Source organism: Pseudoalteromonas gelatinilytica (genome assembly GCF_001641615.1).
In the GTDB taxonomy this organism is placed as follows: domain Bacteria; phylum Pseudomonadota; class Gammaproteobacteria; order Enterobacterales; family Alteromonadaceae; genus Pseudoalteromonas; species Pseudoalteromonas gelatinilytica.
The window spans coordinates 333,406-391,076 of record NZ_LRRU01000019.1 but is presented as its reverse complement, the minus strand read 5'-3'; the positions used below and the strand labels follow the sequence as shown (position 1 = coordinate 391,076).

At 39.5% G+C, this 57,671-nt stretch carries 48 protein-coding genes, 1 pseudogene and 1 other annotated feature (2 of these 50 only partly in view); of the genes and pseudogenes, 18 read left to right on the top strand and 31 right to left on the bottom strand.

Features of this window, described 5'->3' with window-relative positions; translation table 11 throughout:
* The 4 genes from NH153_RS12065 to NH153_RS12050 all read right to left on the bottom strand — a co-directional run.
* A protein-coding gene (locus NH153_RS12065; protein WP_063704150.1) for a calcium/sodium antiporter crosses the window boundary here: on the bottom strand, positions 1-149 show its start. Its footprint begins 823 nt before the window's first position; 149 of the gene's 972 nt are visible here — the first part of the coding sequence; the start codon lies at positions 147-149; its stop codon lies beyond the left edge, outside the window.
* 336 nt (positions 150-485) lie between these two features.
* A complete protein-coding gene (locus tag NH153_RS12060; RefSeq protein ID WP_156503633.1) occupies positions 486-860 on the bottom strand; it encodes a hypothetical protein in 375 nt (124 codons plus the stop codon).
* 217 nt (positions 861-1,077) lie between these two features.
* Positions 1,078-2,046, bottom strand: coding sequence for a hypothetical protein (locus NH153_RS12055; protein WP_063704146.1), 969 nt, complete (start codon positions 2,044-2,046; stop codon positions 1,078-1,080).
* A 63-nt stretch (positions 2,047-2,109) separates the two neighbouring features.
* On the bottom strand, positions 2,110-2,979 hold the full coding sequence (locus tag NH153_RS12050) for an EamA family transporter (protein WP_462176229.1): 870 nt from the start codon (positions 2,977-2,979) through the stop codon (positions 2,110-2,112).
* Between the two features lie 131 nt (positions 2,980-3,110).
* Here NH153_RS12050 and NH153_RS12045 point away from each other — a divergent pair, with 131 nt between their 5' ends.
* Both NH153_RS12045 and NH153_RS12040 read left to right on the top strand, forming a co-directional pair.
* The gene (locus tag NH153_RS12045; RefSeq protein ID WP_063704142.1) at positions 3,111-4,010 is read left to right on the top strand and encodes a LysR family transcriptional regulator; all 900 of its coding nucleotides are present in this window, start codon (positions 3,111-3,113) and stop codon (positions 4,008-4,010) included.
* Positions 4,011-4,155: 145 nt separating this feature from the next.
* A complete protein-coding gene (locus NH153_RS12040) occupies positions 4,156-4,914 on the top strand; it encodes an AAA family ATPase (protein WP_063704139.1) in 759 nt (252 codons plus the stop codon).
* Between the two features lie 243 nt (positions 4,915-5,157).
* On the opposite strand, the gene arsJ is transcribed toward NH153_RS12040, so the two are convergent.
* From arsJ to NH153_RS12015, 5 genes are all read right to left on the bottom strand, one after another.
* On the bottom strand, positions 5,158-6,366 hold the full coding sequence (gene arsJ / locus NH153_RS12035) for an organoarsenical effux MFS transporter ArsJ (protein ID WP_063704136.1): 1,209 nt from the start codon (positions 6,364-6,366) through the stop codon (positions 5,158-5,160).
* A gap of 5 nt (positions 6,367-6,371) precedes the next feature.
* Positions 6,372-7,382 (bottom strand): ArsJ-associated glyceraldehyde-3-phosphate dehydrogenase, encoded by a 1,011-nt coding sequence (locus tag NH153_RS12030; protein WP_063704134.1) that lies wholly within the window; start codon positions 7,380-7,382, stop codon positions 6,372-6,374.
* Positions 7,383-7,458: 76 nt separating this feature from the next.
* Entirely contained in the window at positions 7,459-8,223 is a 765-nt protein-coding gene (locus NH153_RS12025) for a metalloregulator ArsR/SmtB family transcription factor (RefSeq protein WP_063704131.1), read from the bottom strand.
* Between the two features lie 142 nt (positions 8,224-8,365).
* Positions 8,366-9,511 carry a serine hydrolase domain-containing protein gene (locus NH153_RS12020; RefSeq protein WP_063704129.1) on the bottom strand — a complete coding sequence of 382 codons (1,146 nt, stop codon included), beginning with the start codon at positions 9,509-9,511 and terminating at the stop codon, positions 8,366-8,368.
* Between the two features lie 128 nt (positions 9,512-9,639).
* Positions 9,640-10,449 (bottom strand): sulfite exporter TauE/SafE family protein, encoded by an 810-nt coding sequence (locus tag NH153_RS12015; RefSeq protein ID WP_063704126.1) that lies wholly within the window; start codon positions 10,447-10,449, stop codon positions 9,640-9,642.
* A 380-nt stretch (positions 10,450-10,829) separates the two neighbouring features.
* Between NH153_RS12015 and NH153_RS12010 the strand changes: the two genes are divergently transcribed.
* The 3 genes from NH153_RS12010 (at position 10,830) to NH153_RS12000 (ending at position 13,803) form a co-directional block, all read left to right on the top strand.
* Positions 10,830-11,807, top strand: a complete 978-nt coding sequence (locus NH153_RS12010) for a DUF1852 domain-containing protein (protein ID WP_063704124.1) — start codon at positions 10,830-10,832, stop codon at positions 11,805-11,807.
* 11 nt (positions 11,808-11,818) lie between these two features.
* Positions 11,819-12,856, top strand: a complete 1,038-nt coding sequence (locus tag NH153_RS12005; RefSeq protein ID WP_063704122.1) for a methionine synthase — start codon at positions 11,819-11,821, stop codon at positions 12,854-12,856.
* Between the two features lie 611 nt (positions 12,857-13,467).
* Positions 13,468-13,803 carry a hypothetical protein gene (locus tag NH153_RS12000; RefSeq protein WP_063704120.1) on the top strand — a complete coding sequence of 112 codons (336 nt, stop codon included), beginning with the start codon at positions 13,468-13,470 and terminating at the stop codon, positions 13,801-13,803.
* Between the two features lie 34 nt (positions 13,804-13,837).
* Here NH153_RS12000 and NH153_RS11995 read toward each other — a convergent pair whose 3' ends face one another.
* Together NH153_RS11995 and NH153_RS11990 are read right to left on the bottom strand one after the other, a co-directional pair.
* A complete protein-coding gene (locus NH153_RS11995) occupies positions 13,838-14,314 on the bottom strand; it encodes a hypothetical protein (RefSeq protein ID WP_063704118.1) in 477 nt (158 codons plus the stop codon).
* Between the two features lie 39 nt (positions 14,315-14,353).
* Complete coding sequence (locus tag NH153_RS11990; protein WP_240494368.1) at positions 14,354-15,175, bottom strand: hypothetical protein; 822 nt, start codon at positions 15,173-15,175, stop codon at positions 14,354-14,356.
* A 208-nt stretch (positions 15,176-15,383) separates the two neighbouring features.
* On the opposite strand from NH153_RS11990, the gene NH153_RS11985 reads away from it, so the two are divergent.
* A complete protein-coding gene (locus NH153_RS11985; RefSeq protein ID WP_156503632.1) occupies positions 15,384-17,261 on the top strand; it encodes a GGDEF domain-containing protein in 1,878 nt (625 codons plus the stop codon).
* 354 nt (positions 17,262-17,615) lie between these two features.
* Here NH153_RS11985 and NH153_RS11980 read toward each other — a convergent pair whose 3' ends face one another.
* The 6 genes from NH153_RS11980 to NH153_RS11955 form a co-directional block, all read right to left on the bottom strand.
* Positions 17,616-19,259, bottom strand: coding sequence for a TniQ family protein (locus NH153_RS11980; protein WP_063704113.1), 1,644 nt, complete (start codon positions 19,257-19,259; stop codon positions 17,616-17,618).
* The gene (locus NH153_RS11975) at positions 19,249-20,169 is read right to left on the bottom strand and encodes a TniB family NTP-binding protein (protein ID WP_063704110.1); all 921 of its coding nucleotides are present in this window, start codon (positions 20,167-20,169) and stop codon (positions 19,249-19,251) included. The genes NH153_RS11980 and NH153_RS11975 overlap by 11 nt, the downstream gene beginning before the upstream one ends.
* The gene (locus NH153_RS11970) at positions 20,166-22,160 is read right to left on the bottom strand and encodes a TnsB C-terminal domain-containing protein (RefSeq protein WP_063704106.1); all 1,995 of its coding nucleotides are present in this window, start codon (positions 22,158-22,160) and stop codon (positions 20,166-20,168) included. The genes NH153_RS11975 and NH153_RS11970 overlap by 4 nt, the downstream gene beginning before the upstream one ends.
* Complete coding sequence (locus NH153_RS11965) at positions 22,157-22,843, bottom strand: TnsA endonuclease N-terminal domain-containing protein (RefSeq protein WP_063704104.1); 687 nt, start codon at positions 22,841-22,843, stop codon at positions 22,157-22,159. The genes NH153_RS11970 and NH153_RS11965 overlap by 4 nt, the downstream gene beginning before the upstream one ends.
* A 504-nt stretch (positions 22,844-23,347) precedes the next feature.
* The gene (locus NH153_RS21850; protein WP_167350244.1) at positions 23,348-23,677 is read right to left on the bottom strand and encodes an antitoxin Xre/MbcA/ParS toxin-binding domain-containing protein; all 330 of its coding nucleotides are present in this window, start codon (positions 23,675-23,677) and stop codon (positions 23,348-23,350) included.
* Between the two features lie 462 nt (positions 23,678-24,139).
* Positions 24,140-24,610 carry a GNAT family N-acetyltransferase gene (locus NH153_RS11955; protein WP_063704100.1) on the bottom strand — a complete coding sequence of 157 codons (471 nt, stop codon included), beginning with the start codon at positions 24,608-24,610 and terminating at the stop codon, positions 24,140-24,142.
* Between the two features lie 282 nt (positions 24,611-24,892).
* Between NH153_RS11955 and NH153_RS11950 the strand changes: the two genes are divergently transcribed.
* The 4 genes from NH153_RS11950 (at position 24,893) to NH153_RS11940 (ending at position 28,801) form a co-directional block, all read left to right on the top strand.
* A complete protein-coding gene (locus tag NH153_RS11950; protein WP_082874048.1) occupies positions 24,893-25,360 on the top strand; it encodes a DinB/UmuC family translesion DNA polymerase in 468 nt (155 codons plus the stop codon).
* Positions 25,350-25,490 (top strand): DUF4113 domain-containing protein, encoded by a 141-nt coding sequence (locus NH153_RS22070; protein ID WP_082874047.1) that lies wholly within the window; start codon positions 25,350-25,352, stop codon positions 25,488-25,490. The genes NH153_RS11950 and NH153_RS22070 overlap by 11 nt, the downstream gene beginning before the upstream one ends.
* Before the next feature lie 442 nt (positions 25,491-25,932).
* Positions 25,933-26,895 carry a sensor domain-containing diguanylate cyclase gene (locus NH153_RS11945; protein ID WP_063704096.1) on the top strand — a complete coding sequence of 321 codons (963 nt, stop codon included), beginning with the start codon at positions 25,933-25,935 and terminating at the stop codon, positions 26,893-26,895.
* Between the two features lie 187 nt (positions 26,896-27,082).
* On the top strand, positions 27,083-28,801 hold the full coding sequence (locus NH153_RS11940) for a sensor domain-containing protein (protein ID WP_063704094.1): 1,719 nt from the start codon (positions 27,083-27,085) through the stop codon (positions 28,799-28,801).
* Positions 28,802-28,872: 71 nt separating this feature from the next.
* Here the strand turns inward: NH153_RS11940 and NH153_RS11935 are convergent, their stop codons facing one another.
* Entirely contained in the window at positions 28,873-29,916 is a 1,044-nt protein-coding gene (locus tag NH153_RS11935) for a sensor domain-containing diguanylate cyclase (RefSeq protein WP_082874046.1), read from the bottom strand.
* 217 nt (positions 29,917-30,133) lie between these two features.
* Between NH153_RS11935 and NH153_RS21735 the strand changes: the two genes are divergently transcribed.
* Entirely contained in the window at positions 30,134-30,310 is a 177-nt protein-coding gene (locus NH153_RS21735) for a hypothetical protein (protein ID WP_156503630.1), read from the top strand.
* A 92-nt stretch (positions 30,311-30,402) separates the two neighbouring features.
* Positions 30,403-31,577 (top strand): annotated as a pseudogene (locus NH153_RS11930) (IS3 family transposase).
* Positions 30,636-30,752: a sequence feature (AL1L pseudoknot), on the top strand. Its footprint overlaps the pseudogene before it by 117 nt.
* Before the next feature lie 194 nt (positions 31,578-31,771).
* On the opposite strand, the gene NH153_RS11925 reads toward NH153_RS11930, so the two are convergent.
* From NH153_RS11925 to NH153_RS11915, 3 genes are all read right to left on the bottom strand, one after another.
* Positions 31,772-37,642: an anti-phage protein ProA gene (locus NH153_RS11925; protein WP_063704092.1), complete on the bottom strand. Its 5,871-nt coding sequence runs from the start codon at positions 37,640-37,642 to the stop codon at positions 31,772-31,774.
* A 455-nt stretch (positions 37,643-38,097) separates the two neighbouring features.
* Positions 38,098-38,466 (bottom strand): hypothetical protein, encoded by a 369-nt coding sequence (locus NH153_RS11920; RefSeq protein ID WP_063704090.1) that lies wholly within the window; start codon positions 38,464-38,466, stop codon positions 38,098-38,100.
* A 137-nt stretch (positions 38,467-38,603) separates the two neighbouring features.
* The gene (locus tag NH153_RS11915) at positions 38,604-39,098 is read right to left on the bottom strand and encodes a hypothetical protein (RefSeq protein ID WP_063704088.1); all 495 of its coding nucleotides are present in this window, start codon (positions 39,096-39,098) and stop codon (positions 38,604-38,606) included.
* 555 nt (positions 39,099-39,653) lie between these two features.
* Between NH153_RS11915 and NH153_RS11910 the strand changes: the two genes are divergently transcribed.
* The gene (locus NH153_RS11910; RefSeq protein WP_063704085.1) at positions 39,654-40,454 is read left to right on the top strand and encodes a hypothetical protein; all 801 of its coding nucleotides are present in this window, start codon (positions 39,654-39,656) and stop codon (positions 40,452-40,454) included.
* Positions 40,455-40,720: 266 nt separating this feature from the next.
* On the opposite strand, the gene NH153_RS11905 is transcribed toward NH153_RS11910, so the two are convergent.
* From NH153_RS11905 to NH153_RS11870, 8 genes are read right to left on the bottom strand one after another with little or no spacing between them, the layout of a single operon-like run.
* Positions 40,721-41,053: a DUF6488 family protein gene (locus NH153_RS11905; RefSeq protein WP_063704082.1), complete on the bottom strand. Its 333-nt coding sequence runs from the start codon at positions 41,051-41,053 to the stop codon at positions 40,721-40,723.
* Between the two features lie 41 nt (positions 41,054-41,094).
* On the bottom strand, positions 41,095-41,619 hold the full coding sequence (locus NH153_RS11900) for a hypothetical protein (RefSeq protein WP_063704080.1): 525 nt from the start codon (positions 41,617-41,619) through the stop codon (positions 41,095-41,097).
* A gap of 43 nt (positions 41,620-41,662) precedes the next feature.
* Complete coding sequence (locus tag NH153_RS11895) at positions 41,663-42,358, bottom strand: HupE/UreJ family protein (RefSeq protein WP_062566916.1); 696 nt, start codon at positions 42,356-42,358, stop codon at positions 41,663-41,665.
* Positions 42,348-45,491 carry an efflux RND transporter permease subunit gene (locus tag NH153_RS11890; RefSeq protein WP_063704078.1) on the bottom strand — a complete coding sequence of 1,048 codons (3,144 nt, stop codon included), beginning with the start codon at positions 45,489-45,491 and terminating at the stop codon, positions 42,348-42,350. Before NH153_RS11890 ends, NH153_RS11895 begins: the two co-directional genes overlap by 11 nt.
* A gap of 10 nt (positions 45,492-45,501) precedes the next feature.
* Positions 45,502-46,734: an efflux RND transporter periplasmic adaptor subunit gene (locus NH153_RS11885; RefSeq protein WP_063704496.1), complete on the bottom strand. Its 1,233-nt coding sequence runs from the start codon at positions 46,732-46,734 to the stop codon at positions 45,502-45,504.
* Between the two features lie 16 nt (positions 46,735-46,750).
* Positions 46,751-48,076, bottom strand: coding sequence for a TolC family protein (locus NH153_RS11880; RefSeq protein ID WP_063704075.1), 1,326 nt, complete (start codon positions 48,074-48,076; stop codon positions 46,751-46,753).
* Positions 48,077-48,089: 13 nt separating this feature from the next.
* Complete coding sequence (locus NH153_RS11875; protein WP_063704073.1) at positions 48,090-49,079, bottom strand: M56 family metallopeptidase; 990 nt, start codon at positions 49,077-49,079, stop codon at positions 48,090-48,092.
* Positions 49,080-49,081: 2 nt separating this feature from the next.
* Positions 49,082-49,465 carry a BlaI/MecI/CopY family transcriptional regulator gene (locus NH153_RS11870; RefSeq protein ID WP_028834938.1) on the bottom strand — a complete coding sequence of 128 codons (384 nt, stop codon included), beginning with the start codon at positions 49,463-49,465 and terminating at the stop codon, positions 49,082-49,084.
* An 85-nt stretch (positions 49,466-49,550) separates the two neighbouring features.
* Between NH153_RS11870 and NH153_RS11865 the strand changes: the two genes are divergently transcribed.
* Together NH153_RS11865 and NH153_RS11860 are read left to right on the top strand one after the other, a co-directional pair.
* Positions 49,551-49,904, top strand: coding sequence for a DUF3147 family protein (locus tag NH153_RS11865; protein ID WP_063704071.1), 354 nt, complete (start codon positions 49,551-49,553; stop codon positions 49,902-49,904).
* A gap of 432 nt (positions 49,905-50,336) precedes the next feature.
* Positions 50,337-50,813: a hypothetical protein gene (locus NH153_RS11860; RefSeq protein ID WP_063704069.1), complete on the top strand. Its 477-nt coding sequence runs from the start codon at positions 50,337-50,339 to the stop codon at positions 50,811-50,813.
* Here NH153_RS11860 and NH153_RS11855 read toward each other — a convergent pair.
* A complete protein-coding gene (locus NH153_RS11855; protein ID WP_063704066.1) occupies positions 50,810-52,015 on the bottom strand; it encodes an anhydro-N-acetylmuramic acid kinase in 1,206 nt (401 codons plus the stop codon). The genes NH153_RS11860 and NH153_RS11855 overlap by 4 nt on opposite strands.
* A gap of 259 nt (positions 52,016-52,274) precedes the next feature.
* Between NH153_RS11855 and NH153_RS11850 the strand changes: the two genes are divergently transcribed.
* From NH153_RS11850 to NH153_RS11840, 3 genes are all read left to right on the top strand, one after another.
* Complete coding sequence (locus tag NH153_RS11850; protein WP_063704064.1) at positions 52,275-55,010, top strand: TonB-dependent receptor domain-containing protein; 2,736 nt, start codon at positions 52,275-52,277, stop codon at positions 55,008-55,010.
* 225 nt (positions 55,011-55,235) lie between these two features.
* Positions 55,236-56,531 (top strand): DUF1254 domain-containing protein, encoded by a 1,296-nt coding sequence (locus tag NH153_RS11845; RefSeq protein WP_063704062.1) that lies wholly within the window; start codon positions 55,236-55,238, stop codon positions 56,529-56,531.
* A gap of 87 nt (positions 56,532-56,618) precedes the next feature.
* Positions 56,619-56,852, top strand: coding sequence for a helix-hairpin-helix domain-containing protein (locus NH153_RS11840; protein WP_063704060.1), 234 nt, complete (start codon positions 56,619-56,621; stop codon positions 56,850-56,852).
* Here the strand turns inward: NH153_RS11840 and NH153_RS11835 are convergent.
* Positions 56,849-57,671, bottom strand: the 3' portion of a protein-coding gene (locus NH153_RS11835) for an SMP-30/gluconolactonase/LRE family protein (RefSeq protein WP_063704058.1). 20 nt of this gene lie beyond the right edge of the window; the window shows 823 of its 843 coding nt (coding positions 21-843); the start codon falls outside the window, past its right edge — the gene reads right to left on this strand; it ends in the stop codon at positions 56,849-56,851. The genes NH153_RS11840 and NH153_RS11835 overlap by 4 nt on opposite strands.

Genomic DNA, 57,671 nt, shown 5'->3' with positions numbered 1-57,671 from the left:
GACGTACCAAAGCCAACCACTATCATTCCAATGAGCAAACTTGGCATACCTGCATATTTTGCGCTTACAGCGGCGCCATCAACAAAACGATCTGCACTCCAAATCAGCAATGCAAAGCCAACGATAATGGCAAGAATAAACAAGATCATCGTGCTCTCCCGCAAAAGGGTGGCAAAGCGAAATGTGGTAAATAAAGCGATTTAAGAAAACAGAAATAACCATAACAATGGTTTTGAAATGTAACAAGCACGAGACGATTCCTTAGGGCGAAGAACAATAAGGCATACATCGTGGTCGCCCATTGAACCCGATACATGCCTTAAGTCTTGTCAATCCGGCTTGCGGACATGAACGCCACGAACATTGGTTCGGAGACTGTTGACGTTCATCTTAATCTAAGAGACTACTCCCCTAAGGTTAGGTACAGACTATATAGCTAAAAGTCATACAATTAAAGCTCTATTTGTTCCTTTTTTATTTATTTTTTAGAAGCTCAAATGCTCTACAACAATCCCCGTTACTTCACAATGTTCGCAGCTCAACTGCCAGCCAGCAGCCCATGTGGTTGCGCTAATATCTCCTTTGCAAAGTGGGCAAACTTCGCCAGCAAACGTACTGGGGGTAATATCTTTAGCTTGCTTAGAAAACGGTCTTAACAACCAGAGAATATTATCATCAATACTCAGTGTCAGATCATGACGGAGCGTCTCGCAATAAGCATCAAACACAGCTTGTTTGTACTGCTTTTCGTGCTCAGCAGATTGACTGGCATAAACACTCAACGCTTTTTCGATGTCTTTTATACCAATTCGCTTAATTAAGTGGTCTATTTTGAGGCAATAAAACCTCGTTGATAGCAAGGCAAAAATCTCGTTATTTAGTTGTTCTAAATCAGAAATTTTTAACGCAGATAGCGACAGGTTTAATCCCTCAAAATGATTAAGTATTATTGCGGATTGGTATTATCCGTTTGGGCCATGCTTGTGCGTCTATATTCGCTTTGCAATCTAACAACTCTTCAAGAGTGTAACTTGCATAGTTTGGTTCAAACATCATTGCCATCCTTGCTTTGGGTTATTAATTCTTTGGGTATAGCGTACCATTTTGCTTTATTTGCAAAAGCCATTGTTCAAATAAATTGTTCGCGATATTCAGCTCTTCATCTGAGAGTGTCGGGTATTGTCTTTGCTCAAACCACGCATAACGATTATACACATCGTTATTTTGCGTGATTTCCATAATGAGTCGATTTATAGCGTAGGCTTTTGCTGCACTATGCTCACCAACTTGTTCGCTGTAATACATGCTCGCTAAACTCATCAGCGCTTGTTCACTGCCCTGCTTTGCTGCTTGCTCTAAAAATACGGTTTTACGCTCTTTAAAACTATCGCGATTTTTGATGAACTCGGCACGTGACAACTTCTCAGGAAATTGCGACTTCATGTAAAATTCGGGAGTTAGCCCAGCAAACGTTTGCTGCGCAAAGGCTGACCCCTTTTCTGCTGCCATTACCAAATAACGGTAAAAAGACCGCCGCGTTGCTAAATCTACCCCTTGGCAATACTCATATTTTTCTAAAGCACGGTTTTGCGTATCGCCAGCATCGCTAAATTCATAGCTTTCGGTTAATGTTGCTTCAAGCGCCTCAGCATCTAAAGGAGCATTAAAACAGTACTTAAGATTTTGTGCGATAAGATAGCTAGCCTCAGCATCACCTTGTTCAGCGCGTTGCTTTAGCTCTGTTAAGTGGTCAATTAACACACCATCAAAACGCCATTTCGGTGCATTTTTGATAATAAGTTCACGGCTGTCATTAACTTCACTCCCTTGCTCAGTTGATTCATCAGCTAACAAACTCGCAGCAGGCTTTGTGGCTGGTATGCTTGCTTGTGCCTCAACGTGCTGCGTAGCTTTTGTATCATTTGATAATTCTGAATTGGTTACAAAGATTGCAGCTTCTCGTGAAAAAAATATATAAATAACGAACAACAGTACCACAATTAAAAATGGCTTTATTCCTTGCCTAACAAAAGCATACCCAGACATAACAACCTACTTATCATTTTTGTTGCTAAGTAAGTTACAAGAAAACAATAATAAAAGCGAAACTCAACTGCGGTTTCGCTTCGTTTGCATTAAGCAAGCAATAACAATAAAACTAATCCCTAACAATTGTTGCCCATTTACAGGGCTATCTAGAATGGTTAACTGAAGAAGGTATGAGAATACCACTGACGTATAAATGAGCGGTGCCAGTTCAGAGCCGGTGGCAACTAGTTTATATGCTAAGCTTCTAAAGTATTGCGTAGCACTACTAAATACCGCTAATAGCACTAATAAACCTAACATTAACCACGCATTCTCAACCACCCAGCTGCCTGCTGCGAATTCAACATTTAGCCCACCAACGAACAGCGGCAGAATGAAAAATAGCGTACTGAATAGTGCCGCAATTAAAAAGCAAAAACCATTGGCAACCAGAACTGGGGTTTTCTCTTTACTAATTTGAAATAAACACAATTGCGAACAAGCATTAAAAAAGCCAGCCGCCAGACCAATTAATAGCTCCCAACGTAACGTAATCCCTTGGTCGGTCATACTTTGAATGATCAGCCCTATCATCATTAACAACAAAGTCGGTACGACAAACAAGTCGATTTCTCGCTTATACACCACACTTTCAAGCAATGGGATAAACAAAGGCCCGGTGCTAAACAACACAACTGCCTCAATTAACGTAAGTTTGTAAAGCGCTAAAATAAAAAATCCTTGGCACAAGGTGATAAAAACAGCCCGTAGCATCACATTTTTTAATGCAGAAAAACTAACATAATGCCAAAACCGTGCTCGTGCTGTTGCTAACATTAAACAACCAGGTAAGAGCAACCTTAAAAATAACAGTAAAATTATTGGCAGCATGGGGGTTAACAACTGGGTAACCAGTCCATTCAGTGCTAGAGTGAGGGTAGATAGCAGCATTAAGGCACTAGAGCGGTGACTAATATTCATTTACATTGTTTATAAAGCGAGTAGATGACGCTCACGATACGCTCTGCTGAAATTATAAAAAAGCGAATAAAACCGCATTAATATGTAAGAAAAACTAACATATGAAACACAATATCCCGCTCAAATCCTTATACAGTTTCATTGCCGTTGCAGAGACTGGCAGCATGGTTAAAGCCGCAGATTCAATTCACGTTAGTCACTCGGCTATCAGCCAAGCTATCAAGTCTCTTGAGCAACAGCTTGAGGTAAAACTGTTCGATAGGGTTGGCAGACAAGTGTATTTAAATGATGCTGGAAAACTATATTATCAACGCGTTTCGCCCGCCGTTCAGGCCATTATTTCGGCAAGCGAAGAAGTTAAAAATAAAGACAAAGATCATCATTCTATTTCACTCAACATGGTGAACTCTTTGGCATTACATTGGTGGATACCCCGGGTTGATAAGCTACAAAATTGCTATGCTGAGTTAGATATTCGCTTATCAAACTTTGTTGGTGATGTTGACCTCGAAAGACGCAACATCGACATGGCTATTTTTCAGGGCGATCCGCAAAACTGGCAAAAGTACCACTGTGAGAAATTAGCAGATGATGAACTTGTTTTAGTTTGCAGCCCGTCATTATTAAAGTCAGAAACTACAAACAACATCAATGAACTATTAAACCGCTTTCCCGCCATCCAGGTACTCAATGCCCGCAGAAACAATAACTGGCAGATTTGGGCAGAGCATAACCATATTGCCTGCCCTAAAGCACAAAAAAACCGCTCTTTTGAAACCACAGCTCAAGCATTGCAAGCTGTAACAAGAGAGCTTGGCCTACTGGTTACCCATAAGCAATTTGTTTTAGAAAAGCTCGAATATGGCGAATTAGTACAGCTAGGTAGTGCAGTTATCCATCCGCAGCAGTCATTTTTCTATGCCTGCAAAGCTGACAAATTAAAACATACCAGCATTCAACAATTGATCGCATGGCTAAAAAATGAATTTGTAGCGAGTTAGTAAAGTTTACTAATATTGCTTTTAAAGTTTGGTTTTCTTAGAGTTTTGATTGTATTTACCTAACTCCTATAAGTTAGGTTTTAAAATAAGCAGAGCATTTCTGTCAGTTTTTTACTAATTTTGGTCTTTAATAGGAATATTTTGTATGGAAGCATTACCGTATCTACAAAAGGTGACACTCAAACGAGAGCACGTTTTCTCTTTTGATACATATCCATTCTCTATTCCTGCGGTTAATCAGCTCTTTGAAATAGACTTTTCAAAGCATGTCACAATATTTGTGGGTGAAAATGGTTCTGGGAAATCGACTCTTTTAGAAGCAATTGCTATCGGCTTGGGTTTTAACGCCGAAGGTGGCTCTAAAAACTTTAACTTTCAAACTCAGCACTCGCATTCAGAGCTTCATAAGTACTTGCTACTCTCAAAATCGTTTAAGAGATACAAAGATGGATTCTTTTTACGTGCCGAAAGCTTCTATAACGTTGCATCAAATATTGATGACTTAGATTTGGGATTTTCTGGGGAGCCTAAACTGATAGATGCCTATGGTGGTACATCCCTTCATCACCAATCACATGGCGAATCTTTTTTAGCGCTTATGGTAAACCGCTTCATTGGCAATGGGCTTTACATTTTAGATGAGCCTGAGGCCGCACTTTCTCCTTCAAGGCAGTTGGCTGTTTTAAGTCGCATGTTTCAACTAATTGAACAGAACTCTCAGTTCATTATTGCCACACACTCACCGATTTTAATGGCATACCCGGGTGCGAGGATCTTCCAAGTGGGAGCACAAGGTATTGAACAAATAAATTATGAGGATACTGAGCATTACCAAATTACAAAGGCGTTTCTAAACAACCCACAGCCAATGCTCGAAGAGCTTTTCAAGCCTGAAGGTGACTGATACCAATCAGCAATAATACTTAATCATTTTGAGGGATTAAACCTGTCGCTACCTGCGTTAAAAATTTCTTAGTTAGAACAACTAAATAACGAAATTTTTGCCTTGCTATCAACGAGGTTTTATTGCCTCAAAATAGACTACTTAATTAAGCGAATTGGTATGATTTTATTATTTCTGATGCTATGCATGAATAAAGGTAAGCAAGAAAGCATGCTTACCTTTGTAGGGCGTGTTTAGATTTAACTAAATTTGTTTTGGTAATTTAGTCGAAATAACGGCGGTAATAACAATAAATAACAGTGATATAGCCAAACAGGCTGCTAAGCCATAAAGCTGAAACACTAAGCCTGACAACACAGTACCAATTAAGCGTCCCATGGCATTAGCCATATAGTAAAACCCGACATCGAGTGATACGCCATCGGCATCCGCCATGCTAACAATTAAGTAGCTGTGCAAAGATGAGTTAATCGCGAAGACCACGCCGAACAACATCAGTCCGCCTATCAGCATTGGTTTTACTGCCCAGTCAAAACCAATGGCAAGAGCAATGGCTAAGGTGACTACCGCAAGCAAGGATGCCCACTTAACTGTTTCTGCGCTTGGTGATGTTTGCTTATTAAGCTTAATGATTTTAGGTGCAAAAGATTGCACTATTCCATAACCAATGATCCACGCAGCTATAAAAGCCCCCACGGTCCAATGATCCCAGCCAAAGGCTTGTGATAAAAACACCGGAAGTGCAACTACAAACCAAACATCACGCGCACCAAACAAGAACAATCTTGCTGCTGACAAAATGTTGATTGAACTGCTTTTTGAAAATATCTCGTTAAACTTAGGTTTGTTTTTGGCTTTGCCTAAATCATTTTTAAGTGCATAAAGACTAAAACACCACACCACCAGCAAAGTAGCAGCCATGGTTAGCATTGCGCCTTTAAACGACATTAATGTGAGAAGTAAACCACCTAAAAAGAAGCCCACACCTTTTAAGGCGTTTTTAGAGCCCGTAAGTATCGCCACCCATTTAAACAAGGTGCCTTCTTGGCCACTGGCAACCAGCATTTTAATTGAGCTTTTAGCACTCATTTTATTGAGATCTTTGGCAATGCCCGACAGCGCTTGCGCCAGCATCACATAGGCAACACTTAGCCATTCAGGGGGGACTGCCAACATGAACAAGGCTGCAACCTGTATGGCAAGGCCAATATTCATGGTTTTGTTTAAACCAAGCCTTGCGCCTAAATAGCCGCCCACTAAGTTAGTGACAACACCAAAAATCTCATAAAACAAAAACAGCATGGCAATACTCAAAGGCGAGTAGCCAAGCGCATGAAAATGCAGTACCACCAACATTCTCAATGCGCCATCTGTAAGCGTAAATGCCCAGTAATTCCCAGTAACGATTAAGTACTGCTTTATATCAGCGGGAAGATTAGCCAAACGCGTCATTGCTTTTAACCTTGTAGTGATCGCGCAACTTTACGGGCAAGTTCGGCGGTGCGGTTTGCATAACCCCATTCGTTATCGTACCAAACATACAGCTTAACTTGTGTCTCGTTGACAACCATGGTTGATAGCGCATCAACAATGCTTGAGCGTGGATCAGTTTTGTAATCGATAGAAACAAGTGGCTTTTCTTCATAGCCCAAAATACCTTTTAGCTGGCCCTCTGCGGCTTCTTGCATCCACTGGTTAATTTGCTCAGCAGTAGTGGGCTTTTCAACTTCAAACACACAGTCTGTGATTGATGCATTGGCTAACGGCACACGAACCGCGTGGCCATTTAATTTACCTTTAAGTTCAGGGAAAATATGTGTAATCGCTGTTGCAGAGCCGGTTGTAGTTGGAATTAAGCTCATGCCACATGCGCGAGCACGTCGTAAGTCTTTATGCGGCGCATCTAAGATAGTTTGCGTATTAGTAATATCGTGAATAGTGGTCATTGAACCATGTTTGATACCAATTTTTTCTTGCAATACTTTAACCACAGGCGCTAAACAGTTGGTAGTGCACGATGCGGCAGTCACAATATCGTGTTGGTTTACGTCGTATAAATCGTCGTTTACACCCATCACTATATTCAGCACACCGTCTTCTTTTACAGGGGCAGTGACAACGACTTTCTTCACACCTTGGTCAAGATATGCCTGAAGTAGTGACTTTTCTTTCATCACACCAGAGGCTTCAATAACGATATCGCAACCAGACCAATCAGTGTCTGCAATCGCTTTATTTTGTGTAACGTTAATCATCTGACCATCGATGATCACCGCATTGTCGTTACTTTCAACCTCATGAGGCCAAATACCGTGCACCGAATCATACTTTAGTAAGTGAGCCAATGTAGCTGCGTCACCCGCTGGGTCATTAATTTGCACAAACTCAACGTCGTCCCATGTAAACGCTGCTCTTAGCGATAAACGACCCATACGGCCAAAACCATTAATGCCTACTTTAATTGCCATTGTTAAGCTCCTACTTTTTAAAATTGTCTAACTTGTTTTACCGGGTTTGCCGACAGTTAACAGCAAACCGTTTTGTTTAATTGCAACAGCGCGTCACACGAGTTGGGCGATCATCGCCCATCGCATTTAGCCTTGCTAACTCGTTTTCTATAAAATTAGGTTCGTTTACCACGGTCGAGGTAATTGTTTGTTTCATCCACATTGGTAAGGTCGGGTTTAAAGAGTAAAACACCCACTGCTGGTGCTTTCTATCCGACAAAATGCCCTGTTTTTTAAGTTGCGCTAAATGCCTTGAAACCTTTGGCTGGCTCTGCTCATTAAGTGCCGTCATTAGTTCGCATACGCAAACCTCTTGCTCAACGGCGATTAGTAATAAGCTTTTTAAACGAATATCATCTGCAAGCGCTTTATAAAATGTGGTTGGCGAAATCGATGCTGGTTTTTCTTTGTTATGGGATTGCACAAACTGTTTGATTCGCTCATTGAGCTCTTGCAAGGTTTTTTCAAAGGCGTGGGGTTCAGGACGCGTTTTAGGATCGATAAAATCCCATGCAAGGCAATGGCTGCCATCGACGCGATTGGCGCATTCTTTGGCAGCGTCATCACATAAAGTTATGACGTAATCCAAATGGAGGTTAGTTACATCGTTTAAGTGCTTTGAGTGTAAGTCATCGGTTTTTAAACCAAAATGCTCAATCGCCGCAAGCGTACGAGGGTCTACCGCATTAGGTTCAGTACCCGCACTAAACACCTCAAACTCACCTTTACCGTGATGTTTAAGCAACGCCTCAGCCATAATTGAACGGGCTGAATTTTCTGTACATAAAAAGAGAACTTTCACGACTCACTCCATAACAATTTGGTTATATAATATTTTTATTATATGAAGTGCGCAAGTCATTTCTCTTCTATAATGACTTAGCTTGAATTGAACTAAAGAAAGGATCTGGCGCATATGTGCGCCAGTTTAGATTTTGGCGTGTTTAGAGTGCTGATTTTGCTTGTAAAATTAAATAGCCACTCATTACTTTTTCAAGCTGGGCGTAGTCTTTTTGCTGAGTAACAGCCCCTGCTACCACCACCTGCGTTGTTGGTTCATACATCACCAAAGTGCCCCAAAAGCCACCATGTTGATAAACCAAGGTGCCGTTATAGTCTTTGGCAAATACACCTAAACGATAAGGGCTATCTGCAGGTAAGCCTGTATCCGAGAGCATGAGTGTAAGTGTTTCTGGGTGTTTAAAGACCTTACCTGAAAATAAAGCCTGATAAAATTTAGCCATACCGATTGGGCTGGCAACAAGCCCACCGCCACCATATAAATCGACTGTTGGGCTCCAATTAAACGTGTCGGTGCCATGCAAGTATTGATGTACGCGTCGAGACTCATCCACAGCAACCGTATCACCCCGTTCCCAGATCACATTTTCAATCTGGTTTTTATCGAAACTCAAGTATTGGCGAACCGCTTCAGGTAGCGGTAAATCTGTCACTCTTTCAATAATGTGGCCGAGTAACACATACCCGGTATCTGAATATGAAAAACGCTCACCAGGTTTACCAACTGGGTCGCCCCACTCTACACACCCTTTAATTTGCTCGCGCATCGTAATATCTTGCTGCGGATTTGCCATTATGCCAGCTAAATATTGATCGCTTTGGGCGTGATCGTATAGCCCTGCCGTATGACTCAGCACTTGCTTTATCGTTATTTTATCAAGGGCATAGCCATCGCTCTCAAGAAGCGCAAAAAAATCGTCAGAAATTAACTTATCAAGCGTTGTATCAAGGCTTAGTTTTCCTTCCTCGTGCAAACGTAGCACCGTTGCCGCAGTGAAAGTTTTGGTCACACTGGCAATTCTAAATAAACTATTTGGGTTAATAACTTGCGGCGCATTTTCTTTACTTTGCTTTGCCGTTGAAAAAGCATGTCCATCATCAACAATCACATGAAGTGCAAAACCTGAAAGGGGTGTTTGTTGATTTGCACTGAGAATTTGGCCCATTAAAGCATGGTGAGTCTCGAGAGATTTTGTTGGCTCAGCAGTCACTGGCAAAGCCATTAGTGATAGAGCAACAAATAAAGAGCTTAGTGTTTTTTTACTTGTTTGAGAGCACCGACGATCCATAGCATGTTCCTTAAAAAAGAGTCCTTAAATAGCGCCTACAGCTTTCGAAAAAGGCAGTTAAGCAGCCTAAAAACTGCTTAACTGACATTAACAAACGACTTTCGTGTTGTCGAATTAATAAGTTAATACTATTTAGCGAGCATATTCACAGCCATAATTACCAAAAGCCCCGCAAAGATTTTTTTGATGGTAGACACAGGCAAATGATGCGTTGCTTTTGCACCTAATGGCGCGGTAAACCACGAAGTACACACAATGCCAAACAAGGCTGGCAAATAAACAAAACCAGCAAAGCCCTCTTTTAATGTAAAGTACTGACTGCCCGAGCTGATGTAACCCACTGAGCCAAATAGCGCAATGACAATACCGCAGGCCGAAGCACAGCCAATGGCTTTTTTCATATCAACCGAGAAAAACGTCAGTAACGGCACAAGGACCGCACCACCGCCAATACCTATCATGGCTGATAGACCACCCGTGATGGTTGTATAAAGTGTCAAAAGGCCTTTATTAGGTAGCGAGCGTAATGTTTGGCTGTCATTTTTACTGCTGAAAATCATTTTTAATGCAATAAGCACCACACTCAGAGCGAATACAATTCGCACCACATTTGCAGGCAATAGCGAAGCCAAAAAGCCACTGATAAGAGCGCCTAGTGCAACCCCTGTCATAACCCACGGAGCCAATTGCCAAGGCACATTACCATTTTTATGGTGAGCGATAGCTGATGACGTAGATGTAAAAAGAATTGAGGCAAGCGATGTAGCAATCGCCACCAGCACCACTTGCTCTTCGGGTAACACCTGAAAATGCAGCAAGATCATGCTTAAAATAGGCACAATTACTAGGCCTCCACCAATTCCTAATAGCCCAGCTAAAAAGCCCACTCCACTACCAAGTATGGCGCAAGCAATAATAAGCACGATTAATTCATTCATTGTATTTGTCTGTATTGTTGATTTAGGGAGACGAGTATAACAACAATAAAGTACGGGGTTGCTTTCAAAAGTCCTGTTAAGTAGTGAATATTACTCACGTTTTATATGAAATTACTGCAACTCTAACAAACCATTTTAGAAATCCAGACGTCTAAATCAACTTTAAAGCATTTTTTCACTATCCCTTCCTAAATGTTTTACTAAAACAGCAAATATTCATGAATCTGCCTCATGTTTTACCTGAAATAAAAACGTTTTTCTTCATGGTGATGACCACGTATAAATTTATTACCGCTGCAGAGCAACCTAAGGTTAATGACCTAGCGATTTAAGGAAGGTGAGCAGCAATCATTTATTTCAGGACTTTTGGATACATTGCCATGAAAAACGATTTCAGATTTACAATTAAAAGCATTTGCCTCGACGAGAATTATCATCCGTCAAATAGCACACGACTTACCACAAACTTTGCGAACCTAGCTCGCGGTGAAAGTCGCCAACAGAATTTACGTAACGCATTAAAAATGATTGATAGTCGCTTTAATGCGCTAGCAAACTGGGATAACCCCCAAGGCAACCGCTACTCAGTAGAGCTTGAGATCATTTCTGTTGATTTAGAAATTGCACAAAGCGCAGAGGCATTCCCGTCAATAGAAGTACTAAAAACGAATATCATTGATCACCAAACTAATGAACGTATCGAAGGTATTGTTGGTAATAACTTTTCATCTTACGTGCGCGATTATGATTTTAGCGTACTGCTGCTTGATTATAATAAAGCGAAAAGCGAATTCAGCATTCCCGAAAACTTTGGTGACTTACACGGCAAACTCTTTAAATACTTTATTGATTCAGACACTTACAAACAGCACTTTAAAAAGCCACCGGTTATTTGTTTAAGCGTGTCTGATAACAAAACGTACCATCGCACAGAAAACCAACACCCTATTTTAGGTGCTGAGTACCAACCAAATGAGTCATCATTAACCGAGCAATACTTTAAAAAAATGGGCTTGCAGGTTCGCTATTTTATGCCACCAAACACAGTCGCTCCGCTGGCGTTTTATTTCTTTGGTGACCTGCTGAACGATTACACCAACTTAGAGTTGATCAGCACGATTAGCACCATGGAAACATTCCAGAAAATCTATCGTCCAGAAATTTATAACGCCAATGCTGTGGCGGGTAGTTGCTATCAACCAAATTTAAGAAACGCCGATCACTCTATCACGCAAATTGTCTACGACCGTGAAGAGCGCAGCCAACTTGCGATTGCCCAAGGTAAATTTACTGAGCAGCACTTTATTAAGCCTTATCAATCAGTACTTGAGAAATGGTCTGCCAACTACGCGATTTAAAGAGAGTAAAAATGAAAAAGTTATTACCCACATCGACAGCTGGCAGCTTACCAAAACCTGCTTGGCTTGCTGAGCCTGAAACCTTATGGTCGCCTTGGAAATTGCAAGGAGCAGAGCTTATCGACGGCAAACAAGACGCGCTGCGTGTTGCCTTACAAGAGCAACAACAAGCTGGCGTTGATATCGTGAGCGACGGCGAGCAAACTCGCCAACACTTTGTAACGACCTTTATCGAACACTTAAATGGCGTTGATTTTGAAAACCGTAAAACAGTGACCATTCGCAATCGCTACGAAGCCAGTGTACCAAGTGTAATTGGCCCGGTATCACGCAGCAAACCGGTGTTTGTTGAAGATGCTAAGTTTTTACGTTCGCAGACCAAGCAACCTATAAAATGGGCGTTGCCAGGCCCTATGACCATGATTGACACCTTGTATGACGCCCACTATCAAAGCCGTGAACAACTTGCGTGGGAATTTGCCAAAATCCTCAATCAAGAAGCGAAAGAGCTCGAAGCTGTGGGTGTTGATATTATTCAATTTGATGAGCCTGCGTTTAATGTGTTCTTCGATGATGTTAATGACTGGGGCATAAAGTGCCTAGAAAGAGCAATCGAAGGCTTAAAGTGCGAAACCGCCGTGCACATTTGCTACGGCTATGGCATTAAAGCCAACACTGATTGGAAACAAACACTGGGCAATGAATGGCGTCAATACGAAGAAGTATTCCCGAAACTTCAAAAGTCGAATATCGATATTATTTCACTTGAGTGCCACAACTCTCGCGTGCCTATTGAACTATTAGCACTCATACACGGCAAAAAAGTGATGGTTGGTGCCATTGATGTAGCAAGCAATGAAATCGAAACCCCTGATGAAGTGGCACACACATTACGCGAAGCCCTGAAATATGTTGATGCCGACAAGCTTTACCCATGTACAAATTGCGGTATGGCTCCCCTCCCTCGCCACATAGCAAGCGCCAAGCTTAGTGCATTGAGTAAAGGCGCAGAGATTGTGAGGGGGGAGGTTTTAGGGACTAGGGGCTAGGGGCTAGGATTTAGGATTTAGGTTCTAGGATTTAGGTTCTAGGATTTAGGGGCTAGGATTTAGGCTCTGGGCTCTAGGCTCTAGGCTCTAGGCTTTAGGCTTTAGGAGTAGTTAGCGAGTTATTAGGGGAAAGGGGAAAGTTGCGAGGATCGAGGTGCGAGGTTCGAGTCCTTGTCGCCATAAATCGCGACTTACATTGTAGGTCGGGCTTTAGCCCGTCAGTTTTTAAATTTAGTCTGAACCTGATTGTGTAGCAGTGATTTCACATCGCGTTTTACCTCGCCCATCGTATCTCGTATCTCGCCTCTCGTATTTCGCCTCTCGTATTTCGCCTCTCGTATTTCGTTTCTCGTTTCTCGTTTCTCGTTTCTCGTAAAAATTTATCAATGACGCGGCATAAAGCCGCTGCTACAACGTAGGCGTGAAACTTGTTTCGCGCATTCTATCCTCTAACGACTATTAACTAACTACTTCCCCTCCCCCTAATGCTTTTAAACCAACCCGTTCAGAAAGAGTTAATCCAAAAGCTGCAAAATTGAATTGGCTAGATTAATTATTTTTTGCTAGATTTCAGTTGTACCCAATGGATGGGCAAAAATTGAGGGATTAATATGAACGAATTTGATATTTTCATCAGAAATATTGTCTTGGATTGTATTCGTGAGCAAGGCACCTGTAGCGACATTTGCGAAGAAGACGAGCAATTAACTTTCTATGTCGACATTGAAAACCACGACAATGTGATATCGCATAAACAGTTTAAAGTAACCTACCCAATTAGTTATTCGATTCAGTCAGCACTTAAACATGAAATTGATTTACTGAGATATTTAGACTCTGGTGAAATAAGAACGCCTTTTACAACGGATATTGTCGAAGTTCTTAAATCTGAGTTACAAGCCTTTATGTTCAGCAACAAACCCCGTGGCGAATACCATATTTGCTAATTCTTGATTTATAGCCTGATGCAAAACAATCAGGCTATAACTTAACTAACTCACCATTATAAATACGGTAGCGTAAAGTGATTTTCTTGCTAGGGCAGCAACGAGGATCACTTTCATCATATGTACGTAATTGTATGGCAAGCTCTTCGCCAATCTTTTTCGTACTATCTACTACGCCGTTAAAAGAAATAGACGACAACTCGCTATAACCATCACCCCGAACCTTAATTAGAGTCAACTTCTCTAACCAAACATTGCCTGTTTGATAAATCCAAAATATAGAGACTCTGCCATCACTATGCTCATAAAAACGCTTTAATTGGCCAATTTCATTATCAGAGACTAACTCTAGGACGTGGTCTTTATATTGGCTCTGAATAAACGCATCAACTTGCTGCTGTATTTGCTGTTCGGCAGCATTTCCTGTCAGAGATATAAAAAGTGTTATTAATCCAAAACTTTTCAACACAAAACTATGGGTCTTTGATTTGTTATTTTCAGACAACCCCATTGTTTACTCCATTGATAAATGTTTGTTGAAAAACTTGGTTTAATTAGTTTGATAATAAAAACTTGTCTTGGAGAGCGGTTTGATTATGTCGTACTCTAGGCTAAAAGCATTTCTATCACCGCTTTTAGGTATAGTGTATTTCTCTAAAAGGACTACTCCCCAATGATTATCGCTAAGGCCACCAAAGATCACATTGACGCTGTCATACTCATCTTTTGTAATAGCTGCAACCTTATACTCAACCATTAAATCTCTGAGTTCTTGTGTATCAGCTGATAGCTCCATCAAGTTTGGCTCTGCATCAGGGCTTAAAATTTTATAATCGGCAGAGGGTACAAACCCAGCATATTTTGATGGTGTATAGCTTATTAATTGGGTGGGAGAATAAAAAGTATTGTTAACACGGTACACGTGCGGCGCAGATTGCTGTACAAGTTTTAAAGTTTGGCTATTTTTAAATGCCAAAATCTCTGCCTCCGATACATCTAAAAATGACCGAATTAACTTAAGTCTTTGTTCAGTACACTTTTCTTTTTTACAAATAACTAAATTTGGAAGTTTTGTTCCAACTTGCTCTTTAACATTTAAAAACTGGCTACCAAGCACACCTAAGTTAAAGTTAGTGAACGCTTGCTTATCTTTGTCATTTGTAAATTTAGTTGCATGAATATCAAAGATGCTAAACGGATAAAAAGAGGGTAAGTAGGCAAGCTCTAAATCGGTTTGCGGCATCATTTCATCCATGTGCTTTAATACCGCGCGATACTCTTTATCTATTTCATCATTAAAATAGTCTGGTCTTTCAGCCAGTGCTGTAACAGAAAATAAAAAAGCACTGCAAAGTAATATTTTGTTTAACATGAAAAATACATCCTTTTAATTAAAACTATTTAAAGTAACCATACCATTTTAGGTACGCAATTCCATTACTTTGTGTTGAGCTAATTTCAAACCCCAAAAGCAACCAAGCATAGCTTAAAGCATTAAATTATTTATATTTTTTCAACGTAAAATCTTATAAACAATAATTTCATTATGCTAAGCTAGCTGCAATTATAAGAAAATATCATTGATTGGTATCAGAGTAGCTGTATGGAGTAATGCTCAAATGATAAGGATATTGTGCTTGTTGCTATTTTTTGCAACCAATGTGGCTGCAAAGGATGTTCAGAGTGAAATCAGCCGTGCTCTTCACGGTTATACAACATATTCTGAATCTGTCGAAATTTTAGCTAGATTAGAAAAGCAAATGCCTTATGAAAATGCGCTAGATGATGCGCAAGTGATGGCGTTTAAATGTTGGTTTTCCAATCCTTCAACTCCTAACGGGATTAGTGAATATAAACAGTTTCTAGAAACAGCCAAACCAGTCATTCATCAAGCAAATAATTTAAACTTAATACAGGAACTTGCTGTCTGTGAAGCAAGTCAAGAGTATACGCAAGGTAACTACCAGAAAGCTCTCGAACACTTAAAACCAATAATTAACATACCGTCATTAGACGAAATAACCTCTTCAAAAAAACTCTCAATTATTGCTCTGGCCCACATAGTACTTAACCGTATTCAGTTAGCTAAAGGCAACTATCAAGAGGCATTCGACTCTGCTAAAACTGCTTATCAGTTATTTGAAAAAGCAGGTAATGACTACGAAAAAGCCCTCGCATTAAAAGAAATTGCCGATATTCATATAGCTTTGTACAACTATGAACTTGCAATTGAACAACTGAAGCGAGCCAAATTAGCGTTAACGAAATTCAATGAGCAAGAGCAGTACAAAGTAGCGGATCAACTCGCGTATGCCTATGAAGAAAAAGGCGACTTAATAAAGGCTATTGAGCTATACGAGTCGATTAAAAAAGATGTTCGCCGTTTCGAAAGCGACAACGGATATGCTTACATATTAATTAAACTTACAGAACTCAATATAAAACTTAATAGTTTATCTCAGGCTGAGTCATATCTAACGGAGTTGAACACGCTCTCGGTTACTGACAGCTGGATTTTGACTCTTTACAACTTCACTAAATCAGAATGGTACTTGGCTACAGCTCAGTTGCAAGCTGCCCTTTCATCTCATGAGAAGATAACCGCCGGGCAACAACAATCTTGGCCCGAGAGCTTAAAGGAGCGTTATTTAAATTTAACCTCTCAGCTTGCAGCTGCAACAGGAGATACTTCCTTACAAATAGCATCTCAACAACAATTAATCGCTTTAATTAAAGATAAACAACAAGCTATCGCAAATAACACTCTTATTTCTGCCAGATTAAACTTTAATTATGAACAGCAGATCCTTGAGATTTCTCGTTTAGAGCTTGAGTCAAAGCTACAACAAAAACTTTTAGCTGTAGCCGAAGATAAGTCTTTTTGGCAAGGCTTAACTGTGATGATAACTTGCGTGTGTTTACTCTTATTCGCCGTTTATACATTCAAACAAGTTCGCCAGAAAAAGTACTTTGAAATACTCGCTTTAAAAGATGAACTAACAGGCATAGCGAATCGAAGAGCTATATTAAATTTAAAACGAAGCGTCATGCTGCAAAACAAACTAAATCAACAAGTCAGCTCATTAATTTCTATCGATATCGATCATTTTAAAGCGGTCAATGATCAATATGGTCACGATATTGGTGATGAATTAATCATTTCCATAACCAATACGATTGTGCAAACAGTCCGTTGTTCTGATCGGGTAGGTCGTGTCGGCGGCGAAGAGTTTTTAATTGTGCTTGAGAATCAATCTTTAGAGCATGCAAAAGATATTGCCGAGCGTATTAGGCTTTCTGTTGCCGAAAAGGAACACACATCATTCTCTATAAGCGCAACGATAAGTTTAGGTGTTATAGAAATTGCACCAAATGAAACATCTGAACAGGCAGCCAAAAGAGTCGACTTACACCTTTATGAAGCAAAAAGAGGAGGGCGAAATGCTGTTTATTCTTAGTTTTAAGAAGGAGTTCAACAACAATCAAAAAAGACAGACTAATATCCGACCAAACGAATCAAACATTCAACTTGTTCTTTCTGATCCAAGGCTGGAATTAAGCTACAGAAATGGCGGGAAAATCTAAGAGCACTTTCTGATTTGTATAGCTTCAAGTTTCTGATTAAACGCTAGAATTTGTTATTTTTCACGATTAATCGCTGGAATAAATTTGCCATTAATATTTTGAGCAAAATCCAAACGAAAAAAAGGCCGAGGGCATTAAATGCTCTCGGCCTATTATTAGTGTGATTTCAACTTTTTGTCAAATCAAGACAGCTAAGCGAAACTAAACAAGTCGACTAAAAACTCTAGCTAATGACGTCGTTTGTTTCTAAAAATGATGACGTCTTTTGATAAATCTATGTTTGATTTACTAAAGTGTGTAAATCGTGATTGTAATTTTTGCATACAACAATCATTAAGATGTGCTTTGTCATACAGAACAAAATCTGTCCTATTTGAATCCATATAAATTTGAAAAATGGGTTGTACGTTACAGCAGCCTGTTACTCGCTTTTCACAGGTCCTCGCTTTTTCAAAATTAGCTTTTCTATTTAAAATAAGATAGTTAGAAACAAATTCACGCATACTATCTGCATCTATTTGTTCACTATTTTTCGCTGAAAGCTTTAGATACTCATTTTCAATCAATGTACCTAAAACATCAGCATTTATTTTCAACATACGAACAGCGTCATACTTATTCACTTCATCTATTGCATTCCATTTTTCTTTCAATAATTGTTTTAACCCTTTCTCACTTACATATAAATGATTAACACGCTCAATGCTTGTATTAACTTTATATATACCGTCAATATGACTATTTAATACACAACTAACAAGCTCATCTCTCGATAAATCAAACAAATCATAGATGCCATTTGGCACATCACTTACTTTCAAGAATTTATCATCACATTCAGAAACTAGCTCAAATGATTTCGATAAAGCTCCTGCAACTTTTCTCATGTCATAAAATGACTTATCTTGTTGCTTACAAAGATAGATTGCATCAAACATGTTTTGCTGAGCAACATGAGAAAGTGACTTCATATTGATACCTAAAAATTCTGAAAGGGCTGCCCCGTCTATCTGGAAAGAAAAACTTTGTGAATCGAATGTACTATCAAAGCGATGAGTAGAAACATATAAAGACTTGTCTATCTGAGCACCATGATATTTTAATAAAAGAGTCTTTGCTTCTACCTCTTCAGTCGATTTTAAAAAGTTATACTCATGCTGAATTGAGTAGATTGAGTTAGCTATCTCATCTAATCGATGATGCATGACTAATTCACCGCACTTTTCAAACTGCGCTCTGTGATTTAATAATAAGTGCTTCCACGTTTCACTTAGGGATGGGCATGACAAAACCTTGAACACATCATCTAATAAAAACCTGATTTGCTGAACACTAAATTTTTGGAATTTAACTTTTGCTTGAATGAAGTCAAAGGGTCTGAATAAAAGTCTTGAGAACCTTAGCAGTTTTTCAGCAAACTCTGAGCTTTCAGTCTCACTCAAAGACAGCATATATCGCTCAAAACTCAATAAATTACATGACTCTTGTAAATCATAAAGAGGCAGATTTTTTACATTGATTAGCGCACATTCATGTACCCGACAACTTGTCACTTCAATATGCTGCCATTGATAAAGTTGAATCCCAGTTTCTTGATAGCAGTGAGGACAAATCTTAATATGATCAGAGTCATTTATTGTGCCGCTTTTTTCAAGCACTTGAGTACTGTCTAATAATTTATATTGCTCAATATCATGTTTAATCTGCTTATTTTCAAGTAACTTTTCAAAGTGAGAGTGTGCATAAAGTTCGAATCGCGTCGGGGTCTGAATAGCATTAGATAGCATCAGCTTTTTAACTGTTGCAAATCCATAAAAGCGAGCTATAACAGCGCATGCAGAGAATGGCGATATAAAATGATTAGAGCTCATAATTAACTCCAAGTTCTGCTTTTAGCAAAGAGAGCTTTTTAGAGAAGGGGTTTGCTTGATTTTTCTTTGACGCACTAATTGAACTAAACACAGCAGCAAAATCTTTCACGAGAACTTCATCTCTATTTTTGTCGCATGCATAAAAAATAGCCTTGCGTATGAGCATACTTAACTGCCGCAAGTCGCCCCGTATTGCTACGAAAATAGGTAAGCTGATTTCAGGGTTTGTGAAGTCAATTTGAGAAAATTTCAAATGTTCATTCAGAGTTATTAGATATTTCACAAAGTGAACATAATTTTTTCTTGTCGAGACTGAAAGCAGTTTCTTCTCAATAATGAGTGAACATCGTGATGCAAATTGCTCATTAATTTCAAGTATATTCATGACTTTTGAAGTGCCAGCGAACACAAGAAACAACCCTAATTCATCAACTAATTCTTTTAGATAATCTGCAATTTGGCGTGCTGATTTCACACCCACTTTTTCAACAACTTGCTGAAACTCATCAAACACAAGAACACGATAACGCTTGTTCTTAACTTGCTGCGCGATACGTCGACGAAGCTCAACTTCAGAGCCTTGTGCGGCACCGGGTTCGTTCATACCTTTCAATATGGCGCGATACAAATCTAACGGGCTCATATTTGATGGCGAGCGAATATAACATGCTTTTATTGACTTGCTTTCACTGACGTCTGTGCTGTACTTTTCATTGAATCGCTTTATAAAAGCTTTAACCAGCGTTGTTTTACCACAGCCAGAGTCACCCACGATTACACTACAACTACCCACACCTAGACTCAGTGTCTGCTCTGATTCTTCAAGCAAATCAGCAAGCTCTTGACGATTATTCACGCAATCAAATGTTTTACTGTATAACAATTCAGCTTTGCTTTTTAAACAACTCATAGCTCACCGCCCGGCTCAAAATCATCAAAAGTTGCACCAGTGTCGATATCTTCTTCGGCAGCAACTTGCGCATTTAGTGAGTTTAAAATTTGCTCGCGCGCGTCAACTGAATCAACATCAATTGCTTTATTGTTATTATATTTTGTCCGAGAAGGCTGTTTACGACCGCTTTCAAGCTCACGCTTTTCAGCTTGCTTTTGCTTGGCTTTTTTGAAGTTGGGCAAGCCTCGCTTGCTGCCGCTTTTGTACTCATAATGCTTACGCTCAACGACATCACATTCACTGAATTGCGCGTTACGAGCAACATCAAGCTCAGCTTGTTGAACACCTGCATCATCGTGATGATTCATCTCGCGAATAGGCACAATGAATGTGTCGTTTTGATACTTCACAACAACACTGCTTGTATCAATATCACTGTAAAAACATTCAACACTTTTAACACCAGCCAAATTTAAGGCTTTCAGCTCATCACTTACATACTGCTCATTTTTAAGCTTAATTGAGCCATTTCCATATAATGTACACTTCGCACGATAGCAGCCGCGAAATTCAGATAAGTCAGTATCAGGCGCAGGCACGGTTTGCAGCAGTGGATTTTTACTGATTGCATTCATCCACACGTCTACAGGCGCACGATTTTTAAGGCCACTATGGGCTGATTGCATGTAGACATTTGTGATGTAATCTTCAAACGCAGCGACAAATTCTTCAAGCGTCATTGATGCATGAAGTTCAGCATCTTCTGTCGCTTCTAGATGACTATTATTTATACGCGTTTTTGAGCCTAGATAGCCCGGCAGTTTACTTAAAAACTCACGTCTTAGCGTGCGGAAGAAGCTTTCAATAAACGGCTTACTCTGTCCTTCGCCCGTGCGCGTGGTGATTGAATTCGCACCAAGTTGCAAAGCAAGCGACTTAAATATATTGCCTTTCGTTGCTGTCGTCGCATCATTCACAAGCTTCACTGGCACACCAAAACACGGCCAAAGTGGATTATCTTTTGGGGTCACAACACTTTTTAAACATTCGACGGCTAAATCAGCAGATTCGGATGCGTTTTTACCGACACGAATTGAATAACCGAGCGGACATCGTGTGCAAGTATCAATCGCAATCATCATTACAATTGTACCCAAAAACTTATTCGCATCGTTATTTAAACCTTGATTGATATAAACCGCATCCATTTCAACACGTTCCAATGGATCTTCAGGCACAAACTCACGGCCAAGTTTATAACGCAGTTTTTTAGCTTCAGCTTTGCTTAAGGTCTTTTGTGTCGTTAATAATGCAAGCGTTTCGCGAAAACGACGATATATAGTGTCGACACACGGTATGACTGGATAACACGCTGGCTTTGATTTACTAAGCTCGCGTATCTTGGCTCTCAACATATCTGCTATTGCATGTACAGACTTTGCAGTTGCATCGCTTCTAACAAGATAATAATCACAAAAATACTCGTAAATTAAATCTTCTGTTGCAGCTGTCAGTCGCTTTGAGCCTTTCTTTTCATGATGGCCATGGCCAATTGATGAACGTATATCACAACCTGAATCTCGGTAAGCTTTTATCTTCGCTTGGCACGTGCTACGCGAGTATTTTCTTGAGTTGTAACTCTGCCAGTTGAAAGCTGCGATGGTTTCATCAACATTATGCTTTGCAGTAAAATTTTTACTGTGTTTCTCAAAATGCATGTCAAAAAACGCTTGCCACATACTCATCTGATTTAATTGATTTTCAGTGAGTAATTGTTGCATTGGTATGTCAGAAGCGCGCTCATACAAAAGCGCTTCACTATTTATTAGCTTTTTATGAAGCTCAGATTGTGTCATGCACTCAATTCTTGCATTACTCATTTTCTGACTGTCATCATCAAACAATGAGTAAAAAATCATATTATCCAAGTGCTCTCGCACTATCGAACGCACTATGTAAGAGCTGCTATCCATTTGAAACTTCATGCCTATTTTAACTACACCACTCATTGCACAAACCCATGAAGATTGTTAATTAAGACAGTTTCATCACAGATATCGCATGAAACATCCATTTTCAAATAATCTTTCAAAATAAAATGACAAATCAGATTTCTATTTAAGTTCAGAGCATCACAAATTGCGTGTGCTTTCTGTAAGGTTAACTCAGGAGGTAAGACATCAAGCAGTGTGTTTACATGCTCATCATTCACAACTTTCATTGATAGAGCATTGCGTAATATCATCTTCATGTTTGAGAGCGCTCGTCTCGGTGGCAAGTCATTTTCCGTCAAAACTACAAACTCAAAGCCTAGCTTTTCGAACGCTTTTTCAATCAAAAAATGAGTGCGTTTTGTCTTTGCATCAATCGCTTTTGAGTGCTTCACTTCGACCACACGAACACTACCACCACAATAAATTAACGAAAAATCAGGTGTATACATTCGCTTCTTTTTGTCATCTGTATAACTGATTGAAAACGGCTGGGTTCGAACAGATTTTATCGTTTGCTCAAATTCAAACATCAATGCAAAATGTGACTCGTTGAACGATTCGAAAAAGTGTGGCTGTGTATCTTTTAGCGTAGGACACAAGCCACTTATGTTGAAACGACTAAAACGTTCAAGACGACGTCGCATACTTTCTTTGTTATATACACTATCAATATTGCTGTGATTTGAATGTTCATTCATAACGCTAACTCTCACTCTAAAATTCAATCTCTTTTTTTAAAGTAGCGGCTAAAATCACAAAATCAAGCAAATAAACATTTATTTTTACAACCTTTAAGAGAAAAAAATAATTAACACCATAAAAAGATAAATTTAAAATATAACCCATTGTAAAATAAGATATCTTTTTATGTTATAAATATAAAAATCCCACACCCGAAATTTCAAATAGCTCATCGCTATAAGCGGTGTTATTTTTATGAAATGAAAATCTAAGTAGAAGATGGCAAGTTAAGCTGTGAAAGTTAGTGCTCAATATGATGAGTAAAGATGTGAGCAGAAACTCAATACATCGAATAAAGCGCGATTGCATTAAATAATCAGAAAAGAAAATGAAAGATAGTGTCGCGATAGGACGTACTTTACACCCTATTCAACCGAAGGTTAGATGTTCCCGCCATCAACTATGACTAAACTCAAATGAAGTGAAAATATTTGATAAAGCTAAGCTAAGCTAAACAGTCATCATGCCGTGAACCCAAACTGGAGCTGCTTAATAACACTTTTTATTAGCTCACGCCCACGAATTGAGTTCAACATTGTTCGAGGTTCTCGACCATCAAGTTTAATGTGAGCATTGTTTAGCCACGCATTCCAGATATCTATGCTTCCGAAGTAATCAATCCCGATCATACTTAGCTTTGCAACTTCAAGCGCATTTTCGCTAGTATGTGAGCTTAATAATTTAGCTTTACTTCGAGATAACATCATTGATGTTGTACCTATTGCTTGTGCTATTGTTGTCATATTCCAACCCATTGCATTAGCAAACGCATACACCCCGGATGCTTTCATTCCATTTTTTACAAGCCTTATTTCTGACAACGGGTCGGAATGAGATGTAAGTTCTCCACATGAAATTAGGTCAATAAGGTCTGGATTACTTGATAACTTTAACTGACTTCCTCTCATTTGACACCCGCTTAGAAATTCAAACATTGATTTAAGTTTAGCAGAGAAATTTTTTTGAATTAGCATTAACGAAATGGAATGTATCGAGTCACATAAAAACACATGTTAGATTAGTTGCTATATCGATTTCAGCGTAACTAAGAAATTGCTTATGATACTTACTTAATGTAAGGGCTAATTTACCTTCTACGGCTTCGCGAATTAAAGTATCACCTTATTTAACCCCCAACTGTTCACAATGCTTGTCTGACAGTGGAACGTCGACGTTTTAACCTCCTGTTACAGGCCATTAGCTTAGGACTCGTAATAAATTAATTTAACACAAAGTAAAACAGAAGCTTTATTTCAGCCTATCACAGTCTCTTTTCCGGCATAATAGATCGTAAATTGACTTGTATTAAACTTATGATTTCCGAGCACTTTATATTTTTGGTAAAGCCCTGTTCTCTCAACGTTTTCAGATGCCATACGAATCACAAATTTATTAAGCCTATTCTGATGTGATATATGAATCGAGTCCTCAATTAGCTGTGTCGCTATAGACTGTCGGCGATAAGCAGAGTCGACATATGTATTGAATAATTCGCATACTCTGTTATGAAAGTAAAAATACCTAAACGCCACAATTTCGCCCTCTACGATAGCTAGCAAAATGTTATGGGTATCATCAAGGCTTTCATAGCCTGTAGGAAAAAAATCCCTAAAAAACATTAATTGATTCTCAAGAAATACTTCATATTCATTCCTTACTTCCATGGTCATTTTAGACACTATAGCTTTTGAAAGTTGCAATGATTTTATGTGCTTTAACTGCATTATAATCAGCTCCTTGGTAATTTAATTTTCTAGACTAGCATAAGAAAGCTATCTAAGTGATTCATACATCAGAAAAGATTATTGGCCCGAGCTCACGTCCAAAGTTCTCTGCTCCTGCTACATCAGGTAGTCTATAGCGCCTCATATGCGGTCCTTTGTCATGCGGTCTTGGAGGAGTAATAGAATTTAAACTATTTGCTGAAGCTACTAGTCTAGTTAAGATTGGGAAGTCCAGACATTAGTTGGATCAAAAAGACGTTCACAGTTGTTCTTGCCCGTACTGTGGAAGAGTTACGAGGAAAACCTGCGGTAGAATTGAAAGATATTAACGACTCTCGCGATAGAATTTGCGTATCTCAAAGTATGGGAATACCGGTGATTGAGCTTACGGAGCTTTCTGAAGCTGTTACAGCACATGCAACAAAAGCAGCGTTTAAGCTTCGTCGATTTAAATCTTATACATCAGCAATAACAGTATTCATCCACACAGATTCATTTAGACAGGCAGAGCCGCAGTATCATAAGTCACAATCAATAAAACTACCCTACTCCACAGCGGATACATCTACACTGGTGTCTTATGCAAGCTTTGCATTAAAAGCTATTTTTAAGAAGGGGTTCAAATACAAAAAAGCCGGTGTTATTTTTGAAGAACTTTCATTACACGATGATATGCAACAACTTGAGCTTTTATCGGAGAATTTACCACTGAATATTAGCTCAAAAACGTTAGTCATTGATGATAAATAGAAAATTTGGACGAAGTACATTGAAACTTGCAAGTGAAGGATTCTCTCACCCTTGGAGACCTAAAGACGATTTAGCACCGTTAAATTACACGACTAAACTTTCAGATATCCTTACTCCGAAAGCAAAGTAAATTAAAAGTAATTTTCAATTATTATAGCTCCCGAGTACAAGAGACAACCAAGGCCGGCTAGAATAATAGCAGTATTGAAAATAGACATGCCGATCTTGAATTTACGAGGTACTGTTTCTTCTTCCATGTTCAGACCCATTATGCAGTAATTGCTAAACTGTAGTTATTACTAAAGTCCAAATTAAAGTATTTTGGTAGTTTAAATTGGAACACCAGCCCTAATTAAGGTACAACCTCTTGACATAATATAGCACAAATTTTGTGATGAAAAGAGTGAACCTTTCTTACTGAGCCAACGTAAGTTCAGAAATTACATAGGTATAATATCGTAATCAATAAGTCATGAAGAGCAACAAGTGCACCTATTAATTACACATTGTGTTACCATATTTTTAGAACTTATGTACTATACTTCATTGTGATTAGTAGCTCTGGAGTTCGAATGGCTGGATATCCTTACACATCACTTCACGATTTGGCACTTAAAGATATTGAGTGGGAACGTTGGCAAAGGCTCGTTAATTCAATTGCAGCGTTGTTCAACTCGCCAGTGGCATTTATAAATCAAGCTTCCAACAAAGGCATTGAAGTTCTAGTTGCTTCAGAATTACCTACGACCCATTATTCCCCAGGCGGCTCTGCAAGTATTGAAACTAATGTTTATTGCCATAAAGTAGTTAGAAGTAACTCGCCGCTCTACGTCAAGGATGCCTCAAAAACTAATGAATGGGATAATAACCCAGAAGTAACAGAAGATAATTACGTATCGTACTTGGGTTATCCTATCCATTGGCCTGATGGTAAGTGCTTCGGTACTTTATGTGTTATGGATACATCGCCGACTAATTACAAGCAACCTTTTCTTGAAATGCTTGAAGTATTAAGAGATGTGATCAGCAGTGATTTGGCACACCTTTATAAAGAGAGTGAATTAAAAATAGAAAGTCGATTAGATCCCTTAACTGAAATACATAATAGACGAGGCTTTGAAGAAGCCTTTATCCAATTTCAAAAATTAGGTAACCGTCTTAACAGAGCAGCCCAATTACTTTTTATAGATTTAAATAACTTTAAGAAAATAAACGATACTCTAGGCCATAAAGCTGGTGACGAAGTTCTTAAACGTTTTGCCAATGCCCTAAGATCATGCATCAGAAAAACAGATTTGCTTTGTCGCTGGGGTGGTGATGAATTTGTTATTCTCTTAAACAATGAAGATAAAGTTGCACAAAAAGAATTCATCGAACGAATTAAAGAAAAACAAGAGAATGATTTTAAGAACTATGGTTACAAAGAAATTTGTTTTTCTGTGGGTGCTGTAGAAGTAGTTCCAAATATAAACTGCGACTTAACTCAGCTATTACACAAAGCCGATAACATCATGTACTCTTGCAAAAAAGATTAACCGCTTGCAGTAAACAAGCTCTTACTACCAACCTTCCGCTTAAGCTCTATAGCAATACTATAAGAACAAGGTTTATTTTTCCCTAAGCTATATCTAAAGAAACTCACTACCAAATGGAAACTTGACTGAAAAAGAACTCTTTTCTAGGCTTATTTTAGTATGACGGTAAGGTGCATTAAGAGCAGTAATGAAAAAAAACAACTTTGAAACTAACTCAACCTTCAGTCCTACAACAAACTTGCCTGACGTTCGCTTCTTAGAGCTCATTGAATCACTCTCAAAAATAGCTGTTCAAGGCTACAATCGACATCGTGAAGTAATTTATTGGAATAAAGCAAGTACCTTTCTATATGGGTACACTCAAACAGAAGCTTTAGGAAAAAAACTAGAAGATTTGATCATCCCTCCTTCAATGAAAAAGGATGTCATTGCAGCACATAAAAATTGGCTTGAACACAACATTCCCATTCCATCATCCGAATTAACTTTACAAGATATTAAGGGTCAGCCGGTGCCTGTTTTTTCATCTCATGTTTTATTAAAAACTAGAGGTGATGAATTTGAAATGTTTTGTTTAGATATTGATATTTCTGAGCAAGTATCTGTTCGTAAAGCTTTGGAAAAAATGGTGTTTTATGATCCAATAACTAACTGTTTGAATCGTCATTCCATCGAGTTAGTTATTAATGAGCTTATAAAAAGCAGTATAAAGGACTTTTCTCTACTATTTATCGATATAGATCGATTCAAAGATGTGAATGATGTTTTCGGCTATGAAGCGGGTGATGAGTTACTCCTTAAAGTTTCTGAGCGCCTCTCTACCCCATTAGAAAAAACTGACTACATAGCTCGCTTTAGCGCTGATAAATTCATAGTTATTTTGAGTTCGGAACCTTCATCAAATCATGAAAGATTAACTCAGCTTTTGATTGATTCATTTAATTCACCTTTAAAACTGCATGACCAACTAATTTTTACTTCGGTTAGTGTCGGGATCTGTCGTTTTCCAAATGATGGAAAGTCAGTAAGAACTTTATTGCAGTGCGCTGAAACTGCTATGTACGATGCCAAGGAAAGTGGACGTAGTCAGTTTAGAATTTATAACAAAGCGATGAGCGATAGCTCGCATTTTCAGATTGAGATATCACAGCGCCTCAGAGACTCACTAATACATGAAGAGTTTCACCTTGTATATCAACCCATCTACTGCGCTCAGTCTGAAAAAATAGTTGCTTGTGAGGCTCTATTGCGTTGGGATTCTAATGCTAATAAAAACAATACCACTCCTGATACTTTTATACCCATTGCGGAAAAAGTCGGTCTCATGATCCCAATTGGTAACTTAATATTTCATATGGCCCTCAAAGAACTAAAAAAATGGCGCTCTAATGGTATAAATGATGTTCGCATGCTGATTAATATTTCAGGAAAGCAATTGCTCCAAAAGGAGTTCTTTTCACAACTTTCTGAATTACTTGAAATATATGAACTTATCCCATCAGATATTGGACTAGAGCTAACAGAGCATGCCTTAATTGAAGCTGATGATGAACTTCTAAAAAACTTATCATTACTTCAAGTACAAGGCGTAGACATTGCTATTGATGATTTTGGGACTGGCTATTCATCTTTAAGTTACTTAAATAAACTCCCAGTTAACACGTTAAAGATCGATAAGTCATTCGTAGACTATGCACCATACAGAAATAATGATAGTGCCGTATTTGAAGCTATTGTGGGTGTTGCGCATAAACTAGATCTTTTAGTTATTGCTGAGGGAGTAGAAACAACGCAGCATGTTGAATACTGCAAGTCTAAAAATGTCGACATGCTTCAAGGTTATAGCTATTCTAAGCCATTATCTTCACAAGATCTGGAAAGTTTTTTGTTACCGTTTAAATCTTAAATAACTTGCTACACTACCCATTTGAACATTAGTTTGGAACGTGATTTTAATGAGTAGGTAACGTATTTTACCTAGTATTCAACACGGTTTTTCCCTTCTTTTTTCGCTTTATATAGTAGTTTATCAGCTTGCTTTATCACATCTTTAATGGACAATTTTTTATGTAACTCAACCACACCGGCACTAAATGTAAAATTCAACGCTTTGTTACCATGGCCAATCAACATAGTTTTAACTCCACTTTGCAGCCTTACTAGAGCATTCTTAGCCTCTATGACATTGACCCCCTGAAACACAATAACGAACTCTTCACCTCCAAAGCGAAAAATTAAATCTTCACGCCTAAGAAAAGTCTGAGCTATCTTTGAAAACCCCTTTAATACCTCATCACCTGCTTGGTGACCGTACGTGTCATTTATTGATTTAAAATTATCGAAATCAATAAAACCAATAGCCAAAGGCAAGCTTTTTCGTACATGGAGGCTTATAGTTCTTTCAATGGCATCAAAAAAATACCGACGATTATAAACACCAGTTAAGTCATCATAAAACACTAAGTTAACAAGCTTATCTTCTAGCTTAGCTTGTTTTTGGGCCATAAATCGATATGTACAACAATCAGCAATCAACTCAGCAAAATAAACTTCATCCTTATTCCACTCTCTGAAATTGGCTTTTTGTTCAAAACAAACAACCCCGATAGGACTCCCTTCACTAAAGATAATTGTATCAAGCATCGACTTGATATTTTCTGTTTTTAAATAAGTATAAGTGAAGTCGATTGTTCTATGATCAGTATGCGCATTATCAGCTATAATTGGAGCGCCGAATTCTATTGCTTCAAAATAGCGCGGGTAATCACTCTTAGTTAGATATGGTGGGTCTTTAGGGATATCATTAACTCCCCAATCAGTATTTGCAACACACTCTAAAATGCTTTTTTCTGGGTCCGAATTAAGCAACCAAACAGAAATACGACTGACATCCAAAGTTTCAAGTGAATCCTGCAAAACTTGCCACATAAATACTTGCACCGGGGCACTGTAATCAACCTTCATTGATGCATGGCGCCGGATTAAATTGGAGCTAACTAGAATTTTATCGTAATTATCCAAAAACAACCCTTATAACTAACTATAGAAATCTTCAAAGAAATGTAACTTACACATATAAGGTTAAAATAACGTAATCGGTTAACACGTAAATAATATACACAATTCCATGAAAGCTCCAATTTGAATTAGAACAAAACACTTAGAGTGGTAACTTGATTTCAATTCAATGCAGAGAAAACAAAGAAGTACCCGACGCCAACCAAATCACAAACTTAACATGGCTATCACATCGATAAAATCAATCAACTCAAAACAAAACTTAAAAAAAGCACTCAAGCGTGTAGATGAGCTTTGGGACGTTGCTGAACCTAACACTCCTAAAGGAGAAGAGCTTGTTATGCTTACTCAATTAATCGAAGATTACAAGTTAGCAAACATTGTTTCTCAAAGGTGAATCGCCCCGAGTTTGCCAGAGACTCAATAACTTGAGAAACTGGAACTATGAAAAAATCAAATCGATATACATTATAATTTCGTGAACGTGCAATTAGGCTTGTTACCACACAACAGCATGAATACCCTTCTCTTTGGGCTGCGCTAGTATCGATTTCAGATAAACTGGGATGTACCCCAGAAACACTTAGAGCATGGGTCAAGAAATCTCAAGCTCAACCGTCTAAACCCTCTTCTAATACGCAATCAACTGAAGAAAGACTTGCCGCCTTAGAGCGCGAGAATAAAGAGCTCAAGCGAACAAATGATATCCTGAGGCAAGCTGCCGCTTTTTTCGTCCAAGCGGAGCTCGACCGCAAACAGAAGTAATAGTGGATTTTATTGATGCTTGCAGAGAGCATTACGGTGTCGAGTCAATTTGCAAGGAATTGCCGATTGCACCATCAACGTATTATTCTCATAAACAGATACAAAGAGAGCCTGAGCGACTGTCTAACCACAAAAAGCGTGATGCTGAGCTGATGATACTCATTCGCGAAGTGTGGGAGGATAATATGTCAGTTTATGGTGCAAGAAAAGTATGGAAGCAGCTACAGCTTGACGACCATCAAGTCGCCCGCTTTACAGTCGAGCGATTGATGCGAGTTATGGGAATTCAAGGTGTTCGACGGGGTAAAGCACATAAGACAACGATACCTGACGAGCAACAAGATAAGCCACTGGATTTAGTTAATCGTCAATTTACTGCTGAGCAGCCAAATCAACTTTGGGTCGCTGACATCACCTATGTTGCCACATGGAGTGGGTTTGTTTATGTCGCTTTCGTGATAGATGTTTTTTCACGATACATTGTAGGTTGGCGTATATCAACGACAATGCACACAGAACTTATTCTTGATGCGTTAGAGCAAGCTATTTGGCATCGTGGCAACCCCGGGGGGTTAATTCACCACAGTGACTGAGGCAGCCAATATTTGTCTATACGATACACTGAGCGACTTGCTGAGGCAGGAATTCAAGCGTCTGTAGGGAGTGTGGGTGACTCTTATGACAATGCATTGGCTGAAACAATAAATGGATTATTTAAAACAGAGATTATTCGCAGAAATGGCCCGTGGAAGAATGTTGATGCTGTTGAATACGCAACGTTAGAGTGGGTTAATTGGTTTAATAATCAACGCCTATTATCTTCAATTGGGTATATTTCACCAGCTCAATATGAAACAGACTACTATGATAATTTAAACGAGTCAGGTAAGGTGGCCTGACTTAAACAAACTAGTCTCCGATGAACTCGGGGCGATTCATGAGTAACATCCGTATTCTTTTTTATATAAGCGGTATTGTAAAATAAGCTTTATTTAAGCCCATATTCCACTTGCTTGATCCTTAACAAACTTTTCATTTATCTTACTGGGTGGTCAAGTTAACTAACCACAATACCACTGAAAAACAGTAAAACTTATTCGACAAGCGAAAGCCACTGCTCAAATTGCTTAATAGTAGTTTCATGCTTTCTTTTTAAGCCCAGTTCAGAGCACATCTCTTCTACAGGGTTTGAGCTATTATTATTTTTAGCAAAAGTTGCTAATCCTAGAGCTTCCTCAAAAGCAAGCTCTTTCCAGTTTCTCTCGTATCCAAACGCGTTCACACCACGCCAATGTATTAACTCGCAAGTATCTTCTGGCGATAACCAAACTGTTGGCGAGAAACCCGAATTCTCTTTAATTCCTGCCCATGGCTTTAAAAGCTCATAAATGTAATCAACTTGCTTTTTACTCGTACGTGTTAAGCCGTGTAAGTTAGCAATCTCCAATGCCAAAGTATGTAATGTGATACCGGGCCTTTCTTTCAATGTTTCTTGAGCAATTTCGGTTAACCGTGGCTTATACTCTTCTTTAAAGTAGTTGCTTGCATCAAGCACATTACTGGTAAGCTGTTGAGTATTTGCTACAAGAGATGTTTCATGTTGAGCTGAAGATGTTTTGCAATTGGTATTAGCAGCCGTTTTTAGAACTTCTGCTTCTGCTTCTGCTTCTGCTTCTGCTTCTGCTTCTGCTTCTGCTTCTGCTTCTGCTTCTGCTTCTGCTTCTGCTTCTGCTTCTGCTTCTAACAAACTATCCTTTTCTCTCTCAGTAGCAAGTATTTCATTTAACTTTAAATCTAACTTTTTAAGTGCGGTTTCTGAATCTACAAAATAATCCGTAGACCAGAGCCTAACGATATTCCAACCTAAACTTTCAAGGATTATTTGTCTTACGCGATCTCTATCTCTAGCTGCTGGTGAGCCGTGATATGTAGCACCGTCGCATTCGACACCAGCAATGTAGCATCCGGGTTTATCTGGATGAAGAATCCCTAAATCAACTCTGAACTTACTGACACCAACCTGTGTTTGGACCTTCCAACCCATGTTGCGTAATTCGTTTGCAACGGCTTGTTCAAAATCACTATCAAACTGATCCACTCCGTAACGAGCCGACGTACTTTCCGCAAGTGAAATAGGCCCTCTTTCAGCAAACTCTAAATAATGTTTTAAATGTTCGATAGCAGTTGAAGAGGTACGGCTCAAATCAATCATTGAAGAATCAAAACTACTGAAAATTACGACTTCAGTCGTTGCTCTCGTAATGGCAACATTAAGTCTGCGCTCACCACCTTGTTTGTTTAATGGACCGAAGTTCATACTCATCGTTTTCGCTTCTGGCTCAGTAGGACCATAACCTAAACTAAGCATTATGATATCTCGCTCATCACCTTGAACTGACTCTAAGTTTTTAACAAAAACAGGCTCTCTAGTTTCTGCTTCATGAAAATACTTTTCAATTTTTGGGTTATTCCTTCTAGCATCATCGAGTAAGTCTTCAATAGTGCGTTGCTGCTCTGTGTTTAAAGTAACGACACCAATTGACAATTTCTGTTGCTGCTTGTTGAGCAATCGCTTAGTGATTTCGTTTACAACAGCCTGTGCTTCTTTGATATTGTTCCGACCCTTGCCCTTTGCATAAAGGCCATTAACCCGATGTAAAGAAACAGCTGACTCTTTTGTCTCTGATGATGGGTAAGTTACTAATGAGTTTTCGTAGTACTTGCTGTTTGAGAATGCAATTAGAGTCTCATGTTTGCTTCGGTAGTGACCCATCAACCTTTTTAACGGTAATCGAGCAGCTAAAGCTTGATCTAAAATAGATTCAAGATCTTCTTCATCTGGGGCATCGGAAGTACCGGCCGCGAAGAAGTTGGTTGGAGGCATTTGTTTAGGATCACCAACAATAATTACATTGCGCCCTCTTGCAATTGAGCCGACAGAATCCCATGTTGTCATTTGAGATGCTTCATCAAATACAACTAGGTCAAATCCTCTAAAGTCTGATGGCAGAAATTGAGCAACAGATAACGGTGACATCATCATACATGGAGTAAGCTCCAGCAATGACTCACCAAGCTCTTTAATCAAAGCTCTAATTGGGATATGACGAGTTTTTTTCTGGATCTCTTTCGACAAAACTCCGAAGTGACGGTCGTTTTTAGCATCTTTGATTTCACTAGTTGGCACTCGACTTGAAGCCAGAGCAATAATGTAATCACTTGTTACTTCAGCTACTTTTTCATCTAATTTACGGAATGCTTCAATAGTAGCTTCATGTGTTGAAGCCTTAAATTCTCTTAAAATTTCACTGTCATCAATCAAAAGAGGTGCAAGCCAAGAAAAATAAGCTAATTCAAATTGCTCTAGTAATTCTGAAGATGAAATAACACCTTGGCTTAATGCCTGCTCAACAGAGTCTAAACCTACGCTATTAGCTTGATCTTTGGCGCTAACCCATTCACACCAGCTTTTAAGTTTCGCTTGATTGTTTTTTATTACACTTAAGGCTTGACTTAATTCAGTTAAATTTGAACCTGAAGTATCTGTAACATTGAAATCGAGTAAGTTATTGTGCGCCTGTTCAAATTCTTTATAACTAAAGGCGAAATCATCTAATTTAGCCTCAAGTCGAGAGTTTTCAATAAAATCTCTGCCGTCAACAAATTGCTTTTTAATTACTATTAAAGCTTCTGTTGGGTCATTACATAACGAAAGAACGCTATTTAACTTAGCTTTTACTTTTCTTCCGAACTCCACGGTAGCTATTAAGTCTTTCGAAGTTGTTAGCCAACCTTTCCAAATACCTAACGCTTCAAGTTCACCATTAGTTTCAGAAATATCATTGGCAAGCTGCTTTGCTTCTAATAGCTCAGCTAAAATAGAAAGATCATTAAACTTCTTAAACCCAAACTCATTTGCTTGTTTATTAACTTTCCACTTAGCAAATAGAGATTTAAGCCAACTACTATTTGCAGCTTCATATTCTGAATACCACCTGCTTATTGGAGCTTTCAATAGCTGACTAACTTCAATATTGCTACCTATCTTGCTAATAAGCTCATCTAACTTTTCTTTTTTGAGAGCTAAGTTTTCTATAAGCTCAAATCGTTCGTTAAAGCCTGATTTTAAGACAAAAGTTATATCACGGTACTTCACAAGTTCTTTTAATTCATAAAATGAATTCAAGGCCAAGAAATTCTTGTTGCTCAGCTCAGGTACATCGATGCCTAGGGTAGAAAGAGCCGATTGGAATTTATCTGTAATACTTTCAAATTCAATAAACCAAGCTTCAACTTTATTTATTAGCTGGCTTTGCCAAACATTTGACCATGCAGTAGCATTTATATAAGAGAAGCTAGTAAAGTCGAGTTCTTGAATATCTTCAAAGGCAATTTTAAGCTGCAAAACGATTTCATTTAGTGTATTCAAGTCACTTTTTAAGGTTTTATCTGCACTTAAATCTAATGGCCAATTTAAGTTAAGATTGACTTTTCCCTTATGTAGAGCAAGCCTTGATATTGCGTCTCGAACGGATACACCTGACTGTGACTTTTTATGTAGCTCTCTCACATAATCATTTAACTTATCTTTTTTATCCTTAAGCTCAGAAACATGCATAGACCACGCACTAGGATTTAATCCCTCTCTTGATTGCCAAGCCTGAGCTAATTGCTCTAAAACGACCTTTTTGTTCGCTTTATTACTGTGAAGTTCTAAACATAGATGGTCTAAACCTACTTTTTGCAATCGCTTGTATACTACATTCAATGCAGCCATTTTTTCAGCTACAAATAAAACTTTCCGCCCCTTACCAATATTATGAGCGATAATGTTAGCTATTGTTTCAGATTTACCTGTCCCCGGAGGTCCTTCAAGTACAAAATCTTGCTCTTTTGCTGAAGCATCAACAGCAACTAATTGCGAACTATCACAATTAAGTGGCGTAAACACTTCAGCAGGGTCTATAGCCTCATCAACTTGATGTTGTTCAACAAACTCAGCTGATTGAATATAAGCATCTTTTGGACTTTCAACTAAGTGCTGAACAAATCGATTTTCTTTTAAGTCATCCAATCTGTCTCTTAGATCTTTCCACATCAAATATTTTGCAAATGAAAATGAAGATAAAACTAATTCCTCAACTACCTCAAATCCCTTTTGCTCACTGACAGCCTGCCTTACCTGACTCCAAATAAATGGGACATCAATCCCACTTTCATCTTCAGGCAGCTCATCTTTAAATACATTTAAGTTAATATCGTGTTCAGATAGCAAAAACTCGATCAAAGTAAGATTAAAGATTGCTTCCTCACCTTGTAATTGCTCAACATAAATGGGGGCTCGAGCACTTTTTCGAGTGAGGTTAACTGGAATAAGAATTAATGGAGCTTTAAAGCTTCGGGTATCCTCAGGGTTCTCTTTCCACTTAAGGAAACCCAGTGCTAAGAAAAGTGTATTTGAACCACTTTCTTCTAAATCATTTTTTGCTTTCCGAAACAGCTCGATAGCATTTTTTTCTACCTTTTTAGGAGGCTGATTAGCTAATAAAATTTTATTATTTAACTGATTAAGAGCGTACTCTTTATGTATTTCCGAGCCGGTTTGGAAACGAAATAACTCACTGTCTCGTTCTGAATCAAAATATGGACTTTCTTGAGTTGATAAGAATTTAAACTTTGTCCCATCCGCCAACATATCTTCCATATTAGCTATATCAGGACAATATAACTTTATACATACCGACTTATCATTGAAATTTAAAAGTTTATTTCTCTTAGTTAAATCAAGAAGCTTTCGGCACCATGAGTCAATGCGTGTTTCAGGGCTTTCTTCGACAACACGCTCTTCAGCACGAACGGGAGGTAAAGGAGGAACTTCAGGTAAAGTAAGTTCAACAGTTTCATCTACTGATTCAGTTTCAGCTTTAGCCTCTTCTATAGTTGATAACGGTTTAATTGACTGAGCTCGTGCTTGGCCAATATCTAAAACCATTACAAACTCTTCTTCTTTATCCTCGTCAAGTAAATTTCTGGCATGATCTTTTGCTTGTTCAAATGTAACAGGGGAAGCATTTGTTACGAGCGTTGTTTCAAACAAGACTAAATCTCGGTTATCCACGCGCTTTCTTATATCCTGTGGATCATCATTACAAAGAATTGGCAACTTCTCATCAATTAACCAAGCACCAGCAAAAGCATGCCCACTAGTGATAGCCACCACAGGATTTAGACCCATAGCTTCTATACAACTTGCAAATAAGACAGAAGAATCTAAACAAGCGGCCATTTTAGATTGGCTGATATCCGCTGCTAGACGAATTCGTTGGCCAGTTTTTGCGAAGCCTTGAGGAGGGCTGACATATGCTAACTTTTCTTGGAAAATAACATTCCAAAGCGCAGCAAGCATCAAATATGGCTTTTCTCTAGTGTTCGACTGATACCCATCTACTGAGCGTCCATGGCCACTACTTTCTAAAAGTAAAGCGACTTTTCTAACTAAAGACTCTACGTATAAACCATTTGGCTTTACAAAAGCCGCTAGTAAATCTGGCTGACGACTCTCTCCACCCCAAAAATTGGCGGGGAGAATACTCACTTTATGCTCACTACTACACAGGAGAAGGTTTTCATCATCCAATAGCTCAAATTTAAGCCCTAGAAGAACTTCTTCGGTCAGGCCAAAAAGTGTTTCAAAAGGAAATTTAAGTTCTTTGACTGGTAATTTAACTGACTGTCCAGAAATCACTTCATCAATAAGCCACTCAGAGGAGTCTAACCAGCCTTCAATAGCATTCAATCTTAACTTTAAATTACGTAGGACTGGTTTGTCGTAACATTCCGGTACAATGATTTGGATATTACGCAAAACTAAATATGAATTTTGCTGTGCAGCTAGTGAAAAAGTAGAAATCACATCAACTTCAAATTCAATATTGCCTTGGTTTTGCTTATTAACTTCTTCCATGAGAGATTGTAACCCTTTGTTCTTACTTGAGTAGCAATAGTAGTTTTAACCAATGTAACTAGAACATTATGATTGGTCAAGAAACGGGCGGCATACATTTAATCTATGTCAAAAAGTTTCTGATTAACCAACAGAGCAGAGTGGCTTGAAATTGTTTTGCAAAGAAGTGGCCAATAGAATGCCCCTTCCAGAAAAAGGTATAACCTAAATATACGTGGTTTCTGCCTCAAAACTATTAAAAATATGCGCTCACTATTAAGGTCTACTTAATAGCTGAAACAGATGGTTGTTCTAGATCATTTCGAGACAGAAACACTTTGAGTCTTAAAGTTGTATAAGGTTAACTGCATAAAACTTTGATAGGTTAACGACTTAATAATGGGCGCATGCAATTAGCGACGAAGGGGCTCAAGCCAAGCGTTTGTGTCATTTAGTAATTTTCAGCTTTCACCGGATTAAGACTGACAATTGACTACTGCATCAAACTCATCCTGAACATATGATCTTAAACTTTCTCTTGTCCAAGTCTTAGTTTTTGAACCTTGCTCAGTTTTATTAATATCAGCCATAAAATATAAGCCTGCTGTTGGAGTATGCATGGCTACTCTAACACCATCACCTAACTTTCTAGAAGTAATGATGGCATTACCAAATAGATTAGAATAGTTTTCCCACTTTTCTGCTATGCACTTTGCAACTACCGTAGGTTCATTGTAAGAAGAGTTAACCGTATCTGGTACAGTTTTGGATAGTTCGTCAGGGGTAGGCATACTAGAGCAACCTGTTAATAATAAGGTTAAGATTAGTATTTTTTTTACTTCCATTTAAAATAATTCCTTAAGGTAAATACGTTGGATATATGATGAAAACTAACGCTTGTCTAACTTGCACGAAAAATATTTTAAATTTAGCAACCTATGAGTGCAAGTCTGCAGTGTTGAATCTATTGGTTTAAGTCTTGTTATGTGCTGTACAACTCTTCAACTAAGTTTATAAAAACTAAATCGTCGTCTGTGAATGATGTAAATTTCCCTGCGTTTTTAGAAAAACATCCCTGACTAACATGCTCCAGCGAGTAGGTTATTAGTTTTAACAAACAATCGTGAGCAGTTTCGCAGTTTAAGTGAAACATTCCCATAAGATCCATAGTAAACCCTAGGGAAACTATGCCACCAAATTTATAATCAGCTTCTAGAGTAATATCAGCGAGCTCATCTATCTCTTTTACTGAAATTACAGGTTCATCGATATTTCCACACCAACGAACTTCACAATAATAGCCATTGACTGGGTTGCTCTTTATGTTTTCGAAAGTTTCATCCACAAACTCTTTAGTTGGCTCTTTACCAAAATGGCTAGCAAGTGCTCCGACTAGAAAAGGAATAGTCACACCGTACTCACCTTTCCCCATTTCTTTCCATTGCTTAATAATATGAAACCAGAAAGGTTTATTCATTCTACTTCCTAAATAATTTGTACAATAGCTATGATAACCACGATGGCATATAAGAACTTTATAGTGCGTGTGTTGCGCACCTTTCTGCCTATGCCACAATCATGTATATGGTAAATATACTTTTAACAAATAACTTAATGCATTGCCAACTATAATATTTTTATTGGCGCTAAAGATATTCAGAAAAATGCGTTCGTCGCTTATTCTCTTGAATATGGGCATAAAATCGACTGTTTTAAATTCAATAAGCACTTATTTAAAGCCATCCTCCAATAACTGGTTATCACTCAAAACAGAGCTTTAGATTATTTTCGTTATCTCATGATGGAAAATATTTATAACCCGTCTATGGACATATTTGCCTTAACTCACACTAAAAATAGTTGTTGCATAACTTGCCTTACTATGTATTATAAATGATGGCTCAGGTGCCGTAGTTCGTCATCGTCTAGAAACCTTCTTAATTGTCTATTGTAATAATACAAATTTATCTAGTTTGGTATTACAACTTTAAAATGATGACATTATGTAATACCTAATAAATAGGGTAAATCAATGATTATTAATGATAGAAGCGATGTTAAAAAAATCGCTAAAGCAATAAAACTTTTACTCCCATCAGGTTTTAAAAATCAACATATTTATGAAGCGATAGCTTATTCACAGTCATTCAATACTGATGCGCATTTCAAAGCCAAATTAGATGATATTAAATACTTGTTAGATACTTCTAGAGAGGCTAATCAGCGGTTTAACTCTAGAGTGATTGAACTTTCAAGTTCAAACAGCTATAAGTTACATACAGAATTCAGAGATGCAGTTTCTTCGGTGTCCCCGCTTCCATACATATCAAAGCGAGGGTTTATCTTAGCCCTGAAAATTGACTTTGAAAATAAAATGGTTTTTGGACCAATAGAGGTTTCTAAGTCTGAGTTTTTTCCTAGCCTCAGCTTACTTTTAATCGGCGATTGTATATCAAAGATTGGCTGGGCAAAATTAAAGGCATACATAGTTGAGGAAATGCAAAAATCTGATTGTATTGAAGATCTGTACATTTCGATTAATAGTGAAGAAAACACGACTATGCGAACACAATTCAATCACCCCTTAAGTTCCGATATATATGAGTTACCAACAGATCGCTATGATATTGATCACATAATTTATGATGATAAGCCAATTCTCAATTATGCTAGTAGCGAATTTGAGATTAGAAAAGTAATTGCAACAGTCCTGAAAGATGAGATCGATAGTGAACTAGCCTCTGAGCATCCAGAAGATCTATTTAAAGCATTGCAGAGTCAAGTTTACCAAGCACAATTTGCAAGGGAAGGCTTAGAACAAGGCCAAGATTAATCTTAACTTAACAATTATTCACACAACGGCGTTTTCTAGAGTAAGAGAACGTCCAACTACAAAATATCAACCACTCTTTCTATTTATCAATAATTAAATTGCAGATTAAAAACCATACAAAACGGTTAATGTGCAAAGCTGGTTGTATTTATAACCCGTCTATGGACAAAAATGAGTTAGAGCCGACCAGTGGCTCTGTGTCATAAGCGTACTTGATACAAAACAAAGGCACCTCATGCATATATCAAAAAGTGCCTTTTAATTGATTAAAAGTCGTTTTTATTTTTAACCGCTAATACTTGACCGTTTTTTGCAATTTGGAAGTAAAGCTTATCTTCGTTGCTAGCATTAGATGCACTAACTACATAGAAATTGTCTTCAACGCTAGCAATCGAAAGTTGCGACTTATCAATATTTTTCCATGACTCATCTAACTTACCGACTTCAAAGCCAGCGTCTTTAAACGTCATCTTTTGAATATGTGTTGCAGCGATGCTAACAGCTTTCTGACCGCTGATGACACCATGATCTCCATGTGCCTGTACATTACTAGTTAGCAAGGCACCACAAAGCGCAACGATTGATATTAGTTTGTTCATTTTAGTCTCCATTTGGTATGAAATTCGTAAAGTTAAATTCGTTATTGTTTAAGGCCAATAACTTCGTATTGCCCTTTAACCAGTAGCTGTACTGACACAGGTTTATCTGATTTGTTTTTCCAATACCAACCATGAGAACCAGCAAATGGCGTGGTATAGCTGCCTTTCATTTCATTAGTTGTAGCAATAGCATAGCTTTCAAAATATCCCGTTGTGTCACCTTCAGGCTCACCATGTAAATCGAAGTACAATGGAGCACCATCGGTTAACCATTCATAAGACATTTTTTCATGCTGCTTCATATAAAATTTATATTCGATGCCGCGTCCCGCAGGGACTGTCACTTCTATTGTTTGAAACTCATCCGTGCCTTTAGTTGTCTCTAATGACGTTGTTTCCATTTCAACCGCTTGTGCAAGTTCTGTTAAACCTAACTTGTTGCCAATACCTGTCGGATCGATGTTGTACTCTGCTGGTAAGATAAAGGTAACCAGTGCAATAGCCGCGACAACGACTGCTGAAATACTCGCTTTAACGAGTGTTTTGGTACTAACTGTATGTTGCATAAAATTCTCTTTTATTTCTGTATTTCTATAAGTTAAAAATCGATTAAATAGTGAAGTAACCAGTAAGTTGTAAGCCCATCAACATCACACCAGCACTCATTAGTGCAGTATTCGTGACTGTCGAAAAACGTTGAAATGACGGCAGTTTTCTCCATGCATTTATCATGATCAAAATAAGTGCGAGCGCAGCAAATTGACCAAGTTCAACACCTAAGTTAAAAGCAATCAGGTTGGTAATAAGACCTTCATCAGCTAGGCTAAATTCTTGTAATTTGGTAGCTAAACCAAAGCCATGAAACAGACCGAAAATCAGCACCGCCCACTGGGTATTAGGCTGCCAATTAAAGCAACGCTTAAAGCCTCCTAGATTATCGAAGCCCTTATAAATTACGGAGAAACCGATTATGGCATCAATTAAATAAGCGTTGACTTGTATGTCACTTAACACACCAAATAACAGGGTTGTACTATGCCCAATAGTAAACATGGTGACGTACAACAGTACGTCACGGCTACGATATAAAAAGAAGATAACACCGACTAAAAACAGCAAGTGGTCATAGCCCGTTATCATATGCTTAGCGCCTATATATAAAAACGGGATAAACTGTACTCCATTATTTTGCTCTAAAAATGCTCTGGTTTTATCATCGACTCCGTGAGCAAAAGCTTCGATACTGAGAAGCGCTAACAGCGCAATCGTCAGATAGGTCAGTACTTTAATCATGTTACTTGGCATCTTGAGACTCCAATACTTCAACATCAGTCAAAATAGACTCCTTTTCTTTATGTAAAATTCTGTATAAGGCAGGAATGACAAACAGAGTCAAAATCGTTGACGAAATAATGCCACCAATGACTACTGTTGCCAGAGGTCGCTGAACCTCCGATCCTATGCCTGTGTTTAACGCCATAGGAATAAAACCTAATGAAGCAACCAGTGCGGTTGTTAACACAGGGCGAAGACGCGTCATCGCACCATCAAAGATTGCATTATCAAGTGCTAAGCCACCTTTACGCAGCTCTCTAATAAACGACACCATAACTAGTCCATTAAGGATAGCGATACCCGATAAGGCAATAAAGCCAACTGCTGCCGAAATTGAGAATGGAATATCACGTAATAACAGCGCAGCAATACCACCAGTTAATGCAAGTGGAACACCCGTAAAGATGATCATGGCATCTTTAAATGAGTTAAGCGCGAGGATTAACAAACCAACAATCATGATTAAAGTGACAGGCACAACGATACTCAGACGCTCTGAAGCGGATTGCAGTTTTTGGTAAGTGCCGCCATATTCCACCCAATAACCAGCAGGTACTTCAACGTTTTCATTAATAGCTGCTTGTATGTCTGCAACAAAACTACCTAAGTCCCTACCACGAACATTGGCAGTTACTACCACTCTACGTTTACCATTTTCACGATTTATTTGGTTAGCACCCGATATCAGCTCAATATCAACCAATTCTTTAAGTGGTACTGTATGTCCATCAGCCAAAGCTATCGGTAAATAAGGTATTGAATCGATATCATTACGTTTGGACTCTGTGAGCCTTACTACAATATCTGAGCGCACATCGCCTTGATAAAACTTACCTGCAACTGTACCACCCATAGCTGTTGCCACTTGAGACTGTACTTGGCTAATACTAATACCAAACTGCATCAGTTTTTCACGATTTGGCACAAGATTAAGCATAGGTAACCCTGTCGTTTGCTCAACTTGTATATCTACGGCACCTTCAACTTGAGATATTGCACCCTCTATCTCACTGCCTAACGTAGTCAACGTATCAAAGTCATCACCAAACACTTTTATCGCAAGTTCAGCTCTCACCCCAGCTAACAATTCGTTAAAACGCATTTGTATTGGCTGTAAAAACTCATATCGGTTCCCCGGAATTGGCTGTACTAGCGCGGCTAACTCTTCTACAACTTGAGTTTTTGTCTTATCTGGATCAGGCCACAACTCACGAGGTTTCAGGATAATGAAGTTATCTGCGACACTTGGCGGAACGGCATCTGTTGCAACGTCGGCAGTGCCTATTTTGGCAAAGACGCGTTCAACTTCTGGCATTTGTTTAATTTTATCTTCTAAAGATTCCTGAAGCGCGATTGCTTGAGACAATGACGTACCCGGAATTCGCAGCGCGTGCATGGCAATATCACCTTCATCCAAATTAGGCGCAAATTCACTGCCTAACTTAGTTGCCTGATAACCTGTATAGCCAACTAATACTGTTGCAAAGACAACAACTAACCAGCGGGCTTTTAATACCCAGCTCAAAGCGGGCTTGTAAAGAACAGCTGCACCACGAATTATTGGGCTATGTTTTTCTTTCACGGGCTTTTTAAATAACAAGGCAACCATAGCTGGTACAAAGGTAACCGATAACACCATAGCGCTAAGTAACGCGATAACTACGGTGATCGCCATCGGGTGGAACATTTTGCCTTCAACGCCTTCTAAGGCAAAAATTGGTAAGTAAACAGCGGTGATAATAAACACGCCAAATAGAGCTGGGCGTATGACTTCTTTTGTTGCTTCGAACACGAGTTCCATGCGTTCTTTTAGCGGCAGAGGATTGTTTCCTGCTTGACTTAGCCTGCGAAGACAATTTTCTACAATGATAATGGCACCATCGACTAACAAGCCAAAATCTAACGCGCCTAAACTCATCAGGTTTGCACTCACGCGAGTTTGTACCATACCTGTCACTGTCATCAACATGGCAAAAGGGATCACTAAGGCAGTTAAGAATGCGGCTCGGAAATTCCCTAACAAGACAAAAAGTACAACGATAACCAGAACCGCCCCTTCGGTCAGGTTAAGCTGAACCGTTTGCAGGGTTTTATCAACTAATTTAGTGCGATCATAAACAGCGGTTGCGACAATCCCTTCTGGTAAAGTGGCGTTAATTTCTTTGAGCTTTTCTCCCACGGCATGGGCAACGGTGCGGCTGTTTTCACCAATAAGCATGAACACCGTACTCATTACCACTTCACGACCATTTTGTGTAGCAGCACCAGTTCTTAGTCCTTTGCCGTTTTCAATATCGGCTACGTCTTTTATATAAATTGATGAACCACCAAGCGACTTAAGCGGAATATTACCAATGGCAGTCATATCAGTAACCTGACCGGGCAGCCTTAACAACCACTGTGCGCCATTTTGCTCAATAAAGCCTGCACCTTGGTTTTGGTTGTTTTGCGAAATTGCATCAACCACATCGGCTTGTGACAGCCCAAAAGCAAGTAACTTTTCAGGTTTGAAAGCGACTAATATTTCACGCTCAAATCCGCCTATCGGGTTCACTTCTACTACACCCGGCACCCGCATTAACTGTGGTCTTATTGTCCAGTCATGTACGGTTCGTAAATCCGTTGGTGTAATAGGCGTGCCATCAGCATGCGTAGCATCAGGCTCAGCATCAACGGTGAACATGAATATTTCACCAAGACCTGTCGCAATTGGCCCAAGTTGAGGCTCTAAGCCCTGCGGTAATTCAGCGCGTGCAGCTGATAAACGCTCATTAACAAGCTGACGGGCAAAATAGACATCAGTATCATCACTGAATATTGCAACAACTTGAGATAGACCATAACGAGAAACTGAGCGGGTATAGGTTAACCCCGGTAAACCCGACAACGCGGTCTCTAACGGAAAAGTTACCCTTTGCTCAACTTCTAATGGCGTAAACCCTGCCGCTTCGGTATTGATCATTACCTGTACATTGGTGATATCGGGCACTGCATCAATCGGTAGTTTGGTAAAATTCCATATCCCCAAACCTGACACAGCTAACACCATCACCATAACAAGGAATTTGCGCTTTATTGAAAAGCGTAAAATTGACTCCAACATTTATACGCTCCTAGTGATCGTGTGATGCGCCAGACTTTTCAATGTCGGCTTTTAAAATATAGCTATTGTCGGTCACGTATTCGGTTCCCGCTTTTAGGCCACCTAATACTTCAATCCATTCGCCTCCAGCGCGGCCCAACTCAAGCATACGAACTTCATACTGCTCACCCACTTTGGCGTAAACAACAGTAAAGTCTCTAAAACCTTGTAAGCCAACACGCTTTACAGCCAGTGGCACATCAATGGTTGCAACTTCAATGTCAGCTTTTACAAAATTTCCTTCGGCAAGGTTACTATCTTCTAATTCGACCCAAACAATTCTTGCCTGATCATCTCTCACGCTAGGCTCAATAAATGACACCTTACCTGCAAAACTTTCCTCATGACCTTCAACGTTTAACGATACTGGCGTTTCCAGTTTAACCTTGGAATAATCCGAAGGATAAACCGCTAATTTGGCAATATGGCGATTAAAATTGGTAATGGTGAGTAAGGTTTTACCATTGGTTTGCTCACCCGCGTTTGCGAATAACTGGGTAATAACACCGTTAATAGGCGCTTTAATAACGTAGGGCTTAAGACTTTCATTACTTTCTACTGTGAATAGCGTTTGCCCTTTTTTAACGATTTCACCGAAATTTACGTGTAATTTGGTGATTTCACCATCGAAACGCGCAGCAATGTTTCGCTTAGCGTCCACAGGTAAACTTAATTTTCCATAAGCGGGTATGGTTTGATGAATTGTCGCAGGGCCTGCGATTTCAGTGTTGATTTCCATTGCATCGGCAACTGCCTGTTCAATTGTGGTGCGACCCTCGAAGTTGTCATATCGCCAATTGTACTTTTTACCCTGATAAGTTGCTTCAATGGCAACAACAAAAGAGTGAGGCTCATAAATCACCATATCACCGCGAAGAAAGTCACCTTGAGCATTGAAGTTAATATCATCAGTGCCATCGCCTAGGCGAATTAATTTTACGTTTAAATCGACATTCTTTGGGTCTATAGGTTGTCCATCATTTGTCGCCCAAACACGAAACTCTGGTGGCACACCAGTTTCAAAAATAGAGAGTTCAATGGCAAAATCACCATCTCGTAACATGCGCCCACGGTGTGGACCTTTCTCTGGTTCAGCTTGCTCTGCCGCAGGTGTTGATGCTGCAATAGCATTAGGTGCGACGACACCTGTGAATGAGATAATAATCGCCAAGCTTAATGACGACAGAATATTTTTATTTTTCATAAGTTTACTCATGGTTTTACTCGCTATCACTAACGGGCACGCCAGTTAGGCGTTGAATTTCAATATGTTGTAAATGCAAAGATTGATAAGCATCAAGTAACTGATTTTGGGCGCTGAGCAGCTCTCTACGTATATCACTCCACTGGTTGTAGCTAAGCTTACCGATATCAAATGCTTGACCGGCTTCCGTCAACGCGTTTTCTAGTACGGGAATTATTTCTAATTGAATCGTTTCAATGACATGATGGGAATGTGCCATTTCTTGCAATAGCACATAGAGCTGCGCATCGAGTTTCTGCATTAGGGCTTGTTGCTGACTTGCCAGAACATCTTGTTTTGCGCGTAAGGCAGCCATTGTTCCTGCATTTCTATTTTCACTTCCCCAAGGAATAGAGACACCCGCCACTAAACCAAAATCATCGGTCGTTTCATATCGTCTTAGTCCAGCAGTGAATTGCCACTGAGGTTTGGCTTCAATACGTGCAAGTTCCATTTGAGACTGGGCGATACGTTGTTCATTAGCGAACTGCTGTATTTGCGGGATTTGCTTAAGCTTGTTTAGCTGGCTTTCTACAGATGGAATTTCCGGCTTAAGCATTAAATTTCCCGTTAACTTAAGCTCAGCCTGAGGCTTACCCCATAAGGATGACAGTTGATAATGGCTGGCTTTTAATTCGTGCTCTAAATCTTCAACAGCTAGATTTCTTCGAACCAACTCAGCTTGAGCCAAGCGCATTTCGACATTAGAACTTTTGCCTGCTTTTACTCTTTTGACAATAGCGTCAACCACTTCCTGTGCCTGAGATACCGCTAATTGATTGAGTTTCAAGCGCTCTTGCTTTATCAATATTTCAACAAACTGTTTAGCAACAATCGCAGATAAATCGAGGGCTTTTATTTTTTGCTCTACTATTACTGCATTTGCTTGGCTTTTTGCCGCATTAACTCTGCCATCAATTTGCTCTTGTTGAAGCAACCAAGAGTATGTGAGCGTTGATTGCATACTTTGTAATGCACTATGCTCACCTGTCCCAAACGCATCTTCAATCATTAAACCTATTTGAGGACGCTCTCCAATGCCAGCTTGCTCGATATTACCTTGCCACACAGCTTCTTGATCTATCAAGGCTTTTAGCTCAGGATGACTTTGTAGAGTCATGGTCACAGCCTTGCTTAAATTTATAACCTGATGTGATGACTGTAATTGCTGCTGGATTTGCGCATTAGCCAAAAAGGGAGTTGATGTTACTAAACCAGCCCCCGTTGTTAAAACTAGACCAACAGCCAAAAACCGATTGCCGATCGGTTTTTTTCTGTTGCTTTTATAAAGATTAAATCTCATTCCATATCCTTAATTAATGGATGAAAAAAGTTTCGATAAAGTGATGAAAACTATCGACAGTGGATGCCGCTAGCACTGGCATAGTTGCCAATAATGCTAGAGTAATGATGGTAGTAGTAAGTGACGGTTTATTAATTGGATTTAATAAACCCTCAACACGAAGACTCGTGTAATCATGTCCGAAGTAGCTAACAGACGCCTGATCGCAATCCGTAGGAAGTGCTTTTTGAAGTCTAGCGACATCAATTAATGTCTGTGCGATATCAAGGTGGTCGTATTCTTTTGTGACCTCATTGTCGGCCATCTTTTCCGTCATTAAGACATATTGCTCGATTAGGGTTTGTTTTATACGTGACGGATAGAAGCTGGCAAGTGCCGTGAAAAGCACTTTAAATAACGGGTCTCTTGCCGTTACATGAGCCTGTTCATGATTAACGATGATATTAAGTTGTTCATCGCTAACTTGGGTTTGTAGTCCGGTTGATACATATATCTTGGGAGATATAAAACCTGTAGTAAAGGCAACAGGCACTTTAACAGGCATCAATAAATATTGATTGCCATTAGTCGTCCTAGCATCTTGTGCATCAGTAAAGCTTAGTAAACTCGATAATGCGATGGACTGTTTGGTTCTAGCAAAGGTAGTGTTAGTTACGCGCCAAGCTAAATAGATTAGTGCTAAAAGTAGGGTTAACGCGTGCCAACTTGAAAAGCTAAAAATATCGATATGGTGCCAATGGGCAAAATCTTCGAACCAGCTTATGTTAAAAACTTTATCAAACCCTAACGAGTAAGGCATAAAGTAACTAATACAAGAAAAGGCTATCCACCAAGGTGCACTCACTAGTGACCACAATGTAAACTTTTGACTATTAAAACTGACTTGTTTGAGTCTGAACAACACAAAACGAGATACGACAGCAACAGTTGCAATACCGATCACAAATGCAAGCACTGAAACACTGAGCAAATTTAGAACGATTGCCATATCTCCAACTAACATAATTAAGCCCGCTCCTTTCTAAGCTGGCGTTGTTTCTCGATCATTTTTTCTAATGTATCGAGTTGTTCGTCATTAAGCTGTGCCGAAGCAGAACTGAACGCCGCAATTAAGCTATTTTCACCATCATCAACAAAGTCACTGGTTACATTTGAAATAAGTTGAGCAATTAAGCCTTCACGATCTACTCTGGCTGAATAACAATACGCATGGCCTTGTTTAGTGCGTTTAAGTAATTCTTTTTTAAATAACCTATCAAGCGTACTTTGGATAGTATTTAACGAATTACCACGAGCTAACCCCAGTACTTTATGTACTTGCTTTGCATCCGCTTCTTTCACATTCCAGAAATGTTGAAGCACTAACTTTTCTAGTTCACCTAACTGCATAACACTTTACTCTATTTAATTCGTTGGCTATATTGTCACAACAAAAACCGATAGGCAATCGGTTTTTTTCATTTAAGGACATTATATGGGTTGGCTAATAACTAAGTATTTGATCACCGCTACGGTCATTGTCGCGGCATCAGAGCTAGCAAAACGAAATGATAAACTAGGCGCACTAATAGTGGCCTTACCGACAGTCACAATTTTAGCTATGATTTGGTTATATGTTGAAAAGCAACCGTCTGAGAAAATAGCCAATCATGCTTGGTACACTTTTTGGTATGTACTTCCCACATTGCCCATGTTTTTACTTTTCCCCATGCTGATGCAGCGCTACAGTTTTTGGCTATCGTTACTCACCAGCTCATTAATAACTGTAATTTGCTTTTGGCTGTTTTCTTTATTGCTGAAGCAGTTTGGGATTGATTTACTTCCTTGAGGTTAACAGCAAGGTCCGTTGTTCGCCCGACAACTGCCATTAGAGTATTTACGTTAACGCGTAATGGGACATTTTTGAGTTAAGAGACAGCACAAAAAAGGCAGGTTTTTGATTAATCCAAACTGAGCTTTGTATTACCTCCAGTACTTGATATTTTAATTATTATTCATCTGTAGCTTTGAGGTAAATATACAGGTATCACGCCTTATCAGAAAACCCCAAATATCGATATTTCCCTCCACCCTAAAACCCTTACCAGACAAGACTTTCTATTCCAATCTTGTCAGAAACCATTCCAGTTTTGGAACAGAAAGAACAAACTTTTCTCTGTTTCTGAAATAAATAATCCGCAATATGACAATAGTCATAATTCTGTCATCTAACTGATCAATAATTGACGCTAATTTAATCACCTAACGTAATGAAGAAGTAATGGACAGTGCCTTGGTGCAACTTTCGTTTGCACTCCCATCTAGTGAAGACCCTTTATGTGCTGCGCTTGCGCATACTATGGAATATGAACAATTGCATTTTGCGGCTAATGAGCAAAAGCGTGTTGTATTTTGTTGTGTGCTGCCAGATGATGCCCATGAAGGTGACGTGATCTCTATCAGTGCAACCCGCCCTGATGCTCGTGAATCGGCCTATTTTACTGCGCACACTTTAACGCAGCACGATCTAGATCAGCACGTTATTATGCTTACGTTAGAGGATGTTACTCACAGTGGTGAATTTGTTTTGCAATTAATGCTACACGGCATGCATGCAACTCTTAAAGACAGCGCCCAATTTGATGTCAGCATTGCAGCAAGCACATCACCAGAGCTATTAACTTCTGAGCAAGCTAAAAACCATGGCTTACGCCATTACATCAGTAATATTGGCGCAAGCTTTTTAGCTTTTTTTTAGTCAGCAAAGCTAATTTTACCCATGGTAATATCGGGGATCCCTTGCTCGGTATTACCAAAGCGTTGTTGCCCGCCCGACAAACATTCGTTCGCTAAAATAGCAAATAACACGGCTTCTTTTGCATCTGGATTTATCCCCAACGAATCGGTGTTATTTATCACAGAAAGCGCTGGGCAATTAGCCAAAATAATGTCCATTAATAATGGGTTATGAACTCCACCACCACTGGCGTATACAGCCACATCGGTCAAGCCTTCGCTGCATTGGTTAATTGCTTTAGCAATCATTACCCCTGAAAACTGCACTAAAGTTGCCATCACATCAAAGTGCGATAAGTTCTGCGTATTCGAGCGTGCTTGTGCTGCGGCTAAATAGTCTAGATTAAACACTTCTGGCCCGGTGGTTTTTGGAAAACCTAAAGCAAAAAACGCATCATCACATAGCGCTGCGAGTAAATCTTCACTTACCGTGCCTTTTGCTGCAATAGTGGCATCTTTATCATAATGAAGTGGAGCAAAATAACGCTGTATATAGGCATCCATAATGGTATTACCTGGGCCTATATCAGAGCTAAAAACCGCTCGTGCATCTGCAGATTTAGGTAAGTAGGTTAAGTTTGCAATGCCGCCCATATTTAGCAATATACGGTTTTCGCTGGTACTTGTGAAATACAAGTAGTCACCATATACCGCAAGCGGTGCACCTTCGCCACCCGCTGCAATGTGCTTTTGTCTAAAATCAGCGATGGTCGTAATACCTGCAGTCACCGCTAAATGATCGCTGTCACCAATTTGTAGTGTTGCATTGCCATATTCTGCACGCTTGTGTTGGTTTTTAGGGCAGTGATAAATAGTTTGTCCGTGGCTGGCAATCACATCAACAAGTTCTTTTGCTACTCCCCAGCTGGCTAACGTTTTGGCAACCATTTCACCATGTAATTGACCAATCCAAGGATTGAGTAAAGTGACTTCTTCAAGATCACATTCGCGTTTGGCGAACACTCGTTTCACACGCATTTTATAATCATCGTCGTAGTCTACCGTCGTAAACTTTAATACTTCTACATGAGTATCCATGCCCTGCCCTGATACTTCGCATAGCGCGATATCAAGACCATCTAATGAGGTGCCACTCATTAGACCAATTATTAATTTTCTTTCTTTTTTTGCGCTTAAATACAGTTTTTCAATATGTTGATGCATAAATAAATCACTTAAAATCAGCTTATTAGATGTAAATAAGCGGGTTGACGAATTGGAATAGTTTATATTTTAAAATAATAGATTTAAAGAATAATTATTGCAAAGACTTTTAAATTGCTTTAAAACTGTACCGGTGAGCTCCCCAAAAGGAGAACACACAAGCATCATAACAAAAAGTATGACTCATTAAATTAACTAAATGGTCTAGGTCAGACACCAACCTGCGTTGATTTAAATGATAAAACGCAAGGGAATCATCATGAAAGCAAATACATCAACAGGGCACCGCTCGCTATTGCTGCTATCACCTCTAGCTCTCGCTGTAAGTTCAGTAATTAGTTATGCCCACGCAGAAGAAACTACTGAAGTAAAAAAACCTGAAGTGATCACCGTAACAGGTTCACGAATTCAACGTACCGAGCTGGTCTCAAGTAGTCCAGTGGTGAGCGTTGATGAAGCACAAATTCACCTAGACCGTGCAGTGAACGTTGAAGATATTACCGCAAAACTGCCACAAGCTGCGGCGGGTGCAAACAGCACAGGTGCCACAGTCGGTGACTCATTTGGCTCATCAACGATTGATTTACGCGGCCTAGGTCAAAACCGTACGTTGGTACTTATTGACGGCACTCGCGCGGTACCATTTAGTTTTCGTAACTCGGTTGACGTGAATACTATTCCTGCCGGGTTAATTAAACGCGTTGATGTATTAACAGGTGGTGCAGCAGCGGTTTACGGCGCCGATGCGGTAGCCGGTGTTGTTAACTTTGTTTTAGACGATGATTTTACTGGCGCTGAATTCTCAACCAGTTACGAAAGTGCCGACGGTGGTAACGAAAAGCTTAACTTTGAAGCAATTTTTGGTGGTGACATCGCAGATGGTCGCGGCCATGTAACAGGCTATATTGGTTACACCGAACGAAAAGAGCTGTTAGCTGGCGAGCGCGACTATGCGCTTGAAAACTCAACGGCAATGATCAACAGCGGTGGTTATTATACTGACGTTGCCTCTGGCAACAGCATCGGTATTGCTGATTCAGGTGCTGTAACAAGTGAGCGTCAAACAACTGATTTCACAGCTGACCGTTATTTAACTCAACCGATGGACCGTTTTTCTGCGGGCTTATTATTTGACGTTGATGTGAGCGACAGTGCCATTGCCTATGGCCGCGCAATGTATTCTAAAGTGACCGTAAATGGTGCGGGTGCCAGTGGCCAAACACCGATTTTTGTTAACGAACAAGTGACCCTCACGCAAGACAACGCCTATATTCCTGATGAACTACGTGACCAACTCACGTTTGATAGCGAAGGCAATGCCCTTGTTAATGTTGAACGTAACCTGGGTTTAGGTGTGCAACACACCGAAGCGGTGCGTGATTCAATGCAATTTCAACTGGGTTTAAAAGGTGATATTACTGACTACTTACGTTATGACGTATATGGCCAGTACGGCAAAACAGATGAAGTGGCCACCATTTACAACAACGCATACCGCAATGATAACAGCGGTAATAGTCGCTTTGCTGCCCTTGCAAATTCAGTGGATATTTTTGATCCCAACCTTGATTTCAGCGACTTTAGCGATCCGCTGCTTTATACCACTCGCGACCGTACTCAAAGTGTGATCTCAGCAACGCTATCGGGTGATTCTGGGTTCTTATTTGAATTACCAGCCGGTGCTATCGATTTTGCAATCGGTTATGAATACCGTAAAGAAACCGGTAAACAAACACCGGGCGATGCATTTAGAAACGGCACCAGCTTTGCGTCTATCAGCGCATTTGATATGGACGCAAGCTTTAGCTCTGAAGAGTTCTACGCTGAAATTTTAGTGCCTATCTTAGTTGATAAACCTTTTGCTGAAGAGCTTAGCTTTGAAGGTGCCTACCGTATTTCTGATTACTCAAATACCGAAGCAGAAGACACTTACAAACTAGGTATCAACTGGGCAATAAACAGCGACATTCGTATTCGCGCCAACCGCTTAACCGCGTTTAGAGCACCTAACTTAGGTGAGTTTGCCAGCCCAATCACAGCGCTATCGTTATCGTTATTTGACCAAAATAGCGACCAGTTTGTGCCACGACTAGCAGGGCGTTATAACGGCGATCCATGTTTACTGGGCACCGGTGATGCGACTCAATGTGCTGCGTTTGGTGCGCCACCTGTTGGCACCGAGTTTGATTCAAGCACGGCAGAGTACACCTATGGTGGTAACCCGAATATTAAACCTGAGCAAGCCGAATCAGATACATTAGGCATTGTTTATACACCTAGCTATTTAGAAGGCTTTGATTTATCACTCGATTACTACAGTATTCGTGTAACAGATGCGGTAAGCCAAATTCAACCAGGTGCTGCACTACAAAGCTGTTATGTTGATGACCCGAATCCGAATAACCCATTGTGTGGTGCGGTACTTCGCGATCCAAACACTGGCTTTATTAGTACAGCCATCGTTAATGACTTTAACTTAGCCGCGATTGAGCAAGAAGGTATCGACGTTGCAGCAAATTATGTAATTGATGCACCTGAGCAAATGGGTGGTCGTTTTAGATTCTCGTACCAAGGTAACTTTGTTACTAAACAAACCCGTCAAAACAACAGTACGGTGGCTGAAATTGACTGTAAGGGAACTTATGGCAGCGCCTGTTCGGGTGACTTTGCGAGTATCCTGCAAGCTGATTACAAACACCGCGCAAGCATTGATTGGCAGTTAGATAACATGAACTTCCAACTTGGCTGGCGCAGAATCGGTGAAGTAGAGTATGCTGTCGACCGTTCAGAAACAATCTCAGCACAAAATTACTTAGATTTTGCCGCTGCATGGCAAGTTAATGAGGAACTTGCTGTTAACTTTGGTGTCGATAACTTATTAGACCGTGAACCACCAACACCTGAAGTAGGCGCAAACCACTTTAACACAGTAAGTGATTATAGTGTGATTGGCCGCTCAGTCGGTGTTTCACTGAGATATGCCCCAAGCTTCTAATTAATCCTACTGTTTTAGCTACACAGGATTGATCCCCTCAAGCGCACCCTGCCCGGTGCGCTTTTTTATTGCCGGAATAGTTTGAGCTGAATCAACATGGCGAAAATTTACACAATTTTTGTATGAAAATCGTTCCCAAAACCTTACGTTTACGCTACTTTATTCTTTGTGAACTCGTGTTTTTTATTCACTTTTTCTCATCGAAGCATATAAAAGGAGTTAATAATGAAAAAAGCGTTACTCAGTTTAACTGTGTTGGCTGCGTCTCAAACCGCCCTAGCAAATGCAATACCAGACAAACTCGCCGAGGATGCATTCATCTATGCATACTCAATTGATGAAGCATATAAATTTTTTTATGAAACCGCTGTTGAAACAGACACCCCACTTAATCGCTTTCAAAATATTCGCCATATAGCAGATGATACTTATACCGCACACGTAACTATCAATAACGATACCTTACATCTAATGGGATGGTTAGATGTAGCCGCAGAACCTGTGATTGTAAGTATTCCAGATATGGATAAAGGACGTTACTGGATTTTACACACAATGGACATGGGCCATTACACCACGTCAATGATCGGCTCACGATTACGTGGTAATGAAGGTGGCAGTTTTATGTTTGCTTCTCGATCTTGGCAAGGTGATGTTCCAGCAAGTGTTGATGAAGTTATTCGTGTTGATTCAAATCTTTTAAAACTAATGGGCCGTATCATGGCCGTTGGCAAAGAAGATGAGAAAACCGCATTAAATTACATGGATAAGTGGAATATTCGCACGCTTTCAGCATATTTAGGTGTAGCAGGGCCAAAAGCGAAAGAGCGCAGCTATCCAAACCCTGAAAACACCAATTGGGTGCAACGAGTTAACTACGTGTTATGTGATGGAGACATGGCAACCGCTGACAAAAAATGGCTAGATAAATATAAAGTTATCGGTCTTGAAGCTTGTAAAGATGACTTTAGTAAAGCCCAACTAGCCGCCGCTAAAAAAGGCAAAGAGCTAGGCATGGCTCACCTTGTTAAACTCGCCCCTGAAATGACCAATGCAGGAAAACTACTTGGTACTCGTGAGCAACTTAGCGATGGAGAGCGTGATTTATTCGCGGAAGGCACCTACTTAGGTCAATGGGGTTTACCACCTGATGAGTCAGTATACTTAAAAGCTGAAACAGGTAGCGACGGTAAAAACATCAATGGCGCTAACGGCAAAGAATACATTATGCGTTTTAAAGCACCTGATGTAAGTCAATTTTGGTCGTTTACAGTTTATGGTTCTGATAACCGTTTAATGGCTCACAATGAGATTAATCGTCATAGCCGTGGAGATCGCACACTTACACCTGATGCTGACGGCATGTACACGATAAAGCTGAGTGCAAAAGGTAAGGAAAGTGACTCAAACTGGTTACCGATCCCTGAAAAAGATGCTTATATCATTATGCGCTTATACGGGCCTAGCAAAGAGGTTCAAGAAGGTAGTTATGACTTCCCAACATTAAAGGTCACTAACTAGATAGTTATTTTGCTGGCCTTGTAATATTGTAATCAAGGTCAGCACCTTCAATTTTAGTGATCAATTACAGAGTTTAGGACAGATAACATGCCATTTAACGAGCAAGAGCGCAGTGCGCTTTTAGCACTCAAAGGTGTCGGACCAACGGTGATAAAACGGTTTGAAGAAATTGGTATTGAATCGTTTGAGGAGTTAGCCGGGTTTGATGCCAACACCATTGCTGAGCGAGTCGCGTCGATGTTGCATTCAAGTTGTTGGCAAAATAGTCCGCAAGCAAAAGCGGCTATCACCGCCGCGATTGCGCGAGCAAAACAAGGCTAAAGCTCAATGACTTCTATTGCACCGCGCTTTTGCATGGTGACATACACTTTGTTTTGCGTTTCGTTGAAAGCCAAATTCGTTGGATGCTGGCCTTTTAATTGATAGCTATTTAAGAGCTTGCCGTTAGGTGATACTTCAAGCACTTTCCCTGCGCCGTAACGTGTAATAAACACATGCCCTTGATTATTAACGCGCATGCCATCTAAGCCATGATCTGTAAACTTAATAAAAGCTTTCTTATTACTAATGTTTAAGTTCTCATCTAAGTCATATTGCCAAACAACTCGCTGCACACTCTCGTTCACATAGAGCTTGGTGTTGTCGTTATTAACCGCCACTCCATTGGTAGTCCCCATGTTTTTTTCGAGTAAATGGGTGCTGCCATCTGCATTGATACGCCATAGCTGACCCGTTTCGTTCGCCCAGTTAGGATCACTTGCAAACAGCGCCCCACTTTTGGTGATAGCAATGTCATTGGGCTGATTCATTTTACTATTATGGGCGAACACTTCTGCTTTATTGCTGCCAGCAGGTACTTTTAAAATATTGTGGTTAACATAATCGGCAATAAACAAATTACCTTGTGAGTCAAACTGTAGGCCATTGCCAACGCTGTCATCGGGTAAGCGCACAAATAACGATGTTTTGCCCATGTTATCAACGCGGCCAATGGTTCCTTGCTGGGCATAGTTCACCGCGTATAAGGCACCGTTATACATGGTTGGCCCTTCAACGCCTTGAGTGAAAACGTTATCTTTAACAAAGTCTTGGCTATCAACTGCAAAGCTTAACGGTGAGCTTAAAAGTAGTGTTATTGCC

Coding starts and splice junctions, on each gene's coding strand:
- NH153_RS11905 (WP_063704082.1), bottom strand. CDS start 41,053: ATGAACAAACTAATATCAATCGTTGCGCTTTGTGGTGCCTTGCTAACT.
- NH153_RS11920 (WP_063704090.1), bottom strand. CDS start 38,466: ATGGAAGTAAAAAAAATACTAATCTTAACCTTATTATTAACAGGTTGC.
- NH153_RS21850 (WP_167350244.1), bottom strand. CDS start 23,677: ATGAAAGCATCCGGGGTGTATGCGTTTGCTAATGCAATGGGTTGGAAT.
- NH153_RS11965 (WP_063704104.1), bottom strand. CDS start 22,843: ATGAATGAACATTCAAATCACAGCAATATTGATAGTGTATATAACAAA.
- arsJ (WP_063704136.1), bottom strand. CDS start 6,366: ATGACGCGTTTGGCTAATCTTCCCGCTGATATAAAGCAGTACTTAATC.
- NH153_RS11840 (WP_063704060.1), top strand. CDS start 56,619: ATGCCATTTAACGAGCAAGAGCGCAGTGCGCTTTTAGCACTCAAAGGT.
- NH153_RS11845 (WP_063704062.1), top strand. CDS start 55,236: ATGAAAAAAGCGTTACTCAGTTTAACTGTGTTGGCTGCGTCTCAAACC.
- NH153_RS11945 (WP_063704096.1), top strand. CDS start 25,933: ATGGCTGGATATCCTTACACATCACTTCACGATTTGGCACTTAAAGAT.
- NH153_RS11880 (WP_063704075.1), bottom strand. CDS start 48,076: ATGAGATTTAATCTTTATAAAAGCAACAGAAAAAAACCGATCGGCAAT.
- NH153_RS11900 (WP_063704080.1), bottom strand. CDS start 41,619: ATGCAACATACAGTTAGTACCAAAACACTCGTTAAAGCGAGTATTTCA.
- NH153_RS11915 (WP_063704088.1), bottom strand. CDS start 39,098: ATGAATAAACCTTTCTGGTTTCATATTATTAAGCAATGGAAAGAAATG.
- NH153_RS12055 (WP_063704146.1), bottom strand. CDS start 2,046: ATGTCTGGGTATGCTTTTGTTAGGCAAGGAATAAAGCCATTTTTAATT.
- NH153_RS12050 (WP_462176229.1), bottom strand. CDS start 2,979: ATGCTGCTATCTACCCTCACTCTAGCACTGAATGGACTGGTTACCCAG.
- NH153_RS11885 (WP_063704496.1), bottom strand. CDS start 46,734: ATGAAAAATAAAAATATTCTGTCGTCATTAAGCTTGGCGATTATTATC.
- NH153_RS22070 (WP_082874047.1), top strand. CDS start 25,350: ATGATAAATAGAAAATTTGGACGAAGTACATTGAAACTTGCAAGTGAA.
- NH153_RS11850 (WP_063704064.1), top strand. CDS start 52,275: ATGAAAGCAAATACATCAACAGGGCACCGCTCGCTATTGCTGCTATCA.
- NH153_RS11870 (WP_028834938.1), bottom strand. CDS start 49,465: ATGCAGTTAGGTGAACTAGAAAAGTTAGTGCTTCAACATTTCTGGAAT.
- NH153_RS12030 (WP_063704134.1), bottom strand. CDS start 7,382: ATGGCAATTAAAGTAGGCATTAATGGTTTTGGCCGTATGGGTCGTTTA.
- NH153_RS11970 (WP_063704106.1), bottom strand. CDS start 22,160: ATGAGTGGTGTAGTTAAAATAGGCATGAAGTTTCAAATGGATAGCAGC.
- NH153_RS12000 (WP_063704120.1), top strand. CDS start 13,468: ATGAACGAATTTGATATTTTCATCAGAAATATTGTCTTGGATTGTATT.
- NH153_RS11995 (WP_063704118.1), bottom strand. CDS start 14,314: ATGGGGTTGTCTGAAAATAACAAATCAAAGACCCATAGTTTTGTGTTG.
- NH153_RS11860 (WP_063704069.1), top strand. CDS start 50,337: ATGGACAGTGCCTTGGTGCAACTTTCGTTTGCACTCCCATCTAGTGAA.
- NH153_RS11975 (WP_063704110.1), bottom strand. CDS start 20,169: ATGAGTTGTTTAAAAAGCAAAGCTGAATTGTTATACAGTAAAACATTT.
- NH153_RS11940 (WP_063704094.1), top strand. CDS start 27,083: ATGAAAAAAAACAACTTTGAAACTAACTCAACCTTCAGTCCTACAACA.
- NH153_RS12005 (WP_063704122.1), top strand. CDS start 11,819: ATGAAAAAGTTATTACCCACATCGACAGCTGGCAGCTTACCAAAACCT.
- NH153_RS11865 (WP_063704071.1), top strand. CDS start 49,551: ATGGGTTGGCTAATAACTAAGTATTTGATCACCGCTACGGTCATTGTC.
- NH153_RS12010 (WP_063704124.1), top strand. CDS start 10,830: ATGAAAAACGATTTCAGATTTACAATTAAAAGCATTTGCCTCGACGAG.
- NH153_RS11855 (WP_063704066.1), bottom strand. CDS start 52,015: ATGCATCAACATATTGAAAAACTGTATTTAAGCGCAAAAAAAGAAAGA.
- NH153_RS11955 (WP_063704100.1), bottom strand. CDS start 24,610: ATGCAGTTAAAGCACATAAAATCATTGCAACTTTCAAAAGCTATAGTG.
- NH153_RS11980 (WP_063704113.1), bottom strand. CDS start 19,259: ATGAGCTCTAATCATTTTATATCGCCATTCTCTGCATGCGCTGTTATA.
- NH153_RS11895 (WP_062566916.1), bottom strand. CDS start 42,358: ATGCCAAGTAACATGATTAAAGTACTGACCTATCTGACGATTGCGCTG.
- NH153_RS11990 (WP_240494368.1), bottom strand. CDS start 15,175: ATGTTAAACAAAATATTACTTTGCAGTGCTTTTTTATTTTCTGTTACA.
- NH153_RS12045 (WP_063704142.1), top strand. CDS start 3,111: ATGAAACACAATATCCCGCTCAAATCCTTATACAGTTTCATTGCCGTT.
- NH153_RS11925 (WP_063704092.1), bottom strand. CDS start 37,642: ATGGAAGAAGTTAATAAGCAAAACCAAGGCAATATTGAATTTGAAGTT.
- NH153_RS11875 (WP_063704073.1), bottom strand. CDS start 49,079: ATGTTAGTTGGAGATATGGCAATCGTTCTAAATTTGCTCAGTGTTTCA.
- NH153_RS11910 (WP_063704085.1), top strand. CDS start 39,654: ATGATTATTAATGATAGAAGCGATGTTAAAAAAATCGCTAAAGCAATA.
- NH153_RS21735 (WP_156503630.1), top strand. CDS start 30,134: ATGGCTATCACATCGATAAAATCAATCAACTCAAAACAAAACTTAAAA.
- NH153_RS11890 (WP_063704078.1), bottom strand. CDS start 45,491: ATGTTGGAGTCAATTTTACGCTTTTCAATAAAGCGCAAATTCCTTGTT.
- NH153_RS12020 (WP_063704129.1), bottom strand. CDS start 9,511: ATGGATCGTCGGTGCTCTCAAACAAGTAAAAAAACACTAAGCTCTTTA.
- NH153_RS12040 (WP_063704139.1), top strand. CDS start 4,156: ATGGAAGCATTACCGTATCTACAAAAGGTGACACTCAAACGAGAGCAC.
- NH153_RS12015 (WP_063704126.1), bottom strand. CDS start 10,449: ATGAATGAATTAATCGTGCTTATTATTGCTTGCGCCATACTTGGTAGT.